The following is a 44462-nucleotide window of genomic DNA, read 5'->3' as shown; positions in this document are numbered from 1 at the left end:
CCTCCGCGTCGGTTCCCTTTTCGCACCCAAAACCGCGTACGGAATTACCCACCTCACGGTCTTTCAACTGCGAAAAACCGGGTTGGTCGGATTACTGATGCCGCCCGGGTGGGTGCCGAGGCCCTTGTGGACCTCGAAGAAGCCCTTGACCTCGTCGAGCACGTCGTCGAAGCGGCGGGTCTTGTGGCCGGAGGCCGCCTCGTACGTGTTGCCGTGCATCGGGTCGGTGATCCAGGCGACGGTCGCACCGGAGGCACTGACCTTCTCGACCAGCTCCGGCAGCTTGTCGCGGACCTTGTCGGCGCCCATGCGGACGATGAAGGTCAGCCGGCCCGGCTCGCGGTCCGGGTCGAGGCGCTCGATGTACTGCAGCGCGTCCTCGGCCGTCGTCGTCGGGCCCAGCTTGATGCCGATCGGGTTGCGGATCTTGGACGCGAACTCGATGTGCGCGTGGTCCAGCTGCCGGGTGCGCTCGCCGATCCACACCATGTGCCCGGAGACGTCGTACAGCCTGCCCGTGCGGGAGTCGACCCTGGTCAGGGCGGACTCGTAGTCGAGGAGCAGCGCCTCGTGCGAGGAGTAGAACTCGACCGTCTTGAACTCCTCCGGGTCGGTGCCGCAGGCCCGCATGAAGTTCAGCGCGTTGTCGATCTCCCGCGCGAGCTGCTCGTAGCGCTGGCCGGACGGGGACGACTTCACGAAGTCCTGGTTCCAGGCGTGCACCTGGCGCAGGTCGGCGTAACCGCCGGTGGTGAAGGCGCGCACCAGGTTCAGCGTGGACGCCGAGGCGTGGTACATCCGCTTCAGCCGCTCCGGGTCCGGAATGCGGGCCTCTTCGGTGAAGTCGAAGCCGTTGACGGAGTCACCGCGGTACGTCGGCAGCGTCACGCCGTCGCGGGTCTCGGTCGGCTTGGAGCGCGGCTTGGAGTACTGGCCGGCGATGCGGCCGACCTTCACCACGGGGACGGACGCGGCGTACGTCAGCACGGCGCCCATCTGGAGCAGGGTCTTGAGCTTGTTGCGGATGTGGTCGGCCGACACGGCGTCGAAGGCCTCGGCACAGTCGCCGCCCTGGAGGAGGAACGCCTCTCCCTTGGCGACGGCCGCCATCCGGGCGCGCAGCTGGTCGCACTCGCCCGCGAAGACGAGCGGCGGATACGACTCGAGGTCCGCAACGACTGCGCGCAGAGCCTCGGTGTCGGGGTACTCGGGCTGCTGCGCCGCGGGCAGGTCTCGCCAGGTGTTGCCAGCGCTCGCGCTGGTCTTAGCGTTCACGGTCACCCCGTAAACATTACGGGGTCGTGTCGCCCGATTTTCGCCCGGCTCGACTGGTGAGACAGCGCGATCAGCGGACGGACATGGAGTAGAGTGCCCGCCATGTTCGCGCTTTCGATCCAGAACTGGTGGTGGACCGCTCATCCGGCGGCCCACTGACTGCGCGTACGCAAGACTTCGCGAAGGCCGCCCGAGGGGCGGCCTTCGGCGTTTCCGGGGTCGTTCCTCACCGACATCGATACCGACATCGAGAGCTGAGGAACCATGGACCTGACACACCTGCTCGACGACGACCGTCCGTTCGCCCTGCTCCGCCGTCGCACCCCCGGCCACGACGAGAACACCGTCGAATTGCTCCTCGGCCCGGTCAGAACCCACGACCGCCTTGCCGACCTCCCGGACGAGGGTCTCGCGCTGGTCCCCTACCGCCAGATCCGCGAACGCGGCTTCGACGTCCGGGACGACGGAACTCCGCTCGCGGTGCTGACGCCGGAGGAGACCCACACGCTGTCTCTGGAAGAAGCCCTCGAACAACTCCCCGCACACGAGGTGCGCGTCGAGAACGGCGCCTTCGACGTCGACGACCTGGAGTACGGCGAGATCGTCGGACGCGTGCTGCGCGAGGAGATCGGGCGGGGCGAGGGCGCCAACTTCGTGATCCGGCGGACGTACGAGGGTGAGATCCCGGGATTCGCCCGCAAGGACGCCCTCGCGCTGTTCCGGCGGTTGCTGGAGGGCGAGCGGGGCGCGTACTGGACGTTCGTCGTGCACACCGGGGAGCGGACCCTGGTCGGCGCCAGCCCCGAGGTGCATGTGCGGATGTCCGGCGGCACGGTCGTCATGAACCCGATCAGCGGGACGTACCGCTATCCCGCCGACGGCCCCACCCCCGAGCACCTGCTCGACTTCCTCGCCGACGGCAAGGAGATCGAGGAGCTGTCGATGGTCGTCGACGAGGAGCTCAAGATGATGTGCACGGTCGGTGACATGGGCGGGGCGGTGGTCGGCCCGCGGCTGAAGGAGATGGCCCATCTCGCGCACACCGAGTACGAGTTGCGCGGCAGGTCGTCCCTGGACGTGCGCGAGGTCCTGAAGGAGACCATGTTCGCGGCGACCGTCACCGGCTCGCCCGTGCAGAACGCCTGCCGGGTCATCGAGCGGCACGAGGTCGGAGGGCGCGGCTACTACGCGGGCGCGCTGGCGCTGCTCGGCCACGACTCCGGCGGAGCGCAGACCCTCGACTCCCCCATTCTGATCCGCACCGCCGACATCTCCGCCGAAGGACACCTGCGGGTACCGGTCGGCGCGACGCTGGTTCGGGGAAGCGACCCGGCGAGCGAAGTGGCGGAGACCCACGCGAAGGCAGCCGGTGTACTGGCGGCTCTGGGCGTACGGCCGTCCCGGCCGAGCGGCACCCACGCGCGCGTACGGCTCGCCGACGACCCACGCGTGCGTGCGGCGCTCGACGGGCGCCGGGCCTCGCTCGCGCCGTTCTGGCTGCGGATGCAGGAGCGGTCGCACGCACTCGAAGGGCACGCCCTCGTGGTCGACGCGGAGGACACCTTCACGGCGATGCTCGCGCATGTGCTGCGGTCGAGCGGGCTGGAGGTGACCGTCCGGCGCTATGACGAGCCGGGTCTGAAGGAGGCCGTCCTCGCCCACGAGGGGCCCCTGGTGCTCGGCCCCGGTCCCGGTGACCCGTCCGACCTGGACGACCCGAGGATGCGGTTCCTGCGGGAGCTGACCACCGAGGTGATCCGCGGCCACCGGCACGGGGTGCTGGGCGTCTGCCTCGGGCACGAGTTGATCGCGGCCGAGCTGGGGCTGGAGATCGTACGGAAGGAAGTGCCGTACCAGGGCGCGCAGACGACGATCGACCTGTTCGGGCGGGCCGAGACCGTCGGCTTCTACAACAGTTTCGTGGCGCGCTGCGACGACGAGGCGCTCACCGAACTCGCCGCACGGGGCATCGAGTTGAGCCGGGCCGGCAACGGCGAGGTGCATGCCGTACGCGGGCCCGGGTTCGCCGGAGTGCAGTTCCACCCGGAGTCGATCCTGACGCTGGACGGCGCCACGGTCGTGCGGGAGCTGATCGGTCAGCTGCGGAACACGACCGTGTAGGCGCCCGGTCGCGTCAGCCGAAGAAGACCCCGATCTCCGCGTACAGCTTCGGGTCCACCGTCTTCAGCTTGGACGTGGCATCCGAGATCGGCACGCGGACGATGTCCGTGCCGCGCAGGGCGACCATCTTGCCGAAGTCGCCCTCGCGGACGGCGTCGATGGCGTGCAGGCCGAAGCGGGTGGCGAGCCAGCGGTCGAAGGCACTCGGGGTGCCGCCGCGCTGGATGTGGCCGAGGACGGTGGTGCGGGCCTCCTTGCCGGTGCGCTTCTCGACCTCCTTGGCCAGCCATTCGCCGACCCCGGACAGGCGGACATGCCCGAAGGAGTCCAGCGACTCGTCCTTCAGGACCAGATCGCCGTCCTTCGGCATGGCGCCCTCCGCGACGACCACGATCGGGGCGTACGACGCCTTGAAGCGGGAGGTGATCCAGGCGCACACCTGGTCGAGGTCGAAGCGCTGCTCGGGGATGAGGATGACGTTGGCGCCGCCCGCGAGCCCGGAGTGGAGGGCGATCCAGCCGGTGTGACGGCCCATGACCTCGCAGACCAGGACGCGCATGTGCGACTCGGCGGTGGTGTGCAGGCGGTCGATGGCCTCGGTGGCGATGCCGACGGCGGTGTCGAAGCCGAAGGTGTAGTCGGTGGCGGAGAGGTCGTTGTCGATCGTCTTCGGTACGGCGACGACGGGGACGCCGTACTCGTCGTTGAGACACGCCGCCACGCCCAGGGTGTCCTCGCCGCCGATCGCGATGAGCGCCTCGACCTCCTGTTTGGCGAGGTTCTCCTTGATGCGGCGGATGCCGTGCTCCTGCTTCAGCGGATTGGTGCGCGAGGAGCCGAGGATCGTGCCGCCGCGGGGCAGAATGCCGCGCACCGCGGGGATGTCGAGGCGGACGGTGTCGCCTTCGAGGGGCCCGCGCCAGCCGTCCCGGTAGCCGACGAAGTCGTAGCCGTACTCCTGCACGCCCTTGCGGACGATGCTCCGGATGACGGCGTTGAGGCCGGGGCAGTCGCCGCCTCCGGTCAGTACTCCGACCCGCATGGAAATGTCCCTTCGCCGCGTTTGCCTGAATACCGCCACGCTAATGGTGATCCAGGTCACAGGGGGATGGGCGCGAAGGGCAATTCCGGTGAATCAGCAGGATGTTGGTTTACTCGTCGTCAAGCCCGCGCTCTATCGCGTACCGGACGAGTTCCACCCTGTTGTGCAACTGGAGCTTGCCGAGGGTGTTCTGGACGTGGTTCTGAACCGTGCGGTGGGAGATGACCAGGCGTTCGGCGATCTGCTTGTAGCTCAGGCCCTTGGCGACCAGCCGCAGCACCTCGGTCTCGCGGTCGGTGAGCTGCGGGGCCTTGGGCTCGTCGGTACCGGCGGCGGGCGCGGGCTCGGAGGCGAGGCGGCGGTACTCGCCGAGGACCAGTCCGGCCAGGCCCGGTGTGAACACCGGGTCGCCGACGGCCGTACGGCGCACCGCGTCCAGCAGCTCCTCGGTCGACGCCGACTTGAGCAGATAGCCGGTCGCACCCGACTTCACGGCCTCCAGTACGTCCGCGTGCTCGCCGCTCGCCGAGAGGACCAGGACGCGCAACGCCGGGTTGTGCCCGACGAGTTCCTTGCAGACCTGGACGCCGGGCTTCAGCGGCAGGTTGAGGTCGAGGACGAGGACGTCGGGGCCGGCGGCCTTGGCGCGGCGCACGGCCTGGTCGCCGTCGCCCGCGGTGGCCACCACGTCGAAGCCGGACTCGGTCAGGTCGCGGGCGACGGCGTCGCGCCACATCGGATGGTCGTCGACCACCATGACCTTGATCGGGCCCTGCTCACTCATCGATGCCCCGCCTTCGCGTCCTTCGGTACCTTCAGTTCGACCTCCGTGCCCTGCCCCGGGACCGAGATCAGCTCGGCGCTGCCGCCGAGGTCGCGCAGCCGGCCCCGGATGGAGAGGGCCACGCCGAGCCGCCCCTCCCCCTCGGCCTGGACGAGCCGCCCCTCGGGGATGCCGGGTCCGTCGTCCCGTACGGTCACCACGACCTCGCCGGGCTCGTCCTCGACGAGGATCCACGCGCGCGCGTCCTCGCCGGCGTGTCTGCGCACGTTGTCCAGGGCGGCACCGACGGCCGCGGCCAGTTCCTTGGCGGCGGGCGCGGGCAGCAGCACGGGGGCGCCGGGCTCGGCGAAGCCGACCTTCGCGGCGGCGTAGGGGGCGAGCAGCGCACGCAGGTCCACCGGAGCGTCCTCGTCGTACGAGGGCTCGTCGACGGCTCGTACGACAGCCCCCTCGGCCGCGTCCTCCGAGGCCCGCGAGACGGGCACCAGCCCGCCGGAGACCAGCGTGCGCAGCGCGACCTCCTGCTCGCCGGCCATCCGGCCCAGCTCTCCCGCCTCGCCGCCGATGACGGCACCCCGGCGCTGCACCATGGCCAGCACCTGCAGTACCCCGTCGTGGATGTCCCGGGCGAGCCGCTCCCGCTCCCTGGTCGCGGCCTCGATCTCCAGGGCGCGGGCGAGGGTGCGCTCGGAGGCGCGGGCGACCTCGACGACGTAGCCGATGGCGATGGAGGCGACCCAGACGAGGATCACGTTGTGGACGGTGTCGCGGGCCGGGGCGCCGCGCTCGATGAGGTTGGCGGCGGCGACCGGCGTGGAGGCGAAGGCGGCCCAGCGCCAGCCGCCCTTGATGGCGTAGGCGAGGACCGAGCCTGCGGTCCATATCGACGGCAGGGTGGGGCCGCCGCTCTGGACGTGCTGCTCGTTGACCGCGAGCGGGGTCAGGAGGATGCCGGTGAGCGCGATGGCGAGGTCGACGGTGAGGAAGCGCTTGGTGCAGGCGGCCGCGCTCTGGACGCGGGGCAGGGTGGCGAGCGTCCAGACGAACAGGACGCAGTAGTAGACGACGGCCACGCTGGCGTGGTCGTACTCGTCGTAGGCGGTGGCGAACAGGCCGACCGCGTACAGCATGGTGAGCACCCGGTACGCGGTGAGCGCACGCCACAGCGGCTGCTCGACCGACATCGTCATGACCCGCTCACGCCTGGCCACGGCCCCCACCCCCCTGTTTGGTCGTTCGCCTCCGGGGCGCCCCTACGGCTCCCTCCTCGAACCGACAGCCTAGGCCCCGGAGTTCTCCTTCTTGGCCGGAGTCGGTTCCTTCTTGGCCAGTTCCTTGGCCTGTTCCCTCTCGGCCTTCGCCGCGTCCGCGATCCGCCGCTTGGCGGCGGTCGCGTACATGTCGACGTACTCCTGGCCGGAGAGCTTCATGATCTCGTACATGACCTCGTCGGTGACCGCGCGCAGCACGAAGCGGTCGTGCTCCATGCCCTGGTAGCGGCTGAAGTCCAGGGCCTTGCCGATGCGGATGCCGGGCCGCATCAGCTTGGGCATCACCTTGCCGGGCGGCTGGATCTTCTCCGTGTCGATCATCGCGACCGGGATGACCGGCGCGCCGGAGGCGAGCGCCACGCGCGCGAGGCCGCCGGGCTTGCCCCGGTAGAGGCGCCCGTCGGGCGACCGCGTGCCCTCGGGGTAGATACCGAAGAGCTCGCCGCGCTCCAGGACGTCGAGGCCGCTCTTGATGGCCGCCTCGCCCGCGCCGCGCGCGCCGGAGCGGTCCACCGGGAGCTGGCCCACCCCCTTGAAGAAGGCGGCCGTCAGCCGGCCCTTCACGCCGGGCGTGGTGAAGTACTCCGCCTTGGCGATGAAGGTCACCTTGCGGTCCAGGACCGCGGGCAGGAAGAACGAGTCCGAGAAGGAGAGGTGGTTGCTCGCCAGGATGGCGGCGCCCTCGGCGGGAATGTTCTCGAGGCCCTCCACCCAGGGCCTGAAGGTGACCTTCAACGGTCCGCCGATAGCGACCTTCATCGCGCCGTACAACACCCGTGTGCCTCCAGTTTCCGTCGATCAGACCTTAACCCGGCCCGCCGCCAAAGGCGCCGACGACCCTGGTCGGTGTCAGTGCCGTCGCGTACGGTGAAGCACAACCTGGACTTCACGTCACGCTCATGAAGTCACGTCCGCTCGTGAAGTCCCGCTCATGAACCGCCACTCTCATGAACAGGAGACCGATGGTGCCGGTCCTTCCTGGAGCCGAGCCGTTCCGCCACGAGGGCGGGGAGATCGGTGTCCTCCTCTGCCACGGCTTCACCGGTTCGCCCCAGTCGCTGCGCCCGTGGGCGGAGTATCTCGCCGAGCGCGGCCTGACGGTCTCGCTGCCCCTGCTGCCGGGCCACGGCACCCGCTGGGAGGACATGCAGCTCACCGGCTGGCAGGACTGGTACGCGGAGGTGGACCGCGAACTGCGCGCGCTCGGCGACCGCTGCGAGCGGGTCTTCGTGGCCGGCCTGTCCATGGGCGGCGCCCTCGCCCTGCGCCTCGCGGCCAGGCACGGGGACGCGGTCAGCGGTGTCGTGGTCGTCAACCCGGCGAACAAGGTGCACGGCCTGTCCGCGTACGCCCTTCCGGTGGCCCGCCACTTCGTCCGTACGACGCCGGGCATCGCCAGCGACATCGCGAAGGAGGGCAGCACCGAGCTGGGCTACGACAGGGTGCCCCTGCACGCCGCGCACTCCCTGCGGAACTTCTTCCGGATCGTCGACCGCGAGCTGCCGCAGGTCACCCAGCCGCTGCTGCTTCTGCACAGCCCCGAGGACCATGTGGTGCCGCCGGTCGACTCGGCGCGCATCCTGGGCCGGGTCTCGTCCCGGGACGTGCGCGAGATCCTGCTGGAACAGAGCTACCACGTCGCGACGTTGGACCACGACGCGGACCGGATCTTCGAGGAGAGCCTCTCGTTCATCGGCCGGCTCGCAACCGGTGTCGGCAAGGAAGGGACGGCCGCAGGTGGCTGAGCACGGTTCGGATCGCGAGGACCGCGAACCGGAGGAGCAGGGCGTCCCCTTCGACGAGGACGCCGCATGGGCCGCGATCGTCGCCGGGTACGGCGAGGAGCCGGTGGACCCGCCGGGCACGAAGCCGTTCAAGTCGGTGGAGGACCTGGCGCTGCTGGAGCCCGAGACCAACGACGCGAAGCCGAAGGAGGAGAAGCCTCGGGAGGAGAAGCCGGCGGGGCCCCTGGGCGGCTCGGTCTCCTTCGCGCCCGGCGTCGGTGGACCGCGCGACTACTCGACCCCCGAGCCGTCCGAGGACGACTACGCCGAGGACGACGAGGGCCACTTCGAACCGCCGGAGCCGCCCCCGCTGCCCGCCGCCGACACGACCGCGAAGTTCGCCTGGCTGGGCGTGGTCGGCGGACCGATCCTGCTCCTGCTGGCCGTGGTCCTGGGCTGGGACATGACCTGGTGGCTCGCCACGCTCGGCATCGGCGGCTTCCTGGGCGGGTTCGCCACGCTGGTGATGCGGATGCGGACGGACGAGGACGAGGACGGCGACCCGGGGCGGGGCGCGGTGGTCTGACCCGCTTCCGGAACCTGCCGAGAGCCCGCCCGGAACACCCGGGCGGGCTCTCGTGCGTCCGGATGGAACTCGATCGGCGGCTGCGGCGAAGGAGGAGTGACAGGCACGAACAAGCCCAAGCCTTCGAGGCGTTCGGACGAACGAAAGGAGCCCCGATGACCGTCGAACCGGGCGTCGGCACCCGCGCGGAGGATCGCGGGGAGAGTGACGCCCGCGTGATCGAGCGGTCCCGGGACGAGCCCGAAGCATTCGCCGCGCTCTACGACCGCCACGCCGACGCCGTGCACCGTTACGCGGCGCGGCGGCTCGGTCCGGAGGCGGCGGAGGACCTGATGGCGGAGACCTTCGTCACCGCCTTCCAGAGACGCGAGACCTACGACCTCACGCGTGCCGACGCCCGTCCGTGGCTGTTCGGCATCGCGACCAACCTCGTGGGCCGGCACCGCCGGGCCGAGGCACGCCGCTTCAAGGCGCTCGCCAAGGTCCCGGCGCCGGTCGAGCACGAGGAACCGGTCGCGGACCGCGCGGTCGCCAGGGCCGGTGCCACGGGGGTGCGTCGGGACCTGGCGGCCGCGCTGGCCGGGCTGTCCGCCCGGCATCGCGATGTGGTGCTTCTGGTGGCCTGGGGCGGCCTCGACTACGAGGAGGCGGCCCTGGCGCTGGGAGTGCCGGTCGGCACGGTCAGATCGCGGTTGCACCGGGCCCGCAGCAGATTGCGCGAGGCACTGGGCGGCACCGATCCGACGGCTTTCCGAGAGGCAGACGCCCATGCGTGACATCGACGAACTACGCGAACTGAGGGACTTCGACACGGGGGCGCCCCCGCTCGACGACGAGGCCAGGCGCCGGGCACGGGCCCGCCTGCTCTCGGCGATCCACGGGCCCGCTCCGCGCGTACGGCCGCGCCGTCCTGTTCTGCGTATCGCCCTGACCGGCGCCCTCGCGGCCGCGGTCACCGCCGGCGTGCTGGTCGCCGAACGGGACGACGACGGCACCCGTACGCACCGCACGGCGAACCCGCCGGCCACCAGCGCGCCCGCCATGCGGAACACGAGCGCGCAGACGGTACTCAAGGGGGCCGCCGCGTACGCGCGCGAGCATGAGCGGACGGTCAGCCCACGCGACGACCAGTTCATCTACACCAGGGAGATCATCAAGGAGACCGAGCAGAAGGCGGGTGTCACGAAGAGCTATGTCGACGAGAACTGGCGCTCGGTGGACGGCTCCAAGCGGTCCTGGATCATGGAGATCGGCCATGGCTGGTGGTCGCCGCCGCTGAAGAAGAACGAGAGTGTGTGGCCGCCGCAGGACTGGGGCACGCTGCGGAAACTGCCGACCGAGCCGAAGAAGCTGATCCTCACGCTCGCCGGCGAGAACGGCGGTGGGACCAAGTCCCTGGACGACCTCACCGACGAGGAATGGTGGATGATCCACTTCAGCCTCGCCGGGCTGCTCAAGCTGGTCCCGGTGATGCCGGAGGGGCTGCGGCCTGCGGCCTACGAGGCACTCGGCATGGTGCCCGGGGTGAAGCTCGTGCCGAACCAGAAGGACGCGGAGGGACGCACCGGTGTGGCCATCACGTACGACGACCCGATGCTGCCGAAGGGGCAAGTGGGCTTCGGCAGCTACTTCATCTTCGACCCGGTGACCTACCGGTTCCTGGGCTTCCGTGACGTCCGTACCTCGGGCGACGGCAAGGACAAGAAGACGTACATCCAGCTCTCGTACCTCGACAGCTGGGCGGTCGTCGACAAGGCCAAGCAGCGGCCGTCGGTGAGCGGCTAGGCGGCGGGGACCCTGAGGGTGGCCAGGACCGGGAGGTGGTCCGTGGCCGCCCTCAGGTCGGTGTCCGTGACGCCGGGGAGGTCGGTCGGGACTCCGCAGCCGAGGACCTCGATGCCCTTGGTGGCGAAGATCGCGTCGATACGGCGGTGAGGGGCGTCGCGGGTCCAGGTGTGCTCGGCGCCTTGGGGTTTGACGGCCCAGCAGTCCTGGAGGTTCTCGGCCAGGCGGCGGAAGGTACGGCCGTCAGGGCGGTCGTTGAGGTCACCGCCGGCGATGACGTGGTCCACGCCGAGGCCCGCGAGGCGGTCGAGGAGCATGCCGGCCTGCTCGTAGCGCTCGTCCTCCTGCAGGGAGAGGTGACAGCTCAGGACGCCGAGACGGGCTTTGCCGAAACGGACGACGGCTGTGGCGAAGCCGCGGCGGTGCTGGCCGGGGGTGAGGGGGAGGAGGACGTCCTCCGTGCGTTCGACCGTGGTCCGCAGGTCGCAGAGGATGGCCGGGCCCGCGGCCGTACCGCCGCCGGTGAGGATGACGAGGTCCGCGGCGCGGGCCAGGCGGGCGAGTTTCTTGCGCCAGCGGAAGAAACGGGGGGCTTCCTGGATCAGGACCAGGTCCGGTTCGCAGGCGCGGATGACTCGGGTGAGCGCATCGGTGTCGTCTCGCATCGACCGGATGTTGTAGCTCAGGACTCGGACGAGAGCGGAATCGTCAGGCGCCATGTGGATCAATGTACGCCCCAGGGGGAGGGGCGCGAGGTGAGTGCGCGACTGCCGGTTCGTTGTGGCTTGTCGCGCCCCGCGGCGGAGCCGCCGATGTCTCAGCCCCGCGCCCCTTGGTCGGCACAGTGGCCATGCCTCAAAAAGCGAAGGTCACATGATCGGATCCGGCTCGCGGGCCAGGTCCGCTGCTCCCACCAGGCCCGCCTTGTTGCCCAGCTGGGCCGCGATCACGTCCGCCACCGGGCGCCAGTTACCGCCCACCAGCCAGCGCTTGTAGGACTTGCGGATGGGGTCGAGGACCAGTTCGCCCTCGTCGGAGAGGCCGCCGCCGACGATGAAGGCGGAGGGGTCGAAGAGGGAGGCGAGGTCGGCGAGGCCGGCTCCGGCCCAGCGGGCGAGCTCGCGGTAGGAGTCGACGGCGACCGGGTCGCCCTGGCGGGCGGCCATGGAGATGTGCTTGCCCTCGATGCCCTCGGGGCTGCCGTCGCCGAGGCCGAGCAGGATCTCGGCGTTCTCGGGGGTCGCGTTGGCGCGTTGCTTGGCGTATCTGACCAACGCCCGACCCGATGCGTACTGCTCCCAGCAGCCCTGCGAACCGCAGCCGCACAGCAGCCCGTCCGGGACCATGCGGATGTGGCCGAACTCGGCGGCGACGCCGAAGTGGCCGCGGCGCAGCTTGTTGCCGATGATGATGCCGCCGCCGAGGCCCGTGCCGAGGGTGATGCAGATGACGTTGCGGTGGCCCTTGCCGGCGCCGAACTTGTACTCGCCCCACGCGGCCGCGTTGGCGTCGTTCTCCACGACGACCGGGAGGCCGACGCGGGCCTGGACCTTCTCCTGGAGCGGCTCGTTGCGCCAGTCGATGTTGGGCGCGAAGTACACCTCCGAACGCTGCCGGTTCACATAACCGGCGGCGCCGATGCCCACGCCGACGATCTCATGCCCGGCGCGTGCGCCCTCCACGGCGGAGGCTATGGCGTCCACGATCGCCTCGGGCGTACCCGGGGTCGGCACCTTGTGGGTCGAGAGGATGTTGCCTTCCTCGTCGACCACACCAGCCGCGATCTTGGTACCGCCGATGTCGACGCCGATGGTGAGTCCCATGAATCCCTCAGTTTCGGTCGAGCCCCGCTACGGCCAACCGTACCCGAGGCCCTGCCGCCGGGTTCCCGTCGTCCGCACGGCGGACGGGCCCGACCGCCACCTGGGACGTCAGTCCAGGTCGATGCGTTGCCCGGGCCCCGTGCCCTCGCCCCGGTCCCGGTTCTCGTCGAGGTCCTTGTGCAGATCGGTCGGACGACTCGTCCAGCGCTGTTCCTGGGCCTGGACGGCGGAGCGGTAGGCGGCGAGCAGTTCGTTCCCGGCCGCCGCCAGGTGGTCGAACACATCCGGGTTGCGCTCGATGACCGGCTCGACCGCCGCCTTCGCCTGCTGGACGACCTGCTTCACCACCTGCTGCGCGGCCGGACCCGCGACCGCGCCGAGCAGCGGCGACTGGATCGTCGACAGCTTCTCCGAGACGGCGTCGACGAGCTTGCGCAGCTCCTCGGCGGCCGAGCCCGGGGGCGGGCCGTACTGGGCGCGACGACGGGCCTTCTCCGCGGCGAGGTCCTCGGCAGCCGCCGTCGCCCAGGCGTCGGCGTCGGTGGCCCGCTCCCCCACGTTCGAATTCGCTCGCGCGGGGGAACCCCCACCGTCGACGGCTTCGTTCTCACCGGCATCCGACGGGTGGAGCTCTTCGCTCATGACGGACTCCTGACTACGGTTCGTCCCTACGACGTTACCCGAACGGGCGTAGGTCGTTCACTGCCTCTTCGGCCAGAGATCCGGGTCCGGCACGAACCGGATCCGCAGCTCCCCGTCACGCAGGGCCGCCCCCTCGACGGTGCACCGGCGAAGAGCGGAGGGGAGGGCGACGATCCGTCGGAAGGCGCCGACCGTGACGACGATCTCCTCCCCGCGCCGGATCAGGTCGAGGTCGCCACGTATCGCACCGGGCAGGGGGATGTGCCATACGAGTACCCCGTCCTCGGCAAGCCGGTCGACGACCGGCCACTCGACCGTGGACGTCGTGTCGTTGACGCCGGGGACGGGCAGGGCGGCGAGGTCGTCGGTGCCACGCGGATCACGACCGAGGTGGTGGAGGGGCCTTGTGTCGTACGACTCCTGCCACTCCTCCAGCACCTTGCGCTGCTGGGCGACGGGCCCGGCCAGCCATCCGTCGGCAGCCGCGTCGGGCAGCACCCGGTTGGCGACGACGACATCGGGCCGCAGCCCCCGCAGGGCAAGGGCGAGCGTGGCACTCCGCAGGGAATCGGCCCCACCCGGCCCGGGCTCGGCGACCAGCCGCACCACGGTGTCCCGATCGGCGAGCACGGCCTCCACGGCCCCCAACTCCATGTCCCACCGAGCGGCGGTCTCGTACAGCCACTCGGACGGCATGGGGACTCCGGCCAGCCGCCCGAGGACCGGGCGCAGGGCACGGGCCGCCTGACGCTCGGGGGGCAGCAACCGGCGTAGATACCGGCGCAGTTCCTCGGGCAGCGAGAGCAGCGCGAGGGCTTGCGAGGTGGGCGGCAGGTCGACGATCAGCAGATCGTGAGCCTCGGCGAGAGCGGCGTCCCGCAGGGCACGGAGGAGGGTGAGCTCCTCGGCCCCGGGGAGCGGGGTGACCTCCTCGGCGTCGAGCCGGGAGGCGCCGAGGAGGTCGAGGACGTTCGCTGCGCGCTCCTGGAAGGACCCCAGATCATCTCGGAACCCGGCGGCCGCATCGGGCCGCCAGGCGGTGAGGTTCGCAGCGACCTGCGTCGGTTGGGGCCCGGTCGTCGTACCGAGCGCGGCACCAAGGGTGTCCGTGCGGTCGCCGCTGAGAACGAGGGTGCGAGTGCCGTTCTCGGCGGCCCGCAGGGCAGTCGCAGCGGCAACAGTCGTACGACCGGCCCCACCGGGCCCGATGATCAGGATGGTGCGCATAGGGGTGAACGGTAACTCAGACGCCGCACCCGCACTCCTACGGCGAAACCCCTACTCCCCCGCCTCGACCCGCTTCTTCAACCCGGCCAGAGCCCGATCGATGATGACCTTCTCGGCCTTCCGCTTGATCATCCCCAGCATCGGGATCTTGACGTCCACGGTCAGTTGGTAGACGACCTCGGTCGCCCCCTCCCCCGCCGCCTTCAAGATGTACGCCCCGTCCAGCGACCGCAGCATCTGCGACTTCACCAGCGTCCAGGAGACCTCGTTCTCCCCCGTCCACGTGTACGCCAGCACCTGGTCGTCCTTGATCGCACCCGCGTCCATGACCAGACGCACCTGCTCGGCACGCCCCTGGCCGTCGGTCTCCAGGACCTCCGCCTCCTTCACCTCCCCGGTCCAGTCCGGGTACCGGGCGAAGTCCGCGATCACCCCCATGACATCGGCCGGTGCCGCCTCGATCGTGATGCTCGAGCTGGTGTGTTCCGCCATCGCTGTGGCTCCTCCAGATGCGGGCCGGTACAGAGGTCGTCCTGCGCACGTGTGTGCAGCGTGAAGGCTACCGCGCACGTCGGCGCCCGACTTCACCCCCTACCGGCGTTCACCGTCCATTCCAGCGCCCAGGGCTTCCCGGACCCCGCGAAGTGGCCCACGTTCACGCACTCGGTGGCCCCGATCCGCATCCGCCGTACCAGCGGCTGGTGGACGTGGCCGAACAGCGCGTACCGGGGCCGGGTCCGCCGGATCGCCTCCAGCAGCGCCACGCTTCCCCGCTCGAACCGCCGCGCCACCGTGTCGTACACCAGCTCAGGAACCTCCGGGGGAATGTGCGTGCACAGCACGTCCACCTCCCCCACCGCCTCGATCTTCGCCGCGTACTCCTCGTCGCTGATCTCGTACGGCGTGCGCATCGGCGTCCGCAGGCCCCCGCCCACGAAGCCGAAGACCCACCCGCCGATCTCCACCCGCTCCCCGTCCAGCACCGTCGTGCCCGGCCCCGCGTACTCCGGCCAGAGCATCGGCATATCGACATTGCCGTATGTCGCGTACGTCGGTGTCGGAAAGGCCGCGAACATCTCGGCGTACTGCTTGCGCACCGCCTTCTCGATGGCCGCGCGCCGGTCGCCGCCGATGCCCGTCCACAGCTCGGCCCCGAAGTCGCGGGCCTCCTCGAAACGGCGGGCGGTGCGCAGTTCGACCAGGCGGTCGGCGTTCGCCGCGCCGAACAGATCGGGGAAGATGCCGCGCGAATGGTCGGCGTAGTCGAGGAAAAGGACCAGGTCACCCAGGCAGATCAGGGCATCGGCACCTTCGCCGGCGCGGGCCAGGTCACGGGCGTTGCCGTGGACGTCGCTGACCACGTGGACGCGCACGGTGCGGTTACCGGGTGGTGTGGATGCCATGGCGATCAAGGGTAAGCGTGTGCGGTGTACGTGAACAGTGCGGGCCGGGCCTGCGGTTACTGGCCAGTCAGTTAGTCGGTGGACTACCGTACGGCGAGGAACACCCATCTGTGTGACGCAGCGAACATCTCGCCGGGACCCCCTGTCGAAGAAGCCATACCGGCGGGTAACGTCCGGGCAGTCCAGTCGTGCTCAGGGTTTCAACCATCGAACACCTGAGTACCTGCCCGAGCCTTGGACCGACCGTCGCATCACACAACGTCGTGGCGCCGGCGCCCTATGAGGAGCAGCAGTCTTGCGCGAGTTCAGCCTTCCGGCTTTGTACGAGGTCCCTGCGGACGGCAATCTCACCGATATCGTCCGTAGAAACGCCGCGCAGCATCCCGATGTCGCCGTCATCGCCCGCAAGGTGGGCGGTGCCTGGCAGGACGTGACGGCCACGGCCTTCCTGGCCGAGGTGCACACCGCGGCGAAGGGGCTCATCGCCTCCGGCGTCCAGCCCGGCGACCGGGTCGGCCTGATGTCCCGGACGCGGTACGAGTGGACCCTGCTGGACTTCGCGATCTGGAGCGCGGGCGCGGTCACCGTGCCGGTGTACGAGACCAGCTCGCCGGAACAGGTGGAGTGGATCCTCGCCGACGCGGGCGCCAGCGCGATCGTCGTGGAGCTGGACAACCACGTGGCCACCGTCGAGTCGGTGCGCGACCGGCTGCCGGCCCTCAAGCACATGTGGCAGATCGAGGCCGGCGGGGTCGAGGAGCTCGGGCGCCTCGGCAAGGACGTCTCCGACGCCACCGTCGAGGAGCGCAGCTCGCTCGCGAAGGCCGACGACCCGGCGACGATCGTCTACACCTCGGGCACCACCGGCCGTCCCAAGGGCTGTGTGCTCACCCACCGCAGCTTCTTCGCCGAGTGCGGCAACATCGTGGAGCGCCTGCGCCCCCTCTTCCGCACCGGCGAGTGCTCGGTCCTGCTCTTCCTGCCGCTCGCGCACGTCTTCGGGCGGCTCGTGCAGATCGCGCCGATGATGGCACCGATCAAGCTGGGCATGGTCCCGGACATCAAGAACCTCACCGACGAGCTGGCCTCCTTCCGGCCGACACTGATCCTGGGCGTCCCGCGCGTCTTCGAGAAGGTCTACAACTCGGCGCGTGCCAAGGCGCAGGCGGACGGCAAGGGCAAGATCTTCGACAAGGCCGCGGACACCGCGATCGCGTACAGCAAGGCGCTGGACTCGCCGTCGGGCCCGTCGCTCGGCCTGAAGCTCAAGTACAAGACCTTCGACAAGCTGGTCTACAGCAAGCTGCGCGCGGTGCTGGGCGGCCGGGGCGAGTACGCCATCTCCGGCGGCGCCCCGCTGGGCGAGCGGCTCGGGCACTTCTTCCGCGGCATCGGCTTCACGGTCCTGGAGGGCTACGGCCTGACCGAGTCCTGCGCGGCGACCGCCTTCAACCCCTGGGACCGGACGAAGATCGGTACGGTCGGCCAGCCGCTGCCGGGCTCGGTGATCCGGATCGCGGACGACGGCGAGGTGCTGCTGCACGGCGAGCACCTGTTCAAGGGCTACTGGAACAACGAGGCCGCCACGGCCGTGGCGCTGATGGACGGCTGGTTCCACACCGGTGACATCGGCACCCTCGACGAGGACGGCTACCTCAGGATCACCGGCCGCAAGAAGGAGATCATCGTCACCGCGGGCGGCAAGAACGTCGCCCCGGCCGTGATCGAGGACCGTATCCGCGCGCACGCGCTGGTCGCGGAGTGCATGGTGGTGGGCGACGGGCGGCCGTTCGTGGGCGCGCTGATCACCATCGACGAGGAGTTCCTGGGCCGCTGGGCCGCCGAACACGGCAAGCCCGCGGGTGTCACCGCGGCGTCACTGCGCGAGGACCCGGATCTGCTCGCGGCGATCCAGGACGCGGTCGACGACGGCAACGCCGCGGTGTCGAAAGCGGAATCGGTGCGGAAGTTCCGCATTCTGTCCTCCCAGTTCACGGAGGAGTCGGGCCACCTGACGCCCTCGCTGAAGCTCAAGCGCAACGTGGTGGCGAAGGACTACGCGGACGAGATCGAGGCCATCTACCAGAAGTAGCGGGCCGGTCGGGTCAGGTGTCCTCGGCGAGGACCCGTGTCATCGTGCGCTCGGCGAGCGCGGTGATGGTGACGAACGGGTTCACGCCGATCGACCCGGGCACCAGCGAGCCGTCGGTGATGTACAGCTTCGAATACCCCTTCACCCGGCCGTAGTTGTCGGTCGCCTTGCCCAACACGCAGCCGCCGAGCGGGTGGTAACAGAAGTCGTCGGCGAAGACCTTGCTGGACGAGCCGAACAGGTCGTAGCGGTAGATGGTGGAGTTGGCCGAGTTGATCCGGTCGAACAGCTTCTTGGCCATGGCGACCGAGACCGCGCTCTGCGCCGCGGTCCAGCCCAGCTTCACCCCGTCGCTCGCCGAGTCGTAGGTGAAGGCCGCCCGTTCGGGATTCTTGGTGATCGCCAGATAGAGGCTGACCCAGGTCTCGAAGCCGATGGGCAGCGGGGCGATCTCGGCGAAGACCGGGTTGTCGGTGTTGGCCCAGTCGTCGATGCCCATGACCGGCATGGTCGACTGGTTGGCGCCGGTGGTGTCCCAGATGTGGTTGGCGCGGCCCAGCATGGTGTTGCCGTTGGTGCCCCAGCCGGCGCCGACGCTGGAGTTGAGCGCGGGCAGCGCGCCCGTGTCCCGGGCCCGGACGAGGAGTTCGGTGGTGCCGAGGCTGCCGCCGCCGAGGAAGAGGTACGTGCAGCTGTACGTCTTGGTCGCCACGACCGCGCCGGTGGTGTCGATCCGGTCGGCCGTCAGCAGCCAACTCCCGTCACTCGCCTGCTTGACGGACTTCACGCGCTCCATCGTGTTGATGGTCACCTTCCCGGTGCCGAGCGCCGCGGCCAGATACGTCTTGTCCAGGCTCTTCTTGCCGTAGTTGTTGCCGTAGATGACCTCCTGGGCGAGCGCGGACCTGGTCGCCGTACCGGCCGCCTCGCGCTCCATGTAGTCGAAGTCGTAGACGTTGGGCACGAAGGTGGTCTTCAGACCGGTGTTGGTCGCGGCCTTCCTCGACGTCCGGGTGAACTGGTACCACTCGGTCGACTCGAACCAGGTCGGGTCGACGGTGTTGACGCCGAGCATGGTGCGGGCGCGCGGGAAGTACGTGTTGTACATCTCGGTCGCGTCCACGGTCGGGAACTGCTCGGTGAAGTACGACTGGAGCGGGGTGACCGCCATCCCGCCGTTGACCAGGGAGCCTCCGCCGACACCGCGCCCGACGTACACGGACATGTTGTCGTAGTGCACGCGGTCCAGGACGCCCGCGTACGGGGTGATGTCCTTGTTGACGACGTCCAGCCAGAGGAAGGTGGCGAGCGGGGCCTCGGTGCGGGACTTGAACCACATCGATCTCTGGTCCGGGGCCGCGGTGGAGCAGAAGATCTTGCCGTCCGAGCCGGCGGTGTTCCAGAGCTGCCCCATCTCCAGGACGAGGGTACGGATGCCGGCCTGACCGAGGCGGAGGGCGGCGACGGCACCGCCGTAGCCCGAACCGATCACGATGGCGGGCGCGTTGTCGACGGCGGCGGCCTCCTCGGCGGCCTGCGCCGAGGTGAGACCGATACGGGTGAGACCGGCCGCGGCGGCGGTCTGGAGGGCTACCATGCCCAGGATCTGACGTCTACTCAGCTGACGCTGCATCAGTTTTGCTGTCATGCGCGCAGCATCGGCGGATTATTCGCCTCCGGCTAGGGGCCCTAGAGCAACGTCTTCAACTTTTCCGCCAACAAATCCCACCGCCACTTCTCCTCGACCCACTCCCGTCCCCGCTCCCCCATCCGTCGCCGCAGTTCCGCGTCGCCGAGCAGGACGGTGATGCGCTCGGCGGCCTCCTCGGGAGAGCCGCCCCGCACCACCCAGCCGGTCTCGCCGTCGAGGACGGCGTCGGGCGCGCCACCGGAGTCACCGGCCACCACCGGCAGCCCGGTCGCCGACGCCTCCAGATAGACGATCCCGAGCCCTTCCACGTCCAGGCCGCCCCGCCGCGTCCGGCACGGCATGGCGAACACGTCTCCGGCCCCGTAGTGCGCGGGCAGCTCGGACCAGGGGACGGCGCCCGTGAAACGGACCGAGGCCGCGACCCCCGTCTCCCGCGCGAGCCTGCGGAGGTCCTTCTCGTAGGGCCCGCCCCCGACGATCAGCAGGACGGCGTCCGGCTCGGTCGCCAGAATGCGGGGCATCGCGAGGATGAGGGTGTCCTGGCCCTTGCGCGGCACCAGCCGGGACACGCACACGACCACCGGACGGTCCGTCAGCCCGAGCCGGGCCCGGATCGCGTCACCGCCCGACCCCGGATGGAAGGTCTTCTCGTCCACCCCCGGCGGCAGCTGCACCATCCGCCCGGCGGCCTGGGGCGTCAGGGCGGCGGCGATCCGCGAGCGCGTGTACTCGCCGAGGTAGGTGATGGTGTCCGTCGACTCCCCGATCCGGCGCAGGAGCCCGCGCGCGGCGGGCAGTTGGGCCCACCCCGCCTCGTGCCCGTGGGTCGTGGCCACCAGCCGCTCGGCCCCGGCCTTCCGCAGCGCGGGCGCCATCAGGCCGAGCGGGGCCGCCGCCCCGAACCACACCGACGTACAGCCGTGCTCTCGCAGCAGGCCGACCGCCGTACGCGTGGCCGCCGGCGTCGGCAGGAGCATCGTCGTACGGTCGCGTACGACCGTGAAGGGCTGCTCGGCGTCGAAGGCGGCGGTCGCCTCGACGCCCTCCTTGCTCCGCTTCCAGGTGGACGCGTGGACGACGAGGCGCTCGGGATCGAGCCGCAGCGCCATGTTGTGCAGGAACGCCTGGATGCCGCCGGGTCGGGGCGGGAAGTCGTTCGTCACGATCAGGGTCTTGTGCATCGCCGCCGACCTTATCCAAGTGCCGCGCCACCCGCCTGTGCGCCCGGTCCGCACATGTGCGACCGGCCACGTTTATGGCAGACACACAGGTGGGCAGGACATCATGTTCCCCTCAAGACCGAACGCCAGACAGCGGCAGGCAGGGGCTCAGGTGGACATTGCGGGTGCGAGGCGGTCTCTCGCGGGGCTGCTGGTGACCTGGGGCCTGACCAGGCTCGTGCTGCTGCTGTTCGTGTTCAAGGTGTGGGTCTTCCCCGGCCCGGACGTGACGACCGACGTCTCCGTGATCTACCAGGGCTGGTACGAGGTGCTGCGCACCGGCACCTTCCCCGTCGGGGACGTCACCTGGCAGTACCCGCCCGCGGCCGCCCTCGCGATCCTCTCGCCGGCGCTGCTGGGGTTCCTGTCCTACCCGTCGGCCTTCTTCCTGCTCGCCTGTGCCGCCGACCTGGTCGTCCTCTTTCTGCTCCTGTACACGGGCCTGCGCCCCGGCAAGACGCTGCGCGGGGCCTGGGTGTGGGTGGTGGCCGTTCCGCTGCTCGGGCCGACCGTGTACTCCCGGTACGACCTGATGGTGACCGCGGTGGCCGTGGCCGCACTGCTCGCCGGTACCCGGCATCCGCGCGTGATGGGTGTCCTGGTCGGCTTCGGGGCGATGCTGAAGGTGTGGCCGGCGCTGCTGCTGCTCGGTGCCCGGAAGCGGGGCGCCTGGGGCTGGGCCGCGGGGACGGTCGCCGGGGTCGCGGCGCTGTTCGCGATGTTCATGCCGGGCGCGTTCGAGTTCCTGACCTTCCAGCGCAACCGGGGCACCGAGGTCGAGTCGCTGGGGGCACTGGTCATCCACACGGCCCGGCAGTTCGGCTGGGACGGGCAGGTGCTGCTCAACTACGGCTCGATCGAGTTCCTCGGCCCCTGGGTGAACGTCATCAGCTCGGCCGCCCTGTTCCTCACCGGGGTCGCCTTCGGCTGGCTGCTGCTGTGGCGGCTGATGGCGACCCGCTTCCTGCCGAACACCCTCGCGGACGCGGCCTTCGTCGCCGTCCTGATGTTCACGGTCACCAGCCGGGTGATCAGCCCCCAGTACATGGTGTGGCTGGTCGGCACGGCCGCCGTCTGCCTCTGCTTCCGCGGCAGCCGGATGAGGCTGCCGGCCGGGCTGGTCGTCGTGGCGTGCTTCCTGACGGTGCTGGAGTTCCCGATCTACTTCGCGGACGTCGTCGCGAGCAGCACCCTCGGCATCACCCTTCTGACCCTCCGCAACGGCTTCCTGGTCCTCGCCGCCGTGTTCGGCGCCGTGGAGCTCTGGCAGTCGACGGTCTCCAGCGAACCGGTCCCGACCGTGCCCGCTCAGGCGACCCGCACCAAGGAGACCTCGACCTCCGCCTGACCTGGGGCCTGGTCGGCGGATCAGGCCGGCGTCGCGGGGTCTGGCACGCACACCTGCCGCGTTGTCGTCACTCGCCGACGCTCCGCGTCGACTCCCTCCTCCGCCTGGCAGGGGCACGCACCAGACCTCGCCCGGCTTGGTCAAGAAGCGCCGTTTCCTGCGGCCGGCCTGATCCGCCGACCAGGCCCCGGACCCGCAGGAACAGCACCCCCGCCACCGCACACTGCACGGCCATCGCGAGCGCCATCGCCAGGCACACCCCGGGCAGCCCGAGCCCCGACAGCCCGTAGGCGAGCGGCAGTTGGACCGCCGTGCCGAGGACGGTGACCCGCAGCAGCACCGGCGCTCCCCCGCTTCCCTCGAAGACCCCGCCCAGTGCGATGAAGCAGGCCATCAGCAGCAGATACGGCCCGATGCAGCGCAGGAACACCACACCCGCGTGGGCGACCTGGGGCCCGGCGCCGAAGGCGGCCAGGACCCAGGGCGCCGTGACGCCCAGCAGTACGACGGCCACCGCCCCGACCGCCCCGGACACCAGCACCGCCTGCCGCCCGATGGCCCACCGCTCGTCCCGTCCCCCGCCCCGCGTGTGGGCGGTGTGGATCGAGGCCGCCTGCCGCGTTGAAGGAGCGCATCAAGGCTCGGAGCGGTCATGTCCGCCCGGTGAGCGACGGCGCCCTCTACCCGGCGATCACTCGCCTGGTCACCGCCGGCAAGCTCGACCAGCACACCGAGCCCGGCGCGAGCGCGGCCCCGCGCCGCATCCTCTCCCTCACCGACCTGGGCCGCGAGGACCTGCTGGCCCGCCTGCGCCACCCGAAACAGGCGGAGATCACCGACCACGTCCGCTTCAACACGGTCCTGGCCTTCCTGGGGCACCTGCCGGACCGGGCGGAGCAGGCGGCCGTGCTGCGCCGGCGGCTGGAGTTCCTTCAGACCCCGTCGAGCTTCTTCTACGACCGTGGGAAGCCCGTCAGCGCGGAGGCGGCCGGGGACATCTTCCGGGAGGGCATGCTGCGGGTCGCGCGGGCGACGGGCGAGGCGGAGCGGGCGTGGCTCACGGAGGCCATCGGGCGGCTGGATCAGCCGAGTTGAGCCTGTAGGTAGTCCCGCCACTGCTCGGTGAACTTCTCCGGTGTCGTCCCGAGCACCTTCGTCATCGCGTTCTCGACCGACCCCGCCCGTGTCCTGTGGTCGCCGACGGCCCGGTAGAACGCACCGAGCCGCTCCTCGCCCCACCGGTCGGCGATCAGCCGGCAGGCGAGCCAGCCGCCCTCGTAGGCCTGCGCCAGCTTCGTCGCGTCTCCGCTGAAGCCGAAGTCCTTGTCGGTGGGGAGGCCGGCGGGGGTACGTCCCGCGCTGACCGCGCGGGCCAGTTCGGGGGCGGCCTGGGCGGGGGTGCGGCCGGTGCCGAGGTAGCCGATCCAGTCGGCGTAGCCCTCGGAGAGCCACAGCGGGGTGGCGGCGGTGGTGTGGGCGCGGGTGGCGACATGCGTCGTCTCGTGGGTGAGGACGACCTGCTTGCCGAGGGTGCCGAGGACGGCGTACGCGTCCGGGTTGACGATGATCCGGTCCGCGGGGGCCTCGGCCGGGCCGCCGACCTCGCCCGTGGTGACCGCCGCGATGCCCCGGTACTGGGAGGCGGGTGAGCCGAGCAGTCCCGCCATGCCCTCCAGCGTCCTGGGCACCTGGACGACGACATGCCGGGCCCAGTCGGTGCCCCAGGCGCCCGACACGGCCGGTACGGCATGGTCCGCGAGGTCGGCGTACATGTGCAGTTCCTCGCTGGACTGGCCGGTGCCCAGGACGAGGCTGTGCCTGCCGCGGACGACGGTCACCTCGCCCTGGTCCCACAGCTGTTGGGCGGACTTCCTGGCGGCCGTGTCCGAGTCGACGTACCACTGCCCGTCGGCGTTCCGGGACAGGGCGAGCGTGCGGCCCACGGTGACGGGGGCGTTGTCGTAGCCCTGGAGGCGGTAGCGCAGTTCGGTGTCGGCGGTGGCCTCGTCGCCGGTGCGGTGGAGGGTGGTGACGCGGTACGACCAGGCGGCGAGCGGCACACCGCGCAGGTTCTCGAACCAGCTGAGCGCGCCCGTCTTCAGGAAGGCCGCCCGGTCGCGGTCGAGTACGGCGATGGAGCGGTGGTCGAGGAGCCGCTGCAGGTCGGCCCGGCCGGTGTCGGTCGCGGACCTGCCGCCGCAGGACACCAGGGCGGCCACGAGCAGCAGAACGAGCGCCACCACCCGGCACCTCGACGCCCGCCTGCGACCAGCCACTTCCCGATCGTAAGGCCGAAATGCCCGTCCGGTCAGACCCGGGTGACGGACGAGACCGGCATCATGTTGACCGGGTCGTAGCGCACGGGGGCGCCCGGGTAGGGCGCGTGGATCACCTGGCCGTTGCCGACGTACATGGCGACATGGCTGGCGTCGGACCGGTAGACGACCAGGTCGCCGGGCTGGGCCTGGGAGAGCGGGACCTGCCGGCCGGCGTAGCGCTGCTCCTGCGAGGTGCGCGGGAGATGGACGCCGGCCTGGGCGTACGACCACTGCATCAGGCCGGAGCAGTCGAAGCCGGAGGGGCCCGCTGCGCCCCACACATAGGGCTTGCCGAGGGCGGAGCGGGCGGCGGCGATGGCGGCGGCCGCGCGGGTGTCGGGCGGGACGACACCGGAGAGGTCGGGGATGTCCTCGCGGCCGTCGCGGGAGGCGCGTTTGTAGGCGGCGCGCTCCGCGAACGGCATGGAGTTGAGCAGTTGCCGCGCCTTGGCGAGCTTCTTCTCGACGGTCTTCTTGTGGCTCTCGACCGCTTTGCGGCTCTGCTCCAGCTCAGCCAGCTTGCCGGTCGCCTCCGCGCGCTCCTGGGCGAGCTCGCGCATCGCGGACTGGAAGTCCTTGAGCTCGTCGGCCTGGTGGGCGGTGATGCGGTCGAGGACGGAGGCCTTGTCGAGGTAGTCGGCGGGATCGTCGGAGAGGAGCAGCGCGATGGTCGGATCGAGGCCGCCGGCGCGGTACTGGGCGCCGGCCAGCGAACCGAGCGACTGGCGCATGGAGTTGATGCGCTGCTGCTGGCGGGCGATGTGGTCCTGGGCGTCGCCGATCTGACGGCGCAAAGTGCCGGCGGTCTCGTCGGCCTTGTCGTAGGCCTCGGTCGCCTTCTCGGCCTCCTCGTAGAGACGGTCCGCCTCGGCCTTGGTGTCGGTGTGCGGGTCGGCGTGCGCCGGTACGGCGCCGAGGACGGCGGCCGCGGCGGACAGGACGCACAGGGCGGTGCCGGCGCCCCGGTTGAACCCGGACGACGGTGCAAGGCGGCGATGGGACCCCACGAGTAGCCGTACTCCTTCCATGTGTCGGACGCCACCGGTCTCCCCCGGGCGCCGGGGGAAACGCGGCAGACATTGACGCCCTCTCCGGCCCGAGGGCAGGAGATTCAGGTCCGCACCGCTTCGCGGCGCCACCACGGGTTCCTGTTTCACAGGCCGCCGCCGACCCGTGTGGGCTGGTCCTACGCGGCCTCCGCAGGCGTGACTTCCCGCCCGTCCGGCGGTAGGCCCCACAACTTCCGTCGAAGGACGCGGCGATGCTAGCGGCGCGGGCACGCCCCGGCCAAAGACCTCCGCGACCACAACAAAGCGACGCCCCGCCTCTGACGCAGGTCATCGGCGGGGCGCGGGGTCAGTTGAAGTTGTCGCAATTCGCCCGTTCGGGCGTCGTGTTGTGACGCGTCGAGGGGGCTACGGGGTCAGATCCGGACGCCGAACTGGAACGGCATGTCGCTCATCGACTCGTAGCGCACGACGGTGCCGGTGCGCGGGGCGTGCAGGACCATGCCGTTGCCCGCGTAGAGGCCGACGTGGTGCAGGTCGCCGTAGAAGAGCACGAGGTCGCCGACCTTGAGCTGGCTCTCGCTGTAGATGCGGGTGCCGGCGTTGGCCTGGGCCTCGGAGGTGCGCGGGATGGTGACGCCGGCCGCCGCGTATGCCTGCGAGGTGAGGCCGGAGCAGTCGAAGGAGTTGGGGCCGGAGGCGCCGTAGCTGTACGGCTTGCCGAGCTGGTCCTGCGCCCAGGCGAAGGCGGCGGCGGCCCGGTTGGAGGCGGCGGTGCTGTTGCCCAGGTCCACGCGCGAGCTGGCACTGCGGCTGGCGCGGGCGTCGGCGGCGGCGAGGGCGGCGCGCTCGGCGGCCGTCAGGGAGTTGAGGAGCTTCTGCGCGGAGGCGAGCTTGGCCTGGACGGCCTGCTTCTGCTTGGCCAGTTCGGCGCGGGTGGAGGAGAGGTCCTTGAGCTTGTCGGAGGCCTCGGCGCGCTCCTGCGCGAGTTCGCGCTGCTTCTCCTGGATCTTCTTCAGCGCCTCGACCTGCTGGGCGCTGAGCTGGTCCATGGTGGACGCCTTGTCCAGGTAGTCGTCGGGGTTCGACGACAGGAACAGCTGGACGGAGGAGTCGATGTTGCCGGTGCGGTACTGGGCGGCCGCCGCCAGGCCTATGGAGTCGCGGAGGGTGTTGAGGTCCTCCTGGCCGCGGGCCACGTTGTCCTGGATGGTGGAGATCTCCTTCTGGAGCTTCTCCTGCTTCTCCTTGGCGCCGTCGAGCTTCTCGCTGGCCTGCTCGGCCTGCTCGTAGAGGGCGTCGACCTTCGCCTTGACCTCGTCCTTGGAGGGCTTCTCGCTCGGTGCCGCGTTGGCGGCCTGGGCGCTGAAGGCAACGGCGGCAGCAGCGGCTGTGGTCAGCACGGTCACGCGCGTACGGCTCGGCTGCTTGGGTCGACGGTGGGACGCCACGGAGGTGAACTCCTTCTTTTGAGTGATCACCCGGTCGGAGGTTCGAGCCCAGACCCTAGTGACCTACTCGTGATCAGTTCAAATCCTCAGGAGCAAAATCTCGTCACAGCATGCATTCTTTACACACAACTCACATGCAGTAATGCGCGATTGACCCTACGTTGCGTGACGATCCCGGCCAATTCGGTCATGCTGCACCTTCCCGGGGATAACCCCCGAACCCCCAGCAGAACGACAGGTCGGACCACGCGACCGGCACGGACACGCGCGGAAATTCCTGAGCAAACCCGCAACGTCGCCCTTCAGGACAGCCGCTTGAGCAGCATGGCAGACGCGACCGGTCGGGCACCCGCCCGGGCCACCCCGTCGGCGACCTCCCGGTCGGTCGAGGCGACGATGACGGGCCGTCCCGGCGGCTCGGCGCGCACCAGTTGGCGGATCAACTCGTCGGCCGTGACGCCCGCTTTGGAGAACAGCACCCGCACGCCCCGCGGCGGCGCCAGCAGCACCGGCGCGGCCAGCTCGGCCCCGTCGAAGACACAGGTGACCTCGGCGCCGGTCTGCGCGGCCAGCTGCGAGAGCTGGCCCAGCAGCCTGAGGCGCTGCTTCTCCAGGGGCATCTGGGGATAGCCGGTCTTGGTGACGTTGTAGCCGTCGACCACCAAGTGGGCCTGGGGCAGAGCGAGTAGCTGGTCCAGGATGGCCGGGTCGTGCTCGGACAGGGCACGCGCGGCGATGTCCTTCGGGGTCATTCGTCCCGGTTCGACCGCATCGACCGTTTCCGCGGGCCGCACCGACACCGGCGGCAGCGCGAGTTCGCGCCTGAGTCCCTGCGCCGCGTCAAGAACGGTGTCCAGAAGCAGACGCACGCGCATGTCCTCGACACTGCGCCCCTCCCGTGCTGCTTTGCGCGTGGCCTCCAGCGCGGCCTCCGACTCTCCGAGCCGCGCCTTGAGCCGCCGCGTCTCGCTCTCGGCGGCGGACACCTGCGCCTGCCCCTCGGTCCGCACGGCCTCCATCTCGCCCTGGACCTTGCGCAGGGCGGCCTCGCCCCGCTTGACGTCACTGAGGGCCGCGCGCAGCTTGCGGTGAAGCGATTCGGCGTCCTTCTTGGCGGACTCCAGCTCCAGCCGCAGCCGCTCGGTCTCGGCGCGCGTCTGGTCCCGGGCGGCCGTGAGTTCCTCACGCAGCCGCTCCAGCTCGGCCCGGCTCTCCTCGTCGGCCCGCTCGGCGTCGGCCCGCTGGGCCTCCTCGCCGGCCGCGGTCACCAGCTTCACCCAGCCCGTCGGGCGCAGAACATAGGCCGCGGCCGCCACGTCGAGCGGATCCGCGGCCGGGGGCGGCGAGCCGGAGTCGAGAGCGCCGGCGAGCTCCGGCTGAGCCTCTCTCAGCTTCTCCCCGATGCGCTGCCGGAACAGCGGATCGGTCTCCAGCGCGGACGCCATGGCGTTACCGGCGAACTTGGCCCGCCGGTTGGGCGCGAACCGGGCGTACTGCCGCAACTGGGCGGGCAGTTCAGCGACGGTCAGTCCACCGAACCCGTCCGAGACGATCTGTACGACTCTTCTGCGCACGCCGTCGGGCAGCGGACGGTCGAGCACCTCAGCGGCGCCGTCGCCCGGCTCCCCGCCTTGTGTCTCCACCATCCGTCACCCCATCACCTGTGCGGGCCGCCCCTGTCAGGAGTCGGCGCCCGGCCTGTCCACGAGTTCCACCTGATCCACGGCGTTGCACCAGCGGCAGCGCACCGACTCGATGGTCTCACTGACCACCTCGCGCTCCTCGACCTTCGGCTCTCCGGCCAGGTCGAGGTGGATGTACTCGACGACCTTCGAGGAGCGCGTCACGTCGAAACGCGTGAGGTTGCCGCAGAGGGTGCAGCGCCACCGCGTCGTGGCGGTCGGCAGGGGAACCGTCATCGTGACTGTGCTCTTTCCATCCAGTGTCCGTGACGCGCCAGCTTCCCTGGAGCGTGTGGCCGTAACCCTACGGCCTGGCGGCAACTCGCCGCCCGTCCGTCCGCGGCGGCGAGGCGGTCTGTTCGGTTGCGTCCTGTTACGTCATGCTCTGTGTCCATGATCGGCAACTGGAGCGTGACCGTCAGCAACGCGATCCGGCGCCCCTCGGCGCCCATGACCTACGCACTGATCGCCCTGTGCTGCCTGATCTTCGTCATCGGCCCGGCGGGGGGTCTGAATCCGGCCTACGGCTCCAAGGACGCGCTCCTCGCCGCCCAGCGCGCGTACTTCCACCGCTGGGGCGTGGTCCCCGCCGAGCTCTTCGGGGGCACCCCCGGAGCCGCCCTGACCCCCCTCACGGCCCTCTTCGTGCACGGCAGCTGGGTGCACCTGCTGGGCAACATGCTCTTCCTCTACGTCTTCGGCGTGATGACCGAGGAACGGATGGGCCGCGTGCAGTTCACCCTCTTCTACGTCGGCTGCGGCTACCTGGCCCTGCTGGGGTACGCGGCCGCCAACTCCGCCTCCGAGCAGTCGCTGGTCGGCGCCTCCGGGGCGATCTCCGCGGTCCTGGGCGCCTTTCTGTACCTGTTCCCCGGGGCCAGGGTGACAAGCCTGCTCCCGTTTCTCTTCTTCCTCCCGCTGCGGTTCCCCGCGTGGGTGGTGCTGCCCTTCTGGGCGTCCCTGCAGTGGCTGGCGGCCGGGCGGGCGGCCCAGGGGCCCGGGGTGGCCTATCTGGCCCACCTGGTGGGCTTCGGCCTGGGCTTCGGCTGCGCGTGGGCCCGTTTCCGCCGTACGACTAGAGTGAAGCCCGCCCCAGCAACGGCCCCCGAGGGAGAGAACCAGCCGTGATCACCGCGATCGTCCTCATCAAGACCAGCGTGGACCGGATTCCCGAGATCGCGGAGCGCATCGCCGCGCTGGACTCCGTCAGCGAGGTCTTCTCCGTCACGGGGACGTACGACCTGATCGCCATGGTCCGCGTGAAGCAGCACGAGGACCTGGCGGAGGTCATCCCGGGCAGCATCAGCAAGATCCCGGGCGTGGAGGCGACGGACACACACGTGGCGTTCCGCACGTACTCCCAGCACGACCTGGAGGCGGCGTTCGCGATCGGGCTGGACAGCTAGCCGCTCAAATCCCGGCCGCTCAGGTCCAGGGCGGCGATGCCCTCGGCGGTCGCCACGTAGACGCGCTTGCCGTGGACGACGGCGCTGTGGACGCCGTCCTCGGGCCCGAGGTCGCCGAGGGACAGCTTGCCGCGCTGCTTGCCGCCCCGGTCCACCACGTAGAGGGCGCCGCCCAGACGGACGTAGACGGAGTTCCCGGCGACGGTGGGATCGCTGTGGTCCGATCCGCCCGGTGAACCGTCGAAGGTCCACCGCGTCGATCCGTCCGAGGGGTCGAGGGCCGCGAGCCGGCCCTGGTCGGTGGTGACGGCGAGGTCGCCGAAGCGTACGCAGGTGAAATACCGCCGACCGCCCGCGTCGTCGCTGGCGGCGTTCCACACGGTCGTGCCGCTGAGGTTGATGCCGTGCAGCGGGAGGTCGCCGCTGGCTCCCACGAGCAGCGTGCGGCCGACCAGCGTGGGACGCCCGGCGTCGCCGCCGGTCGGGGCCGACCAGCGCCGGTTCCCGTCCTTGACGTCCAGGGCGTCGACCACGTTCCCGAAGGTGCCGACATAGGCCACACCGCCCGCCACCGTCGGCTCGCTGGTGGGCCCGAAGGTCGTCCGCGCGTACCAGCGGACGTCACCCGCCGAGGTGTAGGCCCGCACGCCGCCCGCGTCCGCCGTACCGCTCGCGACCAGCACCAGGTCACCTGCGGCCACGGGGAACTGGCTGCCGCCGGTTCCGGTGATCTTCCTGGTCCAGCGGACCTTCCCGTCCGGCCCGACCGCGCACAGCTTCGACGCCGCCTCGCCCCCGTTCTCCAGCAGGCAGTAGGCCCCGTCGGCGGTGGCCAGCGGCGGCATCACCGGCCCGCCCAGGTCGACGGACCACAGCTTCTTCCCGGTGGGGGACACGGCGTGCAGCGAACCGTCCGCGCCCCCGATGTACACCGTGTCGCCGGCGGGTGACAGCGCGACGCACGCCCCGTGCCGGCCGCCCGCCCGACCGCCGAGCCCGCCGACGCCGTACGTCCAGTCCACCCCGGCGGGCAGCGAGGCGGACGGCGACCGGGACGTGGACACGGAGGTCGCGGACGGATCGCCGGCCGTCCCCGGCCTGCCCCCGCCGCCCTGGTCCCGCAGCCACAGCCAGCCACCGGTTCCGGCTCCCGCGGCGACCACGGCCCCTCCCACCAGCACCCTCAACAGGCCGCGGCGGGAGGGTCGTTCGCCGTCGGCGACGGTGCTGTCGGTCACGTCCGCCACGGTCGCGTCGGCCGCGGTCACCCCGGTCATGGTCATCGGAGCGACGTACTCGACCCTGCTCTCCCGCTCGCCGGAGTCCCGTTCCGGAAGCCAGCGCTCAATCTCCTCGGCGGGTTCGGCCAGGGGCGACGCGGCCTTCGTGTACCAGCCGGGGCGCAGGCCCTCGCGCAGGGTGTCGGCGGTGTGCCCGGCGGTCCCGGTCAGCCGGGCCGGCGTCGGCCGGTCTGCGGGGTCGTCACGCAGACAGGACTCCACCAGCCCGCGCAGGCTCTCCGGCACTCCCGACAGGTCGAAGTCGCGGGTCAGGATGCGGAGCAGGATCACCGAGTCCTGGCCCTCGCCGAAGGGTTCGCGGCCCGCGGCGGCGTAGGCGAGGACCGCGCCGAGGGAGAAGACGTCGCTGGGCGGGCCGACCTCGGCGCCGTTGCGGATCTGCTCGGGCGAGACATAGCCGACCGAGCCGACGACCGCCCCGGTGTTGGTCAGCGCGGTCGCCTCCAGGGCCCGTACGATCCCGAAGTCGATGACCCGTGGGCCGTCCGGCGCCAGCAGGATGTTGGAGGGCTTCAGGTCCCGGTGGACCATGCCCTTGGCGTGGATCGCGGCGAGCGCCTCACCGAGGGCGCCGGCGAGCAGCCGTACCGCCGGCTCGGGCAGCGCGCCGTGGTCGAGGACGGCGTCCCGCAGGTTCGGCCCGTCCACGAACTCCGTCGCCATCCACGGCCGTTCGGCCTCGGTGTCGGCGTCGACGACCCGGGCGGTGTAGGTGCCCGCCCCGCCGATGCTCTGCGCGGCCCGCACCTCCTGCCGGAACCGGGCCCGGAAGGTGCGGTCCTCCGCGTGCTCGGCCCGCACCACCTTCACGGCCAGCCGCGGGCCGCCCCGCGCCTCGGCCAGGTACACCTCGCCCATGCCACCCGCGCCGAGCCTGCCCAGCACCTCGTACGGCCCGATCCGTCGCGGATCGTTCGCGCGCAGCGCCTCCACCCGTGCTCCCCCTGTCCAGCGTCCGGCTGCCGAGGGGGAGCGTATACGTCAGAAGGCGTACGGCGGGTCAGACCGCCGGGACGCAGCGGCCGTCCTCGGTCCGGTACCGCCACTTCGCGCCATCCGTCACCAGTTCCCCGACGGCGTTCACGAACCGCTCCACGTGCTCGTCGGGGGTGCCGGCGCCGAAGCTCACGCGGATGGCGTTGAGGGACTTCTCGCCGGGCGCCGCCTCGGGGGCACCGCACTCGCCCTGGGTCTGCGGGTCGGAGCCCAGCAGGGTCCTGACCAGCGGGTGGGCGCAGAAGAGGCCGTCGCGGACGCCGATGCCGTACTCGGCGGAGAGGGCGGCGGCGAAGTGGGAGCTGTTCCAGCCCTCGACGACGAAGGAGATCACGCCGACGCGGGGGGCGTCGTCGCCGAAGAGGGAGAGGATCCGGACCTCCGGGACCTCGGCCAGGCCCGCCCGCACCTTCTCGATCAGGTGCTGCTCGCGGGCGACGAGCGTGTCGAAGCCCGCCTCCGTCAGCGCCTTGCAGGCCGAGGCGATGGAGTAGGCGCCGATCACGTTCGGGGAGCCGGCCTCGTGCCGCGCCGCGCTCTCGTGCCACTCCACGTCCACTCCCCCGTCCTCGCGCCGGGTGACCTTGCGGCTGGCGCCGCCGCCCGCGAGGTACGGGTCGGCCGCCCGCAGCCAGTCGGCCCGTCCGGCCAGGACGCCGGAGCCGAAGGGGGCGTACAGCTTGTGGCCGGAGAAGGCGACCCAGTCGACGTCCAGGTCACGGACGGACACGGGGTGGTGCGGGGCCAGCTGGGCTGCGTCCAGGACGATCCGGGCGCCGTGCGCGTGGGCGGCGGCGGCCAGCTCACGGACCGGCCACAGCTCGCCGGTGACGTTCGAGGCGCCGGTGACGCAGACCAGGGCCGGCCCGTGGGGGTCACGGTCGGCGAGGGCGCGCTCCAGCGTCTGGACGGCCTGCCGCGGGGTGCGCGGGGCGTTGAGGTAGGTGACCCGCGCGTCCTTCCAGGGCAGCAGCGAGGCGTGGTGCTCGGTCTCGAAGACGAAGACCTGGCAGTCGGCGGGGAGCGCGGCGGCGAGGAGGTTGAGCGAGTCGGTGGTCGACCGGGTGAAGATCAGCTGGTCGTCTGCACGGCAGTCGAGGAACTCGGTGACCGTCCGGCGGGCGTTCTCGAACAGGTCGGTGGAGAGCTGGGAGAGGTAGCCGGCACCGCGGTGGACACTTCCGTAGTACGGCGCGTACGCGGCCACGTCGTCCCAGACGCGCTGCAGGGCGGGGGCGCTGGCCGCGTAGTCGAGGGCCGCGTAGGTGACTTCGCCGCCCGTGACGAGCGGGACGGTGACATCTCGGCCCAGAACGGGCAGCGGGGCGCAAATGGTCTGGGGGGCGGCAGCGGTGAAGACAGACATGGGGAACTCCCGTGAGAAGAAAGGTGAGATGGGTGTGCGGAGGCGGGGCTCGGCGCCCTATCGCATTCGCTTGCTCACGGAAGACTCCCTCGAACGACCAGGACCCCTGGTTTCGAGAGGGGCCCGCGCTTGCCGTAGACCTCACTGCCTACGGCCTGGTCTTCACCCGGGGCACCCCGCCACGGACGGAGGGTTGCCGGACAGTCGGCCGGGGCCTCATGACTGTCACTCATGACCTGATACAGGAACGTACGTGAAGTGATCGCGGTCCCGCAACTCGTGTCCGCATCACGGGACCGCACCCCATGGGGTCACGCGTTGCTGGCCGCCACCCAGCGCTCCAGCGCCCGCTTGGCCGAGCCGGAGTCGATCGACTCCTCCGCCTTGGCCATGCCGGCACGGAGCTGCTCGGCAAGTGTCCCGGGGCCCGGGTCGAGGGCCACCAGAGCCGCCGCCGCGTTCAGGAGCACGGCGTCCCGGACCGGGCCACGCTCACCGTCCAGCAGCCGCCGGGCGACCTCCGCGTTGTACGACGGGTCGGCACCCCGCAGGGCCTCGACCGGGACCAGCTCGATACCCACGTCCCTCGGGTCGAAGCTCTCCTCGGTGACCTTGCCGTCGCGGACGATCCAGACCCGGGACGTGGAAGTGGTCGTCAGCTCGTCGAAGCCGTCGTCGCCGCGGAAGACGAGGGAGGAGTTGCCGCGCTCGGCGAGGACGCCGGCGATGAGGGGCGCCAGCCGCGGGTCGGCGACGCCCACCGCCTGGGCCTTGACCTTCGCCGGGTTGGTCAGCGGGCCGAGGGCGTTGAAGGTCGTCCGGATGCCCAACTGGCCGCGTGCGGCGGCCACATGACGCAGCGCCGGGTGGAACTTGATGGCGAAGCAGAAGGTGATGCCGGCCTCTTCGGCGACCTCGGCCACCCGCTTCGGCGTCAGTGCCAGGTTGACGCCCAGCTTCTCCAGGACGTCCGAGGCGCCGGACGCCGAGGACGCGGCCCGGTTACCGTGCTTGACGACCTTCGCGCCCGTGCCGGCGATGACGATCGCCGACATCGTGGAGATGTTCACCGTCTTCGCGCCGTCGCCGCCCGTACCGACGATGTCGACGGTGCGGCCCGGCACCTCGATGACGTTCGCGTGCTCGTACATCGTCCGGACGAGGCCGGTGATCTCCTCGACCGTCTCGCCCTTGGCCCGCAGGGCCACCGCGAAGCCGGCGATCTGCGCGTCGGTCGCCTCGCCGCGCATGATCAGGTCCATCGCCCAGGCGGTGTCGTCGGCGGTGAGGTCGTGGCCGTCCAGCAGGCCGTTCAGCAGCTTGGGCCAGGAACGGCCCGCCGCGGTGTCGCCTCCAGCGGGGGTCACAGCGCTCATACGGCCGCTCCTGGGTGTCGTAGAAGAGAGTGCGCATCCGTTGTGCGCATCCCCACCCTATCCAGCTCAGAGCATGGAGAAGGGCCCCGTCCGAACACCGGACGGGGCCCTTCTGCCGCGCCGTGGCGAGCGCAGCGATCAGCAGCGATCAGTGGTGGCCGTGGCCGCTCGTGATCTCCTTGTACTCCTCGACGGTCGGCTTCGGGATCTGGGACTCCTCGCCGTAGTACGCCTCGCTGAGCTTGGCGCGCAGCTTCTGGGAGCCCTTGACCTTGCGCTCGACGCCGTTCTCGTCGACCGTCGGGCCGATCTCGGCCGGCTTGTACTGCTCGTGCGCCGTGAGGGTGTGCAGGGCCTCCTGGCTGAGCGGCTCGTGGACCTCGATGAACTCACCGTGCGGCAGGCGCTTGATGATGCCCGACTCGCGGCCGTGCAGCACCTTGTCCCTGTCCCGGCGCTGCAGGCCGAGGCAGATCCGCTTGGTGGCGACGAACACGAGCACCGGCACGAGGAAGAACGCGATCCGGACGAACCAGGTGATCGAGTTGATCGACAGGTGGAAGTGGGTGGCCCACAGGTCGTTGCCGCCACCGATCATCATCACGAAGTACCAGGAGATCCACGCGGCACCGAAGGCGGTACGCGTCGGCGCGTTGCGCGGACGGTCCAGGATGTGGTGCTCGCGCTTGTCGCCGGTGACCCAGGACTCGATGAACGGGTAGACCGCGATCGCGACCAGGACCAGCGGGAAGACCACGAGCGGGATGAACACACCCAGGACGAGCGTGTGACCCCAGACGTTGATCTCCCAGCCGGGCATCGACCGGATCAGGCCCTCGGAGAAGCCCATGTACCAGTCGGGCTGGGCGCCGGTCGACACCTGGTCCGGACGGTACGGGCCCATGGCCCAGATCGGGTTGATCGAGGCGATCGCCGCGATGGCCGCGATGACACCGAAGACCAGGAAGAAGAAGCCGCCGGCCTTCGCCATGTACACGGGCAGCAGGGGCATGCCGACGACGTTGTTGTTCGTCTTTCCGGGACCCGCGAACTGCGTGTGCTTGTGGTAGAAGACCAGGATCAGGTGGCCGACCACCAGGCCGAGCATGATGCCCGGCAGCAGCAGGATGTGGATCGAGTAGAAGCGGGCCACGAAGTCGCCGCCCGGGAACTCGCCGCCGAAGAGGAACATCGACAGGTAGGTGCCGACGATCGGCACGGACAGGACCGCGCCCTCCATGAAGCGGACACCGGTGCCGGAGAGCAGGTCGTCCGGGAGCGAGTAGCCGGTGAAGCCGGTGAACATGCCCAGGACGAACAGCAGGAAACCGAACAGCCAGTTGATCTCACGCGGCTTGCGGAACGCGCCGGTGAAGAACACGCGCATCATGTGCACGAACATGCCGGCGAGGAAGATCAGCGCCGCCCAGTGGTGGATCTGCCGGATCAGCAGACCACCGCGCACGTCGAAGGAGATGTGCAGGGTGGAGTTGAACGCCTCCGACATCATCTGGCCCTGCAGCGGGATGTAGCTGCCGTGGTACTCCACCTCGTTCATCGACGGGTGGAAGAACAGCGTCAGATACACACCCGTGAGGATGATGATGATGAAGCTGTAGAGGCAGACCTCGCCCAACATGAACGACCAGTGGTCGGGGAAGATCTTGCGCATGTTGCTCTTGGCCAGGGAGTAGATCCCCAGCCGCCCGTCGGCCCAGTCGGCGACGCGCTCGCCGGCCGGCGCTTTGCCGCGCCGTGCCTCGGTTTCGGTGTTGGTGCTCATCCGCGCTCCCAGAATGCAGGACCGACGGGCTCTTCGAAGTCGCCGAGCGCCTCGAGGTAGCCCTCGTCGTTCACGCTGATCCGCAGCTGCGGCAGAGCGTGACCGGCGGGGCCGAAGATCACCCGGGCACCGTCGGAGAGGTCGAAGGTGGACTGGTGGCAGGGGCAGAGCACGTGGTGCGTCTGCTGCTCGTACAGGGAGATCGGACAACCGACGTGGGTGCAGATCTTCGAGTAGGCCACGATGCCCTGGTAGGACCACTCGAGTTCCTGCTTGTCCTTGATGTTGTCCGGCTGGATCCGGACGATCATCAGGGCCGCCTTGGCGATCTCGGTCTGGAAGTCCTCGTCGTGCTCCTCCAGGCCCTCGGGCTTGGCGAAGGTGAGCGAGCCGACCGCGATGTCCGCGGGACGCAGCGGCAGGTTCGTGTTCATGTTGACGAGCAGCTTGCCCTTGGACCACAGCGTGTGGCGGAGCTTGGTCCCCGGCAGCGGGCCGAGGTCGCGCAGCAGCATGACGCCGGAGAGCGGGAACAGGGCCAGCGCGCCGAACATCGTGTTGCGGATCAGCTTGCGACGGCCGAGCGCGGACTCCTTGGCGCCCTGCGCGAAGTCGGCCATGACCTTGGCCTTGACCTCGGGGGACGCCTCGATCGGGTGCCGCTCGTCGGCGATCTCCACGTCGGACATCAGGGTGCGGGCCCAGTGGACCGCGCCCGCGCCGATCGCGAACAGGGCCAGACCGAGGGTCAGGCCGAGCGCGAAGTTCAGCGCGTTGATGTGCCCGATCGGGAAGACGAAGATCGCCTTGTCGTGCGGGATCGCCACGTACGAGGCGATGAAGCCGACCGTGGCCAGCATCGACACCGTGAACAGCATGGCCACCGTGCGTTCGGACCGCCGGGCGGCCGCCTCGTCGATGTCCTGGACCCGGTGCTCGTGCGGCGGCAGGCCGGGGTCGGCGAACGGGTCCTTCTCGTCCGCGACGCCTACCGCGCCGTGCGCGTCCTGCTCTGCGGGCAGGTTCTCTTCTGGAATGTCTTGGCTACTCATGACTTCTTGGCCTTTGCGGTCCGAGCGGCGACCCAGACGGCGACCGCGATCAGCGCGCCGAGTCCGAAGATCCAGGCGAACAGGCCCTCGGAGACCGGGCCGAGTCCGCCCAGCTCAAGGCCGCCGGGGCTCTCGGTGTCGTCACCGTTGACCGCGTTCAGGTACGCGATGATGTCCTTCTTGTTCTGCTCCGACAGCGTGGTGTCGGGGAACGACGGCATGTTCTGCGGGCCGGTCTGCATGGCCTCGTAGATGTGCTTCGGGTCGACGCCCTCGAGGCTCGGCGCGAACTTGCCGTGCGTGAGCGCACCACCCTTGCCAGTGAAATTGTGGCACTGCGCGCAGTTGGTACGGAACAGCTCGCCACCCTTGGCGATGTCGGCGCCGTCGGGGCCGTACTGCGCCTTCGTCGGGATGGACGGGCCCGCGCCGAGGGAGGAGATGTATGCGGCGAGCTGGTCGATCTCGGCCTGCGTGTAGATGACCTTCTTGCGCGGGATCTGCGCGCCCGGCTGCTGGGCCGGCATACGGCCGGTGCCGACCTGGAAGTCGACGGCCGCGGCGCCCACGCCGACGAGGCTCGGGCCGTCGGTGGTTCCCTGACCGCCGGTTCCGTGGCAGCTGGCGCAGCCGACGGAGTAGAGCTTCTTGCCCTCGTCGATGGCGAGAGACTGGGCAGTGTCATCGGCCTGCGCCTTGCTCGCGGGTGCGAACGCGGCGTACAGCCCCCCTGTGCATGCCAGCGCGAGGAGTAGGACGACGAGCGCCGCCATGGGATGGCGTCGTCGTGCGGAGAGCTTTTTCACGGATTACCCCGGTGTCAGGATCTTCTGCGTCGATGCTTGTGGGTTGTGCGCCGCGCGGGCGCACGCGGGACCAGGCCCGGCTACTTGATCAGGTAGATCGTGGCGAAGAGGCCGATCCACACGACATCGACGAAGTGCCAGTAGTAGGACACGACGATGGCCGCGGTCGCCTGTTCGTGGGTGAACCTCTTCGCCGCGTAGGTGCGGCCGAGGACGAACAGGAAGGCGATGAGGCCGCCCGTCACGTGCATGCCGTGGAACCCGGTGGTCAGGTAGAACACCGAGCCGTACGGGTCCGAGGAGAGCGAGAGCCCGTCCTTCTTCACCAGCTCCGTGTACTCGTAGATCTGACCGCCGATGAAGATCGCACCCATCACGAACGTGATGATGAACCAGCCCCGGAGCTTCTTCACGTCCCCGCGCTCGGCGGCGAACACGCCGAGCTGGCAGGTGAGGGAGGAGAGCACCAGGATCGTGGTGTTGGTCGCGGAGAACGGAAGGTTGAGATGGCTCGCCATCTCCTTCCAGTGATCCGGACCGGTCACCGATCGCAGGGTGAAGTACATCGCGAAGAGGGCCGCGAAGAACATCAGCTCGGAACTCAGCCAGATGATGGTTCCGACGCTGGTGAGGTTCGGCCGGTTGACCGACGGGTGCGCGTGCCCGGTTTCTACTGTCGTTGCTGTCGCCACGACCGACATTATGTCGGTCGCTTATCCCGCCCTCACCCCGGGGGGTGCCGTTCGGAGTGTTGCTCCCGTCCATACCGGTGTTGACGTGGTGTTGAACGGAGTAACATCCGGCGCGACAAGCCTTTCCGTACGACGCCGACGTCTCGGAGGAACTATGCAGCCGACCGCCACCGTGCTGGTCTACAGCGACGACTCCAACACTCGCGAGCAGGTTCGGCTGGCCACCGGGCGCAGGCCCGCTCCGGACGTGCCCGTGGTGGAGTTCGTGGAGTGCGCGACACCCGCCGCCGTCGTCAGGGAGCTGGACAAGGGCGGCATCGACGTCTGTGTCCTGGACGGCGAGGCCGTGCCGATGGGCGGCATGGGGATGTGCCGTCAGATCAAGGACGAGGTCTTCAACTGCCCGCCGGTACTGCTGCTCATCGGCCGGCCCCAGGACGCGTGGCTGGCGACCTGGAGCCGCGCGGACGCCGCTGTGACGCTCCCGGTGGACCCCGTGGAGTTCGCCTCAGCGCTGGCCTCCCTGCTGCGCAGGAAGAGCCTTCAGCAGAGCGCCTAGGGGGCCCCTAGACCTGTCACACCGACTCTGGGCGCAGCTTTGCCACGTCCTCGGGGCGGGGCGCGTCAGGCGTCCCGCCCACCAGGGCACTGCCCTGGCGCCAGGTCTTCCAGACCATGTTCCAGTCGCCGAAGCCGTTGCCGAAGTCCTCCATGGTGTGGCCGTTGGAGTTGATGACCTGGACGACGTCGCCCTCGTGGATGTTGTCGAAGAACCACTCGGCGTTGGAGGTGCTCATGCCGGTGCAGCCGTGGGAGACGTTCGCGTAGCCCTGGGAGCCGACCGACCAGGGGGCGGCGTGGACGTACTCGCCGCTCCAGGTGACGCGGGTGGCGTAGTAGACGGGAAGGTCGTACGAGTCCGCCGAGCCCTCGGCGATGCCGACGGTGGTACCGCGCATACGTACGTACTGCTGCTTCTCCAGCACCACCTTGACACCGTTGCGGGTCTCGAAGCCGGGCTTGCCGGTGGTGACCGGGATCTGTTTGATCTCCTCGTCGTTCTTGTAGAACGTCAGGGAGTGCGACGAGGCGTCGGTGACGGCGATGATGCGGTCGCCGATGGTCAGCTTGAGGGACTGGGACTTGGCGCCCCAGAGCCGGTCGCCGATCTTCACGCCGTCGAGGTCGCTGTGGACCGAGACGGTGGCGTGGGCCGGCCAGTACTCCTTGGGCCGGTAGTGGAGTTCCTTGTCGTCGACCCAGTGCCAGGCGCCGTCGACGGCCGGTACGGAGTCGACGCGCAGGGCCCGTTCGACTATCGCCCGTTGTGCCTCGTCCTTGACGGGACTGTCGAGTTGGGCCGTGATGGGCTGGCCGACGCCGTAGCTGCCCGAATCCGGGCCGAACTTGACCTTCAGCCGCTTCTTGGTGGTGGGCTTGCTGGTGTCGAGGGTGAGCACCTTGCGGCCGGGCGCCCCGTCCTCGTCCTCGGTGCTCACATGGAGCGTGTAGTGGGCGTTGGCGGCCAGCGGGGAGGTGCTGTGCCAGCGGGAGCCGTCGGCGGAGAGTTCGCCCGTCACATAGCGGCCCGTGGCGTCCTCGGCGGTGACGTCGGTGATGCGGCCGTCGTCGTGGACGGTGACCTCGAGGGGCTTGTCCGGGTCGGCCTGCTTGTGGTCGCCCTTGGGCCCGTTGAAGGAGATCTGGTCCGACGCGTCGTACGGCTTGGCGGTCAGCGGGTTGCCGCCGCTGCCGCAAGCGGTGCCGCCCGCGCCTAGGGCGATCACCAGCAGCGTGCAGCTGACGAGGGTGCGGGTGCGCGGAGTGTGGTTCATGACTTCGACGCTAGGGAGCGTCGTCAATCGCGGCACGCCGGGTGACACGTACGAGGGACACACATTGCGGCAAAAGCAGGAGCCCGGACCCTCCTCACGGAGTGTCCGGGCCCTTGAAGCGCTCCTCGCGTGCTACTGGGTGCGGTTCTCACCGCGGTAGTACTCGAAGACCCAGCCGTACAGGCCGATCAGAATGACCGGGGCCGAGAAGTACAGCAGCCACCAGCCGATCGCGACCGACAGGAAGGCGAGCGCGCCACCGACCCCGAGGGCCAGGGGCTGCCAGCTGTGCGGGCTGAAGAACCCGACCTCGCCGGCGTCGTCCGCGACGTCGGCCTCCTTGTTGTCCATGGCACCCGCGTCGACCCGCCGGGCCGTGAAGCCCAGGTAGAAGCCGACCATGATGCACAGACCGAAGGCCAGGAAGAGCGCCGTGGTACCGGCCGGCTCCTTCGACCACACGCCATAGACCACCGCCATGGCGAGGACGAAGACGCTCAGCCACATGAACATCTTGCCCTGAACCTTCACTTGCCGGCCTCCTTGCCACCAGCCAGAGCCTTCTCACCGTGAGGCGCGTTCTCGAGCTGGTCGAGAGCGGCGATCTCAGGGTGGTGCAGGTCGAACGCCGGGGATTCGCTGCGGATCCGCGGCAGGGTGAGGAAGTTGTGCCGCGGCGGCGGGCAGGACGTGGCCCACTCCAGCGAGCGGCCGTAGCCCCACGGGTCGTCGACGCCGACGGGCTTGCCGTACTTGGCGGTCTTCCACACGTTGTAGAGGAACGGCAGGATCGACATGCCGAGCAGGAACGAGCCGATCGTCGAGACCGTGTTCAGCGCGGTGAAGCCGTCGGCCGCCAGGTAGTCGGCGTAACGACGCGGCATGCCCTCGGCACCCAGCCAGTGCTGGACGAGGAACGTGGTGTGGAAGCCGATGAACAGCGTCCAGAAGGTGATCTTGCCGAGGCGCTCGTCGAGCATCTTGCCGGTCATCTTCGGCCACCAGAAGTGGAAGCCGGAGAACATCGCGAAGACGACGGTGCCGAAGACGACGTAGTGGAAGTGCGCCACCACGAAGTACGAGTCGGACACGTGGAAGTCCATCGGCGGGGAGGCCAGGATGACGCCGGTCAGACCACCGAAGGTGAAGGTGATCAGGAAGCCCGTCGCCCAGAGCATCGGGGTCTCGAAACTCAGGGACCCCTTCCACATCGTTCCGATCCAGTTGAAGAACTTCACGCCGGTCGGCACGGCGATGAGGAACGTCATGAAGGAGAAGAACGGCAGGAGCACGCCGCCGGTGACGTACATGTGGTGGGCCCACACCGTCACGGACAGGCCGGCGATCGCGATGGTCGCGCCGATCAGGCCCATGTAGCCGAACATCGGCTTACGGGAGAAGACCGGGATGACCTCGGAGATGATGCCGAAGAACGGTAGGGCGATGATGTACACCTCTGGATGGCCGAAGAACCAGAAGAGGTGTTGCCACAGCAAGGCTCCGCCGTTGGCCGAGTCGAAGACATGTGCCCCGAATTTCCGATCCGCCTCCAGCGCGAACAGCGCGGCGGCGAGGACGGGGAAGGCGAGCAGGACCAGCACCGCGGTCAGCAGCACGTTCCACACGAAGATCGGCATGCGGAACATGGTCATGCCCGGGGCGCGCATGCAGATGATGGTGGTGATGAAGTTGACCGCGCCGAGGATGGTGCCGAAGCCGGAGAAGGCCAGACCCATGATCCACATGTCGGCGCCGATGCCCGGCGAGCGGACCGCGTCCGACAGCGGGGAGTAGGCGAACCAGCCGAAGTCGGCCGCGCCCTGCGGGGTCAGGAAGCCGCCCACGGCGATGAGCGAGCCGAACAGGTACAGCCAGTAGGCGAACATGTTCAGCCGCGGGAAGGCCACGTCCGGCGCGCCGATCTGCAGCGGCATGATCCAGTTCGTGAAGCCGGCGAACAGCGGCGTCGCGAACATCAGCAGCATGATCGTGCCGTGCATCGTGAACGCCTGGTTGAACTGCTCGTTCGTCATGATCTGCAGACCAGGCCGGGCCAGTTCGGCGCGCATCAGCAGCGCCATCACGCCACCGATCAGGAAGAACGCGAACGACGTGACGAGGTAGAGCGTTCCGATCGTCTTGTGGTCGGTGGTGGTGAGCCACTTGATGACCACGTTGCCGGGCTGCTTGCGCCGGACCGGCAGCTCGTCCGCGTAACCGCCTTCAGCTGCCGCGGCACCCTGGGGTTCGTTGAGGATGCTCACAGGTTGTTCGTCTCCCGGTTCTTCTCGTGGCTCGTCTGCGCGATGCCGGCGGGAACGTAACCGGTCTGCCCCTTCTTGGCGAGTTCCTTGAGGTGCTTCTCGTAGAGGTCCGGGGAGACGACCTTCACGTTGAACAGCATCCGGGAGTGGTCGACGCCGCAGAGCTCGGCGCACTTGCCCAGGAAGGTGCCCTCCTTGTTGGGGGTCACCTGGAAGGCGTTCGTGTGGCCCGGGATGACGTCCATCTTCATCAGGAACGGCACCACCCAGAAGGAGTGGATGACGTCACGCGAGGTGAGGACGAAGCGGACCGTCTTGCCCTTGGGCAGCCACAGGGTCGGACCCGGGTTGTTGGTCTGCGGGTTCCGGGTACCGGGCGTGCCGACGTCGTAGACGCCGCCGGCGTTCGCCGGGAAGGCGTTCTTGAACCGGTCCGGAATCGCGGCCAGGTTCTCGTCGGTCTTCGCGTCACCGGTGACACCGGGGACGTTCTCGATGTAGTTGAAGCCCCAGCTCCACTGGAAGCCGACGACGTTGACGGTCACGTCGGGCTTCTTGTCCGTGAGGCTGAGGAGCTTCGACTCGTCGCGTGCCGTGAAGTAGAAGAGCACCGAGACGATGACGAGAGGAACGACCGTGTACAGCGCCTCGATCGGCATGTTGTACCGGGTCTGCGGAGGAACTTCGACCTTCGTACGGCTGCGCCGGTGGAAGAAAGCACTCCACAGGATCAGGCCCCACACCAGCACGCCGGTGGCGAGCGCGGCGGCCCAGGAGCCCTGCCACAGGGAGAGGATCCGCGGAGCCTCTTCCGTGGTCGGGGTGGGCATACCAAGGCGGGGGAAGTCCTTGTATGTGCAACCGGTGGCGGTCGCCAGGACCAGGCCCGCGGTCATTGCCTGCAGCAGCTTCCGCCGCATCGGGCGCCGCGGCGAGCGGTCGGAGCCGTTGGGACTCACGTAGCGCCTTCCCGAGAGTCTCGCCCGCGCGGATTGGCTGCGGCCTGCCTTCTTCGGTGGTCGGTCGCCGCCCTGCGTCGGGCAGGGGTTTGGATGTTTATGCGGACCAAACCCTAGCCGACGCCCTCCGGGGGGTCAGCGGGAGGGGTGCCTAGTCACTCCGTGGGTTCGCTG

40 protein-coding genes, 2 pseudogenes and 1 riboswitch are annotated in these 44462 nt (G+C 69.8%); of the genes and pseudogenes, 12 read left to right on the top strand and 30 right to left on the bottom strand.

Translation table 11 applies throughout. The features are described 5' to 3' along the window. Positions 1–96: 96 nt before the first annotated feature. A pseudogene (locus tag ACWC09_RS41885) lies at positions 97–1281 on the bottom strand (class II 3-deoxy-7-phosphoheptulonate synthase); the annotation flags it as partial. 96 nt (positions 1282–1377) lie between these two features. On the opposite strand from ACWC09_RS41885, the gene ACWC09_RS41880 reads away from it, so the two are divergent. Both ACWC09_RS41880 and ACWC09_RS41875 read left to right on the top strand, forming a co-directional pair. After that, on the top strand, positions 1378–1434 hold the full coding sequence (locus ACWC09_RS41880) for a trp operon leader peptide (protein ID WP_115913573.1): 57 nt from the start codon (positions 1378–1380) through the stop codon (positions 1432–1434). Positions 1435–1539: 105 nt separating this feature from the next. Continuing rightward, positions 1540–3396 carry an anthranilate synthase family protein gene (locus ACWC09_RS41875; protein WP_450856293.1) on the top strand — a complete coding sequence of 619 codons (1857 nt, stop codon included), beginning with the start codon at positions 1540–1542 and terminating at the stop codon, positions 3394–3396. Positions 3397–3409: 13 nt separating this feature from the next. Here the strand turns inward: ACWC09_RS41875 and ACWC09_RS41870 are convergent, their stop codons facing one another. The 4 genes from ACWC09_RS41870 to ACWC09_RS41855 all read right to left on the bottom strand — a co-directional run bounded on the left by ACWC09_RS41870 (position 3410) and on the right by ACWC09_RS41855 (position 7267). Further along, a complete protein-coding gene (locus tag ACWC09_RS41870; protein WP_450856292.1) occupies positions 3410–4438 on the bottom strand; it encodes a 6-phosphofructokinase in 1029 nt (342 codons plus the stop codon). Between the two features lie 109 nt (positions 4439–4547). Beyond that, entirely contained in the window at positions 4548–5222 is a 675-nt protein-coding gene (locus ACWC09_RS41865; RefSeq protein WP_450856291.1) for a response regulator, read from the bottom strand. Continuing rightward, positions 5219–6433, bottom strand: coding sequence for a MacS family sensor histidine kinase (gene macS / locus ACWC09_RS41860; protein WP_450856290.1), 1215 nt, complete (start codon positions 6431–6433; stop codon positions 5219–5221). The genes ACWC09_RS41865 and macS overlap by 4 nt, the downstream gene beginning before the upstream one ends. 69 nt (positions 6434–6502) lie before the next feature. Beyond that, positions 6503–7267 (bottom strand): lysophospholipid acyltransferase family protein, encoded by a 765-nt coding sequence (locus ACWC09_RS41855; protein WP_450856289.1) that lies wholly within the window; start codon positions 7265–7267, stop codon positions 6503–6505. 191 nt (positions 7268–7458) lie between these two features. Here ACWC09_RS41855 and ACWC09_RS41850 point away from each other — a divergent pair, with 191 nt between their 5' ends. The 4 genes from ACWC09_RS41850 to ACWC09_RS41835 all read left to right on the top strand — a co-directional run bounded on the left by ACWC09_RS41850 (position 7459) and on the right by ACWC09_RS41835 (position 10588). Continuing rightward, a complete protein-coding gene (locus tag ACWC09_RS41850; protein WP_450856295.1) occupies positions 7459–8238 on the top strand; it encodes an alpha/beta hydrolase in 780 nt (259 codons plus the stop codon). Continuing rightward, positions 8231–8803 (top strand): hypothetical protein, encoded by a 573-nt coding sequence (locus tag ACWC09_RS41845; protein ID WP_450856288.1) that lies wholly within the window; start codon positions 8231–8233, stop codon positions 8801–8803. Before ACWC09_RS41850 ends, ACWC09_RS41845 begins: the two co-directional genes overlap by 8 nt. A 155-nt stretch (positions 8804–8958) precedes the next feature. Next, positions 8959–9579 carry an RNA polymerase sigma factor gene (locus ACWC09_RS41840; protein WP_450856287.1) on the top strand — a complete coding sequence of 207 codons (621 nt, stop codon included), beginning with the start codon at positions 8959–8961 and terminating at the stop codon, positions 9577–9579. Beyond that, complete coding sequence (locus tag ACWC09_RS41835; RefSeq protein ID WP_450856286.1) at positions 9572–10588, top strand: CU044_5270 family protein; 1017 nt, start codon at positions 9572–9574, stop codon at positions 10586–10588. The genes ACWC09_RS41840 and ACWC09_RS41835 overlap by 8 nt, the downstream gene beginning before the upstream one ends. Here the strand turns inward: ACWC09_RS41835 and ACWC09_RS41830 are convergent. The 6 genes from ACWC09_RS41830 to ACWC09_RS41805 form a co-directional block, all read right to left on the bottom strand. Then, positions 10585–11307: an endonuclease/exonuclease/phosphatase family protein gene (locus ACWC09_RS41830; protein WP_450856285.1), complete on the bottom strand. Its 723-nt coding sequence runs from the start codon at positions 11305–11307 to the stop codon at positions 10585–10587. The genes ACWC09_RS41835 and ACWC09_RS41830 overlap by 4 nt on opposite strands. A 150-nt stretch (positions 11308–11457) precedes the next feature. Continuing rightward, positions 11458–12411 (bottom strand): ROK family glucokinase, encoded by a 954-nt coding sequence (locus ACWC09_RS41825; protein WP_361256473.1) that lies wholly within the window; start codon positions 12409–12411, stop codon positions 11458–11460. A 108-nt stretch (positions 12412–12519) separates the two neighbouring features. Beyond that, positions 12520–13053 carry a DUF5304 domain-containing protein gene (locus tag ACWC09_RS41820; protein ID WP_450856284.1) on the bottom strand — a complete coding sequence of 178 codons (534 nt, stop codon included), beginning with the start codon at positions 13051–13053 and terminating at the stop codon, positions 12520–12522. 57 nt (positions 13054–13110) lie between these two features. Continuing rightward, a complete protein-coding gene (locus ACWC09_RS41815) occupies positions 13111–14280 on the bottom strand; it encodes an ArsA family ATPase (RefSeq protein WP_450856283.1) in 1170 nt (389 codons plus the stop codon). A gap of 51 nt (positions 14281–14331) precedes the next feature. Further along, positions 14332–14772 carry an SRPBCC family protein gene (locus tag ACWC09_RS41810; protein WP_450856282.1) on the bottom strand — a complete coding sequence of 147 codons (441 nt, stop codon included), beginning with the start codon at positions 14770–14772 and terminating at the stop codon, positions 14332–14334. A gap of 92 nt (positions 14773–14864) precedes the next feature. Further along, positions 14865–15683: a metallophosphoesterase family protein gene (locus ACWC09_RS41805; RefSeq protein WP_450856281.1), complete on the bottom strand. Its 819-nt coding sequence runs from the start codon at positions 15681–15683 to the stop codon at positions 14865–14867. Between the two features lie 295 nt (positions 15684–15978). Here ACWC09_RS41805 and ACWC09_RS41800 point away from each other — a divergent pair, with 295 nt between their 5' ends. Continuing rightward, positions 15979–17775: an AMP-dependent synthetase/ligase gene (locus ACWC09_RS41800; protein WP_450856280.1), complete on the top strand. Its 1797-nt coding sequence runs from the start codon at positions 15979–15981 to the stop codon at positions 17773–17775. Positions 17776–17788: 13 nt separating this feature from the next. Here ACWC09_RS41800 and ACWC09_RS41795 read toward each other — a convergent pair whose 3' ends face one another. Continuing rightward, positions 17789–19423: a GMC oxidoreductase gene (locus ACWC09_RS41795; protein ID WP_450856279.1), complete on the bottom strand. Its 1635-nt coding sequence runs from the start codon at positions 19421–19423 to the stop codon at positions 17789–17791. 41 nt (positions 19424–19464) lie between these two features. Beyond that, the gene (locus ACWC09_RS41790) at positions 19465–20607 is read right to left on the bottom strand and encodes a glycosyltransferase family 4 protein (protein ID WP_450856278.1); all 1143 of its coding nucleotides are present in this window, start codon (positions 20605–20607) and stop codon (positions 19465–19467) included. A 151-nt stretch (positions 20608–20758) separates the two neighbouring features. On the opposite strand from ACWC09_RS41790, the gene ACWC09_RS41785 reads away from it, so the two are divergent. Next, a complete protein-coding gene (locus tag ACWC09_RS41785; RefSeq protein ID WP_450856277.1) occupies positions 20759–21994 on the top strand; it encodes a glycosyltransferase 87 family protein in 1236 nt (411 codons plus the stop codon). A 67-nt stretch (positions 21995–22061) separates the two neighbouring features. On the opposite strand, the pseudogene ACWC09_RS41780 reads toward ACWC09_RS41785, so the two are convergent. Further along, a pseudogene (locus ACWC09_RS41780) lies at positions 22062–22619 on the bottom strand (MATE family efflux transporter); the annotation flags it as partial. Between ACWC09_RS41780 and ACWC09_RS41775 the strand changes: the two are divergent. Next, entirely contained in the window at positions 22616–23089 is a 474-nt protein-coding gene (locus tag ACWC09_RS41775) for a PadR family transcriptional regulator (protein ID WP_450856276.1), read from the top strand. The pseudogene ACWC09_RS41780 and the gene ACWC09_RS41775 overlap by 4 nt on opposite strands. Here ACWC09_RS41775 and ACWC09_RS41770 read toward each other — a convergent pair. From ACWC09_RS41770 to ACWC09_RS41750, 5 genes are all read right to left on the bottom strand, one after another. Next, positions 23077–24237 (bottom strand): hypothetical protein, encoded by a 1161-nt coding sequence (locus ACWC09_RS41770; protein WP_450856294.1) that lies wholly within the window; start codon positions 24235–24237, stop codon positions 23077–23079. The genes ACWC09_RS41775 and ACWC09_RS41770 overlap by 13 nt on opposite strands. Before the next feature lie 65 nt (positions 24238–24302). After that, a complete protein-coding gene (locus ACWC09_RS41765; RefSeq protein ID WP_450856275.1) occupies positions 24303–25319 on the bottom strand; it encodes an NlpC/P60 family protein in 1017 nt (338 codons plus the stop codon). A 416-nt stretch (positions 25320–25735) separates the two neighbouring features. Continuing rightward, on the bottom strand, positions 25736–26770 hold the full coding sequence (locus ACWC09_RS41760; protein ID WP_450856274.1) for an NlpC/P60 family protein: 1035 nt from the start codon (positions 26768–26770) through the stop codon (positions 25736–25738). Between the two features lie 302 nt (positions 26771–27072). Then, positions 27073–28416: an NYN domain-containing protein gene (locus tag ACWC09_RS41755; RefSeq protein ID WP_450856273.1), complete on the bottom strand. Its 1344-nt coding sequence runs from the start codon at positions 28414–28416 to the stop codon at positions 27073–27075. Positions 28417–28449: 33 nt separating this feature from the next. Then, the gene (locus ACWC09_RS41750; protein WP_361256516.1) at positions 28450–28689 is read right to left on the bottom strand and encodes a hypothetical protein; all 240 of its coding nucleotides are present in this window, start codon (positions 28687–28689) and stop codon (positions 28450–28452) included. Positions 28690–28845: 156 nt separating this feature from the next. Here ACWC09_RS41750 and ACWC09_RS41745 point away from each other — a divergent pair, with 156 nt between their 5' ends. Both ACWC09_RS41745 and ACWC09_RS41740 read left to right on the top strand, forming a co-directional pair. Then, positions 28846–29580, top strand: a complete 735-nt coding sequence (locus tag ACWC09_RS41745; RefSeq protein ID WP_450856272.1) for a rhomboid family intramembrane serine protease — start codon at positions 28846–28848, stop codon at positions 29578–29580. Beyond that, positions 29577–29858 (top strand): Lrp/AsnC family transcriptional regulator, encoded by a 282-nt coding sequence (locus tag ACWC09_RS41740; RefSeq protein WP_089101146.1) that lies wholly within the window; start codon positions 29577–29579, stop codon positions 29856–29858. The genes ACWC09_RS41745 and ACWC09_RS41740 overlap by 4 nt, the downstream gene beginning before the upstream one ends. Here ACWC09_RS41740 and ACWC09_RS41735 read toward each other — a convergent pair. From ACWC09_RS41735 to ctaE, 7 genes are all read right to left on the bottom strand, one after another. Next, positions 29855–32092 carry a protein kinase domain-containing protein gene (locus tag ACWC09_RS41735; protein WP_450856271.1) on the bottom strand — a complete coding sequence of 746 codons (2238 nt, stop codon included), beginning with the start codon at positions 32090–32092 and terminating at the stop codon, positions 29855–29857. The two genes, ACWC09_RS41740 and ACWC09_RS41735, sit on opposite strands and share 4 nt — an antisense overlap. Positions 32093–32159: 67 nt before the next feature. Continuing rightward, positions 32160–33521 carry an aminotransferase class V-fold PLP-dependent enzyme gene (locus ACWC09_RS41730; protein ID WP_450856270.1) on the bottom strand — a complete coding sequence of 454 codons (1362 nt, stop codon included), beginning with the start codon at positions 33519–33521 and terminating at the stop codon, positions 32160–32162. A gap of 120 nt (positions 33522–33641) precedes the next feature. Continuing rightward, positions 33642–33758: riboswitch (SAM riboswitch) on the bottom strand. A gap of 74 nt (positions 33759–33832) precedes the next feature. Continuing rightward, the gene (gene trpD, locus ACWC09_RS41725) at positions 33833–34897 is read right to left on the bottom strand and encodes an anthranilate phosphoribosyltransferase (RefSeq protein ID WP_450856269.1); all 1065 of its coding nucleotides are present in this window, start codon (positions 34895–34897) and stop codon (positions 33833–33835) included. A gap of 148 nt (positions 34898–35045) precedes the next feature. Next, positions 35046–36680, bottom strand: coding sequence for a cytochrome bc1 complex cytochrome b subunit (qcrB, locus tag ACWC09_RS41720; protein WP_450856268.1), 1635 nt, complete (start codon positions 36678–36680; stop codon positions 35046–35048). Continuing rightward, positions 36677–37732, bottom strand: coding sequence for a cytochrome bc1 complex Rieske iron-sulfur subunit (gene qcrA, locus ACWC09_RS41715; RefSeq protein ID WP_450856267.1), 1056 nt, complete (start codon positions 37730–37732; stop codon positions 36677–36679). The genes qcrB and qcrA overlap by 4 nt, the downstream gene beginning before the upstream one ends. Then, positions 37729–38538, bottom strand: a complete 810-nt coding sequence (qcrC, locus tag ACWC09_RS41710; protein WP_450856266.1) for a cytochrome bc1 complex diheme cytochrome c subunit — start codon at positions 38536–38538, stop codon at positions 37729–37731. The genes qcrA and qcrC overlap by 4 nt, the downstream gene beginning before the upstream one ends. An 80-nt stretch (positions 38539–38618) precedes the next feature. Next, on the bottom strand, positions 38619–39239 hold the full coding sequence (gene ctaE, locus ACWC09_RS41705) for an aa3-type cytochrome oxidase subunit III (protein WP_142151448.1): 621 nt from the start codon (positions 39237–39239) through the stop codon (positions 38619–38621). 145 nt (positions 39240–39384) lie between these two features. On the opposite strand from ctaE, the gene ACWC09_RS41700 reads away from it, so the two are divergent. After that, on the top strand, positions 39385–39789 hold the full coding sequence (locus ACWC09_RS41700; protein WP_450856265.1) for a hypothetical protein: 405 nt from the start codon (positions 39385–39387) through the stop codon (positions 39787–39789). A gap of 16 nt (positions 39790–39805) precedes the next feature. Here the strand turns inward: ACWC09_RS41700 and ACWC09_RS41695 are convergent, their stop codons facing one another. The 4 genes from ACWC09_RS41695 to ctaC all read right to left on the bottom strand — a co-directional run bounded on the left by ACWC09_RS41695 (position 39806) and on the right by ctaC (position 44288). Next, complete coding sequence (locus ACWC09_RS41695; protein WP_450856264.1) at positions 39806–41065, bottom strand: Ig-like domain-containing protein; 1260 nt, start codon at positions 41063–41065, stop codon at positions 39806–39808. Positions 41066–41197: 132 nt separating this feature from the next. Next, on the bottom strand, positions 41198–41596 hold the full coding sequence (locus ACWC09_RS41690) for a cytochrome c oxidase subunit 4 (RefSeq protein WP_450856263.1): 399 nt from the start codon (positions 41594–41596) through the stop codon (positions 41198–41200). Beyond that, on the bottom strand, positions 41593–43329 hold the full coding sequence (gene ctaD / locus ACWC09_RS41685; protein WP_450856262.1) for an aa3-type cytochrome oxidase subunit I: 1737 nt from the start codon (positions 43327–43329) through the stop codon (positions 41593–41595). The genes ACWC09_RS41690 and ctaD overlap by 4 nt, the downstream gene beginning before the upstream one ends. Continuing rightward, on the bottom strand, positions 43326–44288 hold the full coding sequence (gene ctaC, locus ACWC09_RS41680) for an aa3-type cytochrome oxidase subunit II (protein WP_450856261.1): 963 nt from the start codon (positions 44286–44288) through the stop codon (positions 43326–43328). Before ctaC ends, ctaD begins: the two co-directional genes overlap by 4 nt. Positions 44289–44462 lie beyond the last annotated feature (174 nt).

The organism is Streptomyces sp. NPDC001617, from assembly GCF_053596855.1.
Note: the sequence above shows the minus strand (reverse complement) of the source record. Positions and strands in the feature narration are given on the sequence as shown.

Excerpts from the sequence above, each read along its gene's own strand:
- ACWC09_RS41730 (WP_450856270.1), bottom strand. The coding sequence starts at position 33,521 with ATGTCTGTCTTCACCGCTGCCGCCCCCCAGACCATTTGCGCCCCGCTG.
- ACWC09_RS41815 (WP_450856283.1), bottom strand. The coding sequence starts at position 14,280 with ATGCGCACCATCCTGATCATCGGGCCCGGTGGGGCCGGTCGTACGACT.
- ACWC09_RS41870 (WP_450856292.1), bottom strand. The coding sequence starts at position 4,438 with ATGCGGGTCGGAGTACTGACCGGAGGCGGCGACTGCCCCGGCCTCAAC.
- qcrA (WP_450856267.1), bottom strand. The coding sequence starts at position 37,732 with ATGAGTAGCCAAGACATTCCAGAAGAGAACCTGCCCGCAGAGCAGGAC.
- ACWC09_RS41750 (WP_361256516.1), bottom strand. The coding sequence starts at position 28,689 with ATGACGGTTCCCCTGCCGACCGCCACGACGCGGTGGCGCTGCACCCTC.
- ACWC09_RS41830 (WP_450856285.1), bottom strand. The coding sequence starts at position 11,307 with ATGGCGCCTGACGATTCCGCTCTCGTCCGAGTCCTGAGCTACAACATC.
- ACWC09_RS41835 (WP_450856286.1), top strand. The coding sequence starts at position 9,572 with ATGCGTGACATCGACGAACTACGCGAACTGAGGGACTTCGACACGGGG.
- ACWC09_RS41865 (WP_450856291.1), bottom strand. The coding sequence starts at position 5,222 with ATGAGTGAGCAGGGCCCGATCAAGGTCATGGTGGTCGACGACCATCCG.
- ACWC09_RS41805 (WP_450856281.1), bottom strand. The coding sequence starts at position 15,683 with ATGGCATCCACACCACCCGGTAACCGCACCGTGCGCGTCCACGTGGTC.
- ACWC09_RS41825 (WP_361256473.1), bottom strand. The coding sequence starts at position 12,411 with ATGGGACTCACCATCGGCGTCGACATCGGCGGTACCAAGATCGCGGCT.
- ACWC09_RS41755 (WP_450856273.1), bottom strand. The coding sequence starts at position 28,416 with ATGGTGGAGACACAAGGCGGGGAGCCGGGCGACGGCGCCGCTGAGGTG.
- ACWC09_RS41695 (WP_450856264.1), bottom strand. The coding sequence starts at position 41,065 with ATGAACCACACTCCGCGCACCCGCACCCTCGTCAGCTGCACGCTGCTG.
- ACWC09_RS41820 (WP_450856284.1), bottom strand. The coding sequence starts at position 13,053 with ATGAGCGAAGAGCTCCACCCGTCGGATGCCGGTGAGAACGAAGCCGTC.
- ACWC09_RS41745 (WP_450856272.1), top strand. The coding sequence starts at position 28,846 with ATGATCGGCAACTGGAGCGTGACCGTCAGCAACGCGATCCGGCGCCCC.
- ACWC09_RS41875 (WP_450856293.1), top strand. The coding sequence starts at position 1,540 with ATGGACCTGACACACCTGCTCGACGACGACCGTCCGTTCGCCCTGCTC.
- ACWC09_RS41840 (WP_450856287.1), top strand. The coding sequence starts at position 8,959 with ATGACCGTCGAACCGGGCGTCGGCACCCGCGCGGAGGATCGCGGGGAG.
- ACWC09_RS41700 (WP_450856265.1), top strand. The coding sequence starts at position 39,385 with ATGCAGCCGACCGCCACCGTGCTGGTCTACAGCGACGACTCCAACACT.
- ACWC09_RS41790 (WP_450856278.1), bottom strand. The coding sequence starts at position 20,607 with ATGCACAAGACCCTGATCGTGACGAACGACTTCCCGCCCCGACCCGGC.
- ctaE (WP_142151448.1), bottom strand. The coding sequence starts at position 39,239 with ATGTCGGTCGTGGCGACAGCAACGACAGTAGAAACCGGGCACGCGCAC.
- qcrB (WP_450856268.1), bottom strand. The coding sequence starts at position 36,680 with ATGAGCACCAACACCGAAACCGAGGCACGGCGCGGCAAAGCGCCGGCC.
- ACWC09_RS41795 (WP_450856279.1), bottom strand. The coding sequence starts at position 19,423 with ATGACAGCAAAACTGATGCAGCGTCAGCTGAGTAGACGTCAGATCCTG.
- trpD (WP_450856269.1), bottom strand. The coding sequence starts at position 34,897 with ATGAGCGCTGTGACCCCCGCTGGAGGCGACACCGCGGCGGGCCGTTCC.
- ACWC09_RS41810 (WP_450856282.1), bottom strand. The coding sequence starts at position 14,772 with ATGGCGGAACACACCAGCTCGAGCATCACGATCGAGGCGGCACCGGCC.